General features: G+C 36.4%; 77 protein-coding genes and 1 tRNA gene (2 of these 78 only partly in view). 11 read left to right on the forward strand and 67 right to left on the reverse strand.

The window, feature by feature from the left end; translation table 11 throughout:
- Positions 1–164, forward strand: the 3' portion of a protein-coding gene (locus CPHY_RS15230; RefSeq protein WP_041703719.1) for a hypothetical protein. 49 nt of this gene lie to the left of the window's left edge; the window shows 164 of its 213 coding nt (coding positions 50–213); the start codon falls outside the window, past its left edge; it ends in the stop codon at positions 162–164.
- A 35-nt stretch (positions 165–199) separates the two neighbouring features.
- On the opposite strand, the gene CPHY_RS20950 is transcribed toward CPHY_RS15230, so the two are convergent.
- The 36 genes from CPHY_RS20950 to CPHY_RS15400 all read right to left on the reverse strand — a co-directional run bounded on the left by CPHY_RS20950 (position 200) and on the right by CPHY_RS15400 (position 24,355).
- Positions 200–877: a C40 family peptidase gene (locus CPHY_RS20950; protein WP_012200952.1), complete on the reverse strand. Its 678-nt coding sequence runs from the start codon at positions 875–877 to the stop codon at positions 200–202.
- 2 nt (positions 878–879) lie between these two features.
- The gene (locus tag CPHY_RS15240; protein WP_012200953.1) at positions 880–1,293 is read right to left on the reverse strand and encodes a phage holin family protein; all 414 of its coding nucleotides are present in this window, start codon (positions 1,291–1,293) and stop codon (positions 880–882) included.
- A gap of 55 nt (positions 1,294–1,348) precedes the next feature.
- Complete coding sequence (locus CPHY_RS21815; RefSeq protein ID WP_157668734.1) at positions 1,349–1,507, reverse strand: hypothetical protein; 159 nt, start codon at positions 1,505–1,507, stop codon at positions 1,349–1,351.
- Positions 1,508–1,521: 14 nt separating this feature from the next.
- Complete coding sequence (locus CPHY_RS15245; protein ID WP_012200954.1) at positions 1,522–1,857, reverse strand: hypothetical protein; 336 nt, start codon at positions 1,855–1,857, stop codon at positions 1,522–1,524.
- Complete coding sequence (locus tag CPHY_RS15250) at positions 1,857–2,849, reverse strand: WD40/YVTN/BNR-like repeat-containing protein (protein WP_012200955.1); 993 nt, start codon at positions 2,847–2,849, stop codon at positions 1,857–1,859. Before CPHY_RS15250 ends, CPHY_RS15245 begins: the two co-directional genes overlap by 1 nt.
- An 11-nt stretch (positions 2,850–2,860) precedes the next feature.
- Positions 2,861–3,265 carry a phage upper tail fiber protein gene (locus CPHY_RS21525; protein WP_012200956.1) on the reverse strand — a complete coding sequence of 135 codons (405 nt, stop codon included), beginning with the start codon at positions 3,263–3,265 and terminating at the stop codon, positions 2,861–2,863.
- Complete coding sequence (locus tag CPHY_RS15260; RefSeq protein ID WP_012200957.1) at positions 3,265–3,807, reverse strand: YmfQ family protein; 543 nt, start codon at positions 3,805–3,807, stop codon at positions 3,265–3,267. The genes CPHY_RS21525 and CPHY_RS15260 overlap by 1 nt, the downstream gene beginning before the upstream one ends.
- Positions 3,797–4,876, reverse strand: coding sequence for a baseplate J/gp47 family protein (locus CPHY_RS15265; protein ID WP_012200958.1), 1,080 nt, complete (start codon positions 4,874–4,876; stop codon positions 3,797–3,799). The genes CPHY_RS15260 and CPHY_RS15265 overlap by 11 nt, the downstream gene beginning before the upstream one ends.
- 2 nt (positions 4,877–4,878) lie before the next feature.
- Entirely contained in the window at positions 4,879–5,271 is a 393-nt protein-coding gene (locus tag CPHY_RS15270; RefSeq protein ID WP_012200959.1) for a DUF2634 domain-containing protein, read from the reverse strand.
- Positions 5,271–5,594 carry a DUF2577 domain-containing protein gene (locus CPHY_RS15275; protein ID WP_012200960.1) on the reverse strand — a complete coding sequence of 108 codons (324 nt, stop codon included), beginning with the start codon at positions 5,592–5,594 and terminating at the stop codon, positions 5,271–5,273. The genes CPHY_RS15270 and CPHY_RS15275 overlap by 1 nt, the downstream gene beginning before the upstream one ends.
- The gene (locus CPHY_RS15280) at positions 5,578–6,534 is read right to left on the reverse strand and encodes an XkdQ/YqbQ family protein (RefSeq protein WP_012200961.1); all 957 of its coding nucleotides are present in this window, start codon (positions 6,532–6,534) and stop codon (positions 5,578–5,580) included. The genes CPHY_RS15275 and CPHY_RS15280 overlap by 17 nt, the downstream gene beginning before the upstream one ends.
- Complete coding sequence (locus tag CPHY_RS15285) at positions 6,452–7,390, reverse strand: LysM peptidoglycan-binding domain-containing protein (RefSeq protein ID WP_012200962.1); 939 nt, start codon at positions 7,388–7,390, stop codon at positions 6,452–6,454. Before CPHY_RS15285 ends, CPHY_RS15280 begins: the two co-directional genes overlap by 83 nt.
- A 9-nt stretch (positions 7,391–7,399) precedes the next feature.
- Positions 7,400–9,538, reverse strand: coding sequence for a hypothetical protein (locus tag CPHY_RS15290; RefSeq protein WP_012200963.1), 2,139 nt, complete (start codon positions 9,536–9,538; stop codon positions 7,400–7,402).
- A 188-nt stretch (positions 9,539–9,726) separates the two neighbouring features.
- The gene (locus tag CPHY_RS15295; protein WP_012200964.1) at positions 9,727–10,158 is read right to left on the reverse strand and encodes a phage tail assembly chaperone; all 432 of its coding nucleotides are present in this window, start codon (positions 10,156–10,158) and stop codon (positions 9,727–9,729) included.
- 70 nt (positions 10,159–10,228) lie between these two features.
- Entirely contained in the window at positions 10,229–10,702 is a 474-nt protein-coding gene (locus CPHY_RS15300; protein WP_012200965.1) for a phage tail tube protein, read from the reverse strand.
- 18 nt (positions 10,703–10,720) lie between these two features.
- The gene (locus CPHY_RS15305) at positions 10,721–12,028 is read right to left on the reverse strand and encodes a phage tail sheath family protein (protein WP_012200966.1); all 1,308 of its coding nucleotides are present in this window, start codon (positions 12,026–12,028) and stop codon (positions 10,721–10,723) included.
- Between the two features lie 2 nt (positions 12,029–12,030).
- Positions 12,031–12,210, reverse strand: coding sequence for a hypothetical protein (locus tag CPHY_RS15310; protein ID WP_012200967.1), 180 nt, complete (start codon positions 12,208–12,210; stop codon positions 12,031–12,033).
- Between the two features lie 6 nt (positions 12,211–12,216).
- Positions 12,217–12,642 (reverse strand): phage tail terminator family protein, encoded by a 426-nt coding sequence (locus CPHY_RS15315; protein ID WP_012200968.1) that lies wholly within the window; start codon positions 12,640–12,642, stop codon positions 12,217–12,219.
- The gene (locus CPHY_RS15320; protein WP_012200969.1) at positions 12,639–13,097 is read right to left on the reverse strand and encodes an HK97 gp10 family phage protein; all 459 of its coding nucleotides are present in this window, start codon (positions 13,095–13,097) and stop codon (positions 12,639–12,641) included. The genes CPHY_RS15315 and CPHY_RS15320 overlap by 4 nt, the downstream gene beginning before the upstream one ends.
- Positions 13,097–13,471 (reverse strand): hypothetical protein, encoded by a 375-nt coding sequence (locus tag CPHY_RS15325; RefSeq protein WP_012200970.1) that lies wholly within the window; start codon positions 13,469–13,471, stop codon positions 13,097–13,099. The genes CPHY_RS15320 and CPHY_RS15325 overlap by 1 nt, the downstream gene beginning before the upstream one ends.
- The gene (locus CPHY_RS15330; protein WP_330370828.1) at positions 13,468–13,779 is read right to left on the reverse strand and encodes a head-tail connector protein; all 312 of its coding nucleotides are present in this window, start codon (positions 13,777–13,779) and stop codon (positions 13,468–13,470) included. Before CPHY_RS15330 ends, CPHY_RS15325 begins: the two co-directional genes overlap by 4 nt.
- A gap of 47 nt (positions 13,780–13,826) precedes the next feature.
- Positions 13,827–14,834 carry a hypothetical protein gene (locus tag CPHY_RS15335; protein ID WP_012200972.1) on the reverse strand — a complete coding sequence of 336 codons (1,008 nt, stop codon included), beginning with the start codon at positions 14,832–14,834 and terminating at the stop codon, positions 13,827–13,829.
- A 19-nt stretch (positions 14,835–14,853) separates the two neighbouring features.
- The gene (locus tag CPHY_RS15340) at positions 14,854–15,456 is read right to left on the reverse strand and encodes a phage scaffolding protein (protein ID WP_012200973.1); all 603 of its coding nucleotides are present in this window, start codon (positions 15,454–15,456) and stop codon (positions 14,854–14,856) included.
- Positions 15,457–15,613: 157 nt separating this feature from the next.
- Complete coding sequence (locus CPHY_RS15345; RefSeq protein ID WP_012200974.1) at positions 15,614–15,874, reverse strand: DUF6275 family protein; 261 nt, start codon at positions 15,872–15,874, stop codon at positions 15,614–15,616.
- Between the two features lie 179 nt (positions 15,875–16,053).
- Positions 16,054–16,407 carry a hypothetical protein gene (locus tag CPHY_RS15350; RefSeq protein WP_049762400.1) on the reverse strand — a complete coding sequence of 118 codons (354 nt, stop codon included), beginning with the start codon at positions 16,405–16,407 and terminating at the stop codon, positions 16,054–16,056.
- 53 nt (positions 16,408–16,460) lie between these two features.
- On the reverse strand, positions 16,461–16,688 hold the full coding sequence (locus CPHY_RS15355; RefSeq protein ID WP_012200976.1) for a hypothetical protein: 228 nt from the start codon (positions 16,686–16,688) through the stop codon (positions 16,461–16,463).
- A gap of 5 nt (positions 16,689–16,693) precedes the next feature.
- The gene (locus CPHY_RS22195; protein ID WP_012200977.1) at positions 16,694–18,250 is read right to left on the reverse strand and encodes a polymorphic toxin type 50 domain-containing protein; all 1,557 of its coding nucleotides are present in this window, start codon (positions 18,248–18,250) and stop codon (positions 16,694–16,696) included.
- Positions 18,237–19,625, reverse strand: a complete 1,389-nt coding sequence (locus CPHY_RS15365) for a phage portal protein (protein ID WP_012200978.1) — start codon at positions 19,623–19,625, stop codon at positions 18,237–18,239. Before CPHY_RS15365 ends, CPHY_RS22195 begins: the two co-directional genes overlap by 14 nt.
- A gap of 5 nt (positions 19,626–19,630) precedes the next feature.
- Positions 19,631–19,864, reverse strand: coding sequence for a hypothetical protein (locus CPHY_RS15370; protein WP_041703720.1), 234 nt, complete (start codon positions 19,862–19,864; stop codon positions 19,631–19,633).
- 11 nt (positions 19,865–19,875) lie between these two features.
- Entirely contained in the window at positions 19,876–21,291 is a 1,416-nt protein-coding gene (terL, locus tag CPHY_RS15375) for a phage terminase large subunit (protein ID WP_012200979.1), read from the reverse strand.
- Positions 21,281–21,853 carry a helix-turn-helix domain-containing protein gene (locus CPHY_RS15380; RefSeq protein ID WP_012200980.1) on the reverse strand — a complete coding sequence of 191 codons (573 nt, stop codon included), beginning with the start codon at positions 21,851–21,853 and terminating at the stop codon, positions 21,281–21,283. Before CPHY_RS15380 ends, terL begins: the two co-directional genes overlap by 11 nt.
- Before the next feature lie 340 nt (positions 21,854–22,193).
- Complete coding sequence (locus tag CPHY_RS15385) at positions 22,194–22,520, reverse strand: hypothetical protein (RefSeq protein WP_012200981.1); 327 nt, start codon at positions 22,518–22,520, stop codon at positions 22,194–22,196.
- Between the two features lie 25 nt (positions 22,521–22,545).
- Positions 22,546–22,836, reverse strand: a complete 291-nt coding sequence (locus CPHY_RS21820; RefSeq protein WP_157668735.1) for a hypothetical protein — start codon at positions 22,834–22,836, stop codon at positions 22,546–22,548.
- A gap of 292 nt (positions 22,837–23,128) precedes the next feature.
- Positions 23,129–23,302, reverse strand: coding sequence for a hypothetical protein (locus CPHY_RS21825; protein WP_157668736.1), 174 nt, complete (start codon positions 23,300–23,302; stop codon positions 23,129–23,131).
- Positions 23,303–23,445: 143 nt separating this feature from the next.
- A tRNA-Val gene (locus tag CPHY_RS15395) sits at positions 23,446–23,525 on the reverse strand.
- A gap of 332 nt (positions 23,526–23,857) precedes the next feature.
- On the reverse strand, positions 23,858–24,355 hold the full coding sequence (locus CPHY_RS15400; RefSeq protein ID WP_012200983.1) for a hypothetical protein: 498 nt from the start codon (positions 24,353–24,355) through the stop codon (positions 23,858–23,860).
- Between the two features lie 231 nt (positions 24,356–24,586).
- On the opposite strand from CPHY_RS15400, the gene CPHY_RS15405 reads away from it, so the two are divergent.
- Positions 24,587–25,039, forward strand: coding sequence for a hypothetical protein (locus CPHY_RS15405; RefSeq protein ID WP_012200984.1), 453 nt, complete (start codon positions 24,587–24,589; stop codon positions 25,037–25,039).
- Positions 25,040–25,601: 562 nt separating this feature from the next.
- Here CPHY_RS15405 and CPHY_RS21360 read toward each other — a convergent pair.
- The gene (locus CPHY_RS21360; RefSeq protein WP_157668737.1) at positions 25,602–25,775 is read right to left on the reverse strand and encodes a Lar family restriction alleviation protein; all 174 of its coding nucleotides are present in this window, start codon (positions 25,773–25,775) and stop codon (positions 25,602–25,604) included.
- Between the two features lie 45 nt (positions 25,776–25,820).
- Positions 25,821–25,997: a hypothetical protein gene (locus CPHY_RS21830; protein WP_157668738.1), complete on the reverse strand. Its 177-nt coding sequence runs from the start codon at positions 25,995–25,997 to the stop codon at positions 25,821–25,823.
- A gap of 80 nt (positions 25,998–26,077) precedes the next feature.
- Between CPHY_RS21830 and CPHY_RS20955 the strand changes: the two genes are divergently transcribed.
- Positions 26,078–26,923, forward strand: coding sequence for a DUF4393 domain-containing protein (locus CPHY_RS20955; RefSeq protein ID WP_012200985.1), 846 nt, complete (start codon positions 26,078–26,080; stop codon positions 26,921–26,923).
- Positions 26,924–26,984: 61 nt separating this feature from the next.
- On the opposite strand, the gene CPHY_RS15415 is transcribed toward CPHY_RS20955, so the two are convergent.
- From CPHY_RS15415 to CPHY_RS15500, 21 genes are all read right to left on the reverse strand, one after another.
- Complete coding sequence (locus tag CPHY_RS15415; RefSeq protein ID WP_012200986.1) at positions 26,985–27,197, reverse strand: hypothetical protein; 213 nt, start codon at positions 27,195–27,197, stop codon at positions 26,985–26,987.
- 24 nt (positions 27,198–27,221) lie between these two features.
- Complete coding sequence (locus CPHY_RS15420; RefSeq protein WP_012200987.1) at positions 27,222–27,611, reverse strand: CdaR family transcriptional regulator; 390 nt, start codon at positions 27,609–27,611, stop codon at positions 27,222–27,224.
- 3 nt (positions 27,612–27,614) lie between these two features.
- Complete coding sequence (locus CPHY_RS21835; protein ID WP_157668739.1) at positions 27,615–27,770, reverse strand: hypothetical protein; 156 nt, start codon at positions 27,768–27,770, stop codon at positions 27,615–27,617.
- 25 nt (positions 27,771–27,795) lie between these two features.
- Entirely contained in the window at positions 27,796–28,536 is a 741-nt protein-coding gene (locus CPHY_RS15425; protein ID WP_012200988.1) for a hypothetical protein, read from the reverse strand.
- A 2-nt stretch (positions 28,537–28,538) separates the two neighbouring features.
- Complete coding sequence (locus CPHY_RS15430; RefSeq protein WP_012200989.1) at positions 28,539–28,919, reverse strand: hypothetical protein; 381 nt, start codon at positions 28,917–28,919, stop codon at positions 28,539–28,541.
- Positions 28,898–29,107, reverse strand: a complete 210-nt coding sequence (locus CPHY_RS15435; RefSeq protein ID WP_041703722.1) for a hypothetical protein — start codon at positions 29,105–29,107, stop codon at positions 28,898–28,900. Before CPHY_RS15435 ends, CPHY_RS15430 begins: the two co-directional genes overlap by 22 nt.
- Positions 29,107–30,372 (reverse strand): hypothetical protein, encoded by a 1,266-nt coding sequence (locus tag CPHY_RS15440; RefSeq protein ID WP_012200990.1) that lies wholly within the window; start codon positions 30,370–30,372, stop codon positions 29,107–29,109. Before CPHY_RS15440 ends, CPHY_RS15435 begins: the two co-directional genes overlap by 1 nt.
- On the reverse strand, positions 30,353–30,631 hold the full coding sequence (locus tag CPHY_RS15445) for a hypothetical protein (protein ID WP_012200991.1): 279 nt from the start codon (positions 30,629–30,631) through the stop codon (positions 30,353–30,355). The genes CPHY_RS15440 and CPHY_RS15445 overlap by 20 nt, the downstream gene beginning before the upstream one ends.
- 319 nt (positions 30,632–30,950) lie before the next feature.
- Complete coding sequence (locus CPHY_RS15450; protein ID WP_012200992.1) at positions 30,951–32,825, reverse strand: DUF927 domain-containing protein; 1,875 nt, start codon at positions 32,823–32,825, stop codon at positions 30,951–30,953.
- Positions 32,822–33,322 carry a CHC2 zinc finger domain-containing protein gene (locus tag CPHY_RS15455; protein WP_012200993.1) on the reverse strand — a complete coding sequence of 167 codons (501 nt, stop codon included), beginning with the start codon at positions 33,320–33,322 and terminating at the stop codon, positions 32,822–32,824. The genes CPHY_RS15450 and CPHY_RS15455 overlap by 4 nt, the downstream gene beginning before the upstream one ends.
- Entirely contained in the window at positions 33,312–33,812 is a 501-nt protein-coding gene (locus CPHY_RS15460; RefSeq protein WP_012200994.1) for an ERCC4 domain-containing protein, read from the reverse strand. The genes CPHY_RS15455 and CPHY_RS15460 overlap by 11 nt, the downstream gene beginning before the upstream one ends.
- Before the next feature lie 19 nt (positions 33,813–33,831).
- Positions 33,832–34,257, reverse strand: coding sequence for a single-stranded DNA-binding protein (locus CPHY_RS15465; RefSeq protein WP_012200995.1), 426 nt, complete (start codon positions 34,255–34,257; stop codon positions 33,832–33,834).
- Entirely contained in the window at positions 34,257–34,973 is a 717-nt protein-coding gene (locus CPHY_RS15470) for an ERF family protein (RefSeq protein WP_012200996.1), read from the reverse strand. Before CPHY_RS15470 ends, CPHY_RS15465 begins: the two co-directional genes overlap by 1 nt.
- A gap of 12 nt (positions 34,974–34,985) precedes the next feature.
- Positions 34,986–36,095, reverse strand: a complete 1,110-nt coding sequence (locus CPHY_RS15475; protein ID WP_012200997.1) for a DUF1351 domain-containing protein — start codon at positions 36,093–36,095, stop codon at positions 34,986–34,988.
- Positions 36,096–36,097: 2 nt separating this feature from the next.
- Positions 36,098–36,736, reverse strand: a complete 639-nt coding sequence (locus CPHY_RS15480; RefSeq protein ID WP_012200998.1) for a hypothetical protein — start codon at positions 36,734–36,736, stop codon at positions 36,098–36,100.
- Positions 36,729–37,334, reverse strand: coding sequence for an HD domain-containing protein (locus CPHY_RS15485; protein ID WP_012200999.1), 606 nt, complete (start codon positions 37,332–37,334; stop codon positions 36,729–36,731). The genes CPHY_RS15480 and CPHY_RS15485 overlap by 8 nt, the downstream gene beginning before the upstream one ends.
- Positions 37,324–37,485 carry a hypothetical protein gene (locus CPHY_RS21840; RefSeq protein ID WP_157668740.1) on the reverse strand — a complete coding sequence of 54 codons (162 nt, stop codon included), beginning with the start codon at positions 37,483–37,485 and terminating at the stop codon, positions 37,324–37,326. Before CPHY_RS21840 ends, CPHY_RS15485 begins: the two co-directional genes overlap by 11 nt.
- The gene (locus CPHY_RS15490; RefSeq protein WP_012201000.1) at positions 37,475–37,738 is read right to left on the reverse strand and encodes an AbrB/MazE/SpoVT family DNA-binding domain-containing protein; all 264 of its coding nucleotides are present in this window, start codon (positions 37,736–37,738) and stop codon (positions 37,475–37,477) included. Before CPHY_RS15490 ends, CPHY_RS21840 begins: the two co-directional genes overlap by 11 nt.
- Positions 37,739–38,342: 604 nt before the next feature.
- Positions 38,343–38,534 (reverse strand): hypothetical protein, encoded by a 192-nt coding sequence (locus tag CPHY_RS15495; RefSeq protein ID WP_041703723.1) that lies wholly within the window; start codon positions 38,532–38,534, stop codon positions 38,343–38,345.
- Between the two features lie 39 nt (positions 38,535–38,573).
- Positions 38,574–38,726 carry a hypothetical protein gene (locus tag CPHY_RS21845; protein WP_157668741.1) on the reverse strand — a complete coding sequence of 51 codons (153 nt, stop codon included), beginning with the start codon at positions 38,724–38,726 and terminating at the stop codon, positions 38,574–38,576.
- Positions 38,727–38,853: 127 nt separating this feature from the next.
- The gene (locus CPHY_RS15500) at positions 38,854–39,072 is read right to left on the reverse strand and encodes a DNA-binding protein (protein ID WP_012201001.1); all 219 of its coding nucleotides are present in this window, start codon (positions 39,070–39,072) and stop codon (positions 38,854–38,856) included.
- Positions 39,073–39,259: 187 nt separating this feature from the next.
- On the opposite strand from CPHY_RS15500, the gene CPHY_RS15505 reads away from it, so the two are divergent.
- From CPHY_RS15505 to CPHY_RS22200, 5 genes are all read left to right on the forward strand, one after another.
- Entirely contained in the window at positions 39,260–39,589 is a 330-nt protein-coding gene (locus tag CPHY_RS15505) for a helix-turn-helix domain-containing protein (RefSeq protein WP_012201002.1), read from the forward strand.
- Positions 39,586–40,275 (forward strand): ImmA/IrrE family metallo-endopeptidase, encoded by a 690-nt coding sequence (locus tag CPHY_RS15510; RefSeq protein ID WP_157668742.1) that lies wholly within the window; start codon positions 39,586–39,588, stop codon positions 40,273–40,275. The genes CPHY_RS15505 and CPHY_RS15510 overlap by 4 nt, the downstream gene beginning before the upstream one ends.
- Before the next feature lie 86 nt (positions 40,276–40,361).
- Positions 40,362–41,039 carry a hypothetical protein gene (locus CPHY_RS15515; protein ID WP_012201004.1) on the forward strand — a complete coding sequence of 226 codons (678 nt, stop codon included), beginning with the start codon at positions 40,362–40,364 and terminating at the stop codon, positions 41,037–41,039.
- 179 nt (positions 41,040–41,218) lie between these two features.
- Positions 41,219–42,553: a recombinase family protein gene (locus CPHY_RS15520; RefSeq protein WP_012201005.1), complete on the forward strand. Its 1,335-nt coding sequence runs from the start codon at positions 41,219–41,221 to the stop codon at positions 42,551–42,553.
- Between the two features lie 85 nt (positions 42,554–42,638).
- Positions 42,639–44,387, forward strand: a complete 1,749-nt coding sequence (locus tag CPHY_RS22200; protein WP_242657955.1) for a cation-translocating P-type ATPase — start codon at positions 42,639–42,641, stop codon at positions 44,385–44,387.
- Positions 44,388–44,663: 276 nt separating this feature from the next.
- Here the strand turns inward: CPHY_RS22200 and CPHY_RS15530 are convergent, their stop codons facing one another.
- Positions 44,664–45,104 (reverse strand): acyl-CoA thioesterase, encoded by a 441-nt coding sequence (locus CPHY_RS15530; RefSeq protein ID WP_012201007.1) that lies wholly within the window; start codon positions 45,102–45,104, stop codon positions 44,664–44,666.
- A 44-nt stretch (positions 45,105–45,148) separates the two neighbouring features.
- Entirely contained in the window at positions 45,149–45,664 is a 516-nt protein-coding gene (locus tag CPHY_RS15535; protein ID WP_157668822.1) for a TIGR01440 family protein, read from the reverse strand.
- Between the two features lie 115 nt (positions 45,665–45,779).
- Here CPHY_RS15535 and CPHY_RS21850 point away from each other — a divergent pair, with 115 nt between their 5' ends.
- Both CPHY_RS21850 and CPHY_RS15540 read left to right on the forward strand, forming a co-directional pair.
- The gene (locus tag CPHY_RS21850) at positions 45,780–45,938 is read left to right on the forward strand and encodes a hypothetical protein (protein WP_157668743.1); all 159 of its coding nucleotides are present in this window, start codon (positions 45,780–45,782) and stop codon (positions 45,936–45,938) included.
- Positions 45,910–46,113 (forward strand): hypothetical protein, encoded by a 204-nt coding sequence (locus CPHY_RS15540; protein ID WP_041703726.1) that lies wholly within the window; start codon positions 45,910–45,912, stop codon positions 46,111–46,113. Before CPHY_RS21850 ends, CPHY_RS15540 begins: the two co-directional genes overlap by 29 nt.
- Before the next feature lie 129 nt (positions 46,114–46,242).
- Here the strand turns inward: CPHY_RS15540 and eno are convergent, their stop codons facing one another.
- The 5 genes from eno to CPHY_RS15565 form a co-directional block, all read right to left on the reverse strand.
- Positions 46,243–47,556 carry a phosphopyruvate hydratase gene (gene eno, locus CPHY_RS15545; protein WP_012201009.1) on the reverse strand — a complete coding sequence of 438 codons (1,314 nt, stop codon included), beginning with the start codon at positions 47,554–47,556 and terminating at the stop codon, positions 46,243–46,245.
- Between the two features lie 433 nt (positions 47,557–47,989).
- Entirely contained in the window at positions 47,990–49,456 is a 1,467-nt protein-coding gene (locus CPHY_RS15550; protein WP_012201010.1) for a cell wall hydrolase, read from the reverse strand.
- 194 nt (positions 49,457–49,650) lie between these two features.
- Positions 49,651–50,550 carry a GNAT family N-acetyltransferase gene (locus tag CPHY_RS15555; protein WP_012201011.1) on the reverse strand — a complete coding sequence of 300 codons (900 nt, stop codon included), beginning with the start codon at positions 50,548–50,550 and terminating at the stop codon, positions 49,651–49,653.
- Positions 50,551–50,592: 42 nt separating this feature from the next.
- Positions 50,593–51,510, reverse strand: coding sequence for a DUF2156 domain-containing protein (locus CPHY_RS15560; RefSeq protein WP_081428560.1), 918 nt, complete (start codon positions 51,508–51,510; stop codon positions 50,593–50,595).
- 279 nt (positions 51,511–51,789) lie between these two features.
- Positions 51,790–52,422: a CBS domain-containing protein gene (locus CPHY_RS15565; RefSeq protein ID WP_012201013.1), complete on the reverse strand. Its 633-nt coding sequence runs from the start codon at positions 52,420–52,422 to the stop codon at positions 51,790–51,792.
- Between the two features lie 168 nt (positions 52,423–52,590).
- Between CPHY_RS15565 and argH the strand changes: the two genes are divergently transcribed.
- The gene (argH, locus tag CPHY_RS15570; RefSeq protein ID WP_012201014.1) at positions 52,591–53,979 is read left to right on the forward strand and encodes an argininosuccinate lyase; all 1,389 of its coding nucleotides are present in this window, start codon (positions 52,591–52,593) and stop codon (positions 53,977–53,979) included.
- Between the two features lie 398 nt (positions 53,980–54,377).
- On the opposite strand, the gene CPHY_RS15575 is transcribed toward argH, so the two are convergent.
- A protein-coding gene (locus CPHY_RS15575) for a putative ABC transporter permease subunit (RefSeq protein WP_012201015.1) crosses the window boundary here: on the reverse strand, positions 54,378–54,906 show its end. The gene runs 1,058 nt beyond the window's last position; 529 of the gene's 1,587 nt are visible here — the last part of the coding sequence; the start codon falls outside the window, past its right edge; it ends in the stop codon at positions 54,378–54,380.

A 54,906-nucleotide genomic window follows, 5' to 3' on the forward strand; every position in this document is an offset into this window, starting at 1 on the left:
GCACAACTGGAAAAGCAAAACGAAAGATAAAGAAAGCTCTTATACCTGGATACGGTAAGAAGGGTATGGGATGGTTAAAGAATCCAAAGAAAGCAGCATATAATAAAGTTTATAATAAAACAAGTGTTAGTCTGTCTTCTATATTAAAAAACTTGTTCAAATAAAATAAGGCCCCTCAGCATAACCGAGGGGCTATTTTTTATATTCCGAGCAAACCTAGTATTTCATGTGCTCTTTTATCTGTTGCAGGTCCATAGATACCGTCTGGTGTAACTCCGATTAGTTGCTGCAGCTTCTTAACATCATCCCCACGCATGTATGGAGTGGTAAGCTTAAGCTGACGTTTTTCTTGCTCTGTATAAGTAATCCATGGGAGCTTACCATGCTTACACCACTTGCCTTGATAGCTTAATTTTGTAACGCCAACCTTATTAAGACTAGGTGCACACTCGATACACTCACCATTTCCAAGGTAAAGACCAACGTGTCCATCAAACCAGATCAATTCCATTGGCTTAATATTAGACATATCCGTACTTACATCTTCGCATAAATTAATAAGACCGTTCGCATTAGTATCTGGGACAGTATTAGAGTTGTAAACACCTTGCTTTCCATTAAACAAACCCCATAAAATCGCTTTAATTAGGTTGGAACAGTCGAAGGCATAGTAACCTTTGCCTACTAACTTTTTAAGCTCATTAATACGTGATGGTGTGTACCATGAAGGTAGTTGCTTAGCTTTCTGGTCGATAAATGCATCTGTAACTAGCTGTCCTGTTCCGCCGAGCGCATAACAGGTCTTGTGGTTATTTACGATGTCTAATACTTTCGCTTGCAGTTCCTGATCAGTCATAAGTTTTTTATATTCAGCCATTACTATTCATCCTCCTTCTTATCATGGTTTCCTACTTGAATTAATGCATCTTTTAATTTTTCTGGTACCGGCAAACCGATAACCGAAATATTTTCTAATATACTTACACCTTCATTATAGATATAGAAAGAAATAACAGCAAGTCTTATGGCGCTTCCGGTCTTAATTACATAAATATCTAATATATTGCTAATACCAACTAAACAGAAAATAATAACTTTCTTGAATATTCCCCTAAATCCTACCTTGCTTGATAGCTTTTTCTCAATAATCGCTACCATTACCCCGGTAAGATAATCCACGACAACAAACCAAATGAGTGCTGTCATAAAACCGTCTACACCACCAAGAAACCATCCTAAAAACGCTCCAAGCAAAGATATAATATATTGTAAGCCTGTAATAAACTTCTCCATTCTTCCTCTTTCCGCATACAAAAAAGAGCGCCTAAGCGCTCTATGTATGCAATGATTATTCTAATCCTACTTGATCCATCTTATCTACTAACTCCTGGTACTGCTCTGCTGTAATTCTGTTGTTCATTACATAGAGGTCCATAAGAGAAAGCATTTGTTCTCTTGTTTTCTTCTGATTTGTGATTACTATCATACAGTTATTAAATGTATTCATAGTCTTTCTCCATTCTATGCTAGACCAAGTTCGAGTAATGATAAACGTTCATCTATCTCCAACTCGGATTCTGCCTTGTTCAATAGCATTGCATCAAAACGTTTATTAATCTCACTAATATCTTCTGGTGCGTTCGCCCAATTTGGATTTAAAACAAATTCTCCATCGATATAGAAATACTTATTGGGTATTACATCGATTGGAACATCGTCAACATCGGTTACAGTAAACCAATTATCGATGTAATATATATTACCAACTTTCCATTTTTCTTCACCTTCGAAAGTTCCAAATGTAATTTCTGTACTTATAGCTATAATTAGTTTCCTTGAATCTAATAATAATTTCACTATTCTCCCTCCAATACTGCGCATATGGGTGATTGGTTGCTATTTGCCGGTAAGTTTGTATAGTTTAAATCAGCTCCTGTCGTGGTATAAATACAATTTGAAACTGTGCTATTGTTACCAACTTGATACATCCTACCTGATTCATCATCAACGATATAATCATCAATTCTATGATTTATTCCGTCTGCATAAAGATCTAAATTCCAAGTAATTGCATCTGATGACCTCCAAATAGTGCCAACTCCATTCATTGCCACAAACCTGCCTTGTAGAATATTGAGATACCAAGGAGTACTGATACCCTTTGTAGTTAGCATGGTCCATGTTGTTCCATCTTGTGATCTGTGTATACAATTACCTGTTGAATTTTTACACGCATAATAATATCCGTTAAAAAAGCATATATCAGTAAAATAATTGTCAGAATAGGTACTTGTTACTTTTACATAATTTATTCCATCAGTAGACTTGAATATTGTTTCATCACTTGTTCCCAAGGCAAAAAATACACCATTAATACACCTTAATTTATTTACTATTGTTAGTACGCCAGTTTGTACTAACGAACTCTTTGTAAAGTTTATTCCATCGTAGGAATACAGGACTCCTTGGTTTTCATCAAACAGTACAAGTATATTTCCATTTGTAGCCATTGTCTTATTATTGCTCTTTTGCCCATTACTAGTATTTGCATACACCTGCGTCCAAGTTACACAGTCTTTAGATGAATAGATAGAATAAGAGTTATCATAAATGTAAAACTTACCTTTGAAAAAAGTTCCACCAAATGCCCTTAGATAACTGGTTGGTACAAAATTGGAAACAGTAAAATTTATTCCGTCTTCACTATAAGCAATTTGGGCATATCCATAACCTACTAATACTTTTTTTCCGTTACTCCAAAATTTTATTGCACCTTTATATCCATTTTTTAGCTTTGTTGTACCAATAAACCCTTTTGGTAATTTTGTTAATTGCTTAAATCCTGCCATACAATCCCTCCTTATGTTGTAAAGTAAATCGTATTGGCATCCTTAGTAGATAAAGCATCGTAGGCGGCTTGAGTAAGTACTAGAAAGTGCAAATCATCTACAGTATGTGCGTTACCACCATTAGCAGGTAGTTTTTCAGGAAGCCCTGTAATCATTTTTGCATCATGTGTCTCTGGGTGTGCATAAACTGTATCGGTGAACTTTGCATTTGATGGAACGTCTGATTTTACTGTGTGATTATTAACAGTATCAGCATTTCCACCATTAGCCGGCAAACTTTCTGGTAAGTCTGTGATATCACTGGCCTTATGCTTATGTTCTTCTATTTTATCCATGTTGTCATTGAAGTCTTTTATATTATAAAAGTCCGTTGGTTCCGGCTTTTTGAGATTTAGCTTTTCTGTATATTTTGCCATTATAGATTTTCCTCCTCTCTAATCTGACCATATGTGTAAGCAGACAATTGATTGTGTGTGAAACCGCCCACCATATTATGAGTGTTATATAATAAGGAAATTGATAAGATTAAATTGCAAGGAGTAATCCTGTCCAGGAGTTCTGCAACAGCGCTGAAGTTTTTCTTTGCCGACTGTGCAATCCTTACATTTAAAATATATTTAGCTTTATCCATGACAATTGAATATCCATCTTTACCGCATAAGTCTGCAAGCCGTTCCTCCAAGCTTCGATACGTGTAAGGCAATTGCTCGTTCACTCTGGCCAGAATCCTAAAATTACGTTCCTGAAGTGTGTCTGTATCCAACGGTTTGATAGCAAGCATCGTTTCCCATCGAGAGCAACCGTAATTATCCAAGTAGCCAATAAATTGATTGTTTAATGCAAGGCCAAGCGAAACTGAAAGATTATCTATTTCTGGATTTTCTACAGTTGTTATTGCCTTAAACTCACGCACTTCTTGGAGCACTCCTGGTACATAGCTGATAAGATTAGCTGCCATTTAAAGACCCCCTAACCGGTATTGCGTTTTTATCAAGCTCAATGTTAACAGCACTACCATTCAACATCGTACCAGTGACATCAACTATTCCTGGAATGCCTAGTAGGGCAACATCGATACGGCTAATTCTCACTACCAATCCGGAGCTGCCCTCATCCTGCCAGCTCTTGGCTAAGTCTTTGAAATAGCCATCGATTGCCGAAGCAATATAGCTTTTTACGTCCTCATAGGTATATCCGCTTTGGTAAGTAATTGTGGTTGTAATATTAATAACTGTTTCGTCCGCACCGGTGACATGAACAAAATGCCATAGAGGAGCTAGTCCTAAACCATCACCGCCATTTGTAATCGGATCTATGGTAGACTGAACACTATCTACTAAAGTTGCGCTAGGCTTTGCATGATCGGAGTTAAGTATCACTAGCTTAACATTTCCTCCGCTTTCTTCTCCTGAAACATTAGTTGCACGATATATTTTTACAGCCCCTACACCATCAAGACTCAATACCTTTGCTTTATAATCCGCACGATTACCACCAAATGCCTGAGCATCTAAGCTGTCAAAGTATCGTTTTCTGAATACTTCTGTATCTTCTTCCTCTTCGCCAGGAATGAGTATTTCGGTGATACTTGCACTTGTCAACCCATCGATGTATTCCACTGGTAACAATACCCCTGTTGAGCTGTTAGGCGAACTTCCAGGAGTCTCACAGGTGAGCTTGAATGCTCCTGCAGATATCTTCTCTGTTGCCCTATAACTAAATTTATCCAGAGTAAATCTAGCGCCGATTGGTATATCAATATTAATTACGCCTTTGACAACTGCATAAGTTGCTTCTTTTGGTGTCAGACCTCTCTCTGCAGCTCTGCGAATAAGGAAGTCTCTCGAAGCAGTATCAGCGAAGGATTCATTCATAATTCCTTCGAGCTCTACATACATCTGCGCTAACTCTGCACATACCGGAGCAACTGCAGTATAAATCATACTACCTTCTCGTTTATCAATTCCGGGTGGAATTCTGGCAAGGGCTCGATTTAAAATTACTTCATATGTCATATCCTCATACATTATTAGATATTCACCTCCTTCTCCTGTTCAATATCACCATAAGCGGTATGAACCGTGAACTTGACCGTCACACTTCCTTTGTTAGATGCAAAACTAAATTCATCCACACCAAGAATACGGTCATCTTGCAGCAATGCTTCTTCAATGCGACCTATTAATGTAGGGTATACATACGCAGGGTCTTTTCCGAAAAGGTCTTCTAGCTCAACGCCGTAATCCCAGCTATAGATAAGATGTTCATAGCGCTCCACACTCAAAGCCATATAAACGGATTGCTTAATCGCCTCCAGTCCATCCACAGTGCCTATAACTTTATTTCTAGATAGTGCAAATGTTTTACTTGGCATTTCTGTGATTTCAAGAGTGGTTATATCAAAATCAATTTGTGGTACCATTAGTTATCCACCACCTTATCTAACAAAAGGTACTGTTGTCCACCTTTTTGCTGTAAGAGTACCACCTTATCATCAATTTGGAGAGCATTTTTAAATGTATAGGTAGTTTCGGCGCCCATGAACTCGACTGTCATCTTATGGTCTGTCAAGTGTTCTGGTACAACTAAAAATCCGCTTGTAAGCACTATTTTTTGGTTGATAGATACTGTAAGCGGATTAATAGATGTGACTTTTCCATATAGGAATTGCGTAGGCTTGGTAGCCTCTACAGCGTCACATGCTGCCTTTTTAATTAACTGCACTAAATTAGCTATTGATAACACCTCCTGTTAACTTCAAGTCCATAAAATGAGCGTCTGCTTCATAAGTATGCTTTGCACTCTCGACAAACATAGGATGAAACTTCTTTTCACCATTAGTATCAAGCATCGGTATAATAATGCTAAACCCTGCTCTTACTCTACTGTCACCAAGACAATTCTTTATCTGTAAAGTGCGTTTCGGCGTATTATGCATACTTAGGAGCTTTTCAACTTTATCCTTAGCTATATTTTGGTTTTGAATCTGCTCGCTGTACTGTAGTACACCCCACTTTTCAATCGTACTACTGTCATAAACCTTGTATACTTCACGGGTTCCCGCTTTATTATTTTCGTATACAAGTTTGATGCTGTTATAAGTGCTCTCATCAATACTTCTCGTAAAGACATAATCCTCTGCAGAAGATTCATCGATTAATATATTTAGAATCAAATCACTAGCTTTTCTTAAACATAGCTTTCCATAATCATCATACATAACATAAAGATCTTTTGTTATTTCTACTGTATGTGCAATTGAGTTGTTAAGCATATCAAATAGTTCTGTATCTACTTCTGCTAATTTAAGCTTAATTCCAGTATCATCAACTGTACCAATCTTTAGCTTAAAATCTGTTGCTATACGCTTTAATAGGTCCCCAGTACTCCAAGCAGTATAAACATAAGTATCTTTGTTTTTTAGGTACCGAAGCTGATCAAATGCAATTATCTCTAGCAAATCGTCTTTTGTTTCCCTGATTGTAAAGATATACCCATAAAATACACCGAGTTCATCGTCAACCAAAGCGATTTGACACCCTTCTTCTATCTTCATTGATTCATCCTTAATGACTGACAGCTTAATTGATCCAGGCGTCGATTTACGTTCCGTGGTCCATACTAGCCCACCACTCACTACGGGGAAATACAGTTTGTTTTTTATTATTAAGCTGACCTGGTACATTTAAGCCTCCTAACCAATCTTTTCTGAGATCATAACTGCCTTGTCCTTCGTTACCAGATAATTTTGCCTGAAGTATACCAGTATTACTAAGTGGGGCGGAAGTTGTTGCTTTTTTCATAGTATCACTCTTTCCACCCAATGCAGTAGTAGTGATAGACGACGTACTCGAACTACCTGTTTTCTGAGATGTGGATGTGCTTTTTTGCGTTGTTGCCGGAACATCCTGAATCTTTAAAACCTGTCCAACAAAGATAATATTAGGGTTTTTGATATTGTTTAATTTTGCTAGGTTCCAACACTTTGAACCGTCTCCTAGTAACTTCTTAGCAATGGCCCAAAGAGTATCACCATTCGCAACGGTATAAGTTTTTGGGATTGTCTTGGAAGAGGATCTAGTTTTCTTCTCAACTACACCATCCTTTACATTTTCAAGTATGACGTATTTAACTCCATAATCGATGTATTGCTTGAGTTTGACATCAACAACTAAATCGAACCCGTTTTTAGAATCTTCCGTTATGGAGTAGTCTTCGAGGGTAACATCCATCTCTTGCTTGAACCACTCTCTGCCCTTGATTTCTCTTGATACTAACAGTGTAGTATAAAATTTATTAACTTTCAGTTCCTGTAATCTGTTAAGATACCAGTTTGGCGATTTGTAACTACCAATGACAAAAGGATATTTATTTCCTGGTAGTATCATTTGAAAATTAATATCAGTAAGACCAGGAGATTTTACTAAATTGATCTCCTGGCCATTAAGTAACGTTAACGTTTTATTCTGATTGTTTATTTTTGTGACAATTTTTGAAGGCGTAATTGGCAGAAGCATATCCCATAAATAAACTTTATACATCTATACCTCCTAACCTTTGTTATAGGCTTGGGCTGTATTATTAAGCTCCTCGCCAATCTTTTCAGATAGATAGTCTATCATTCCGTCAAGGTCTTGATTGTTTGTTACGGTATTGTTTACGCCGCCCATCTCAACCTTTATTGATGCTGTGGTAAATCTATTGATAGAATCTCGTTCTGCAGCGTCTCGAAGATATTTCAATTCTTCATTTGTTGCAGTTACAGAATTCTTTATATCACCTGTGTTATCAGCAATTTTACTTACGTTTCCAGGAACATATGAAAAATCACCATACTGATCTGTCATTCCACCAAACATTCCACTTATTTTATCATCAATACCTTCACCGAATTTATATCCTGCGTCCCAAGCGTCACCATATGCAATTCTTGCATCGATAGTTGGTGCATTTCTGTCAAGAGTTATTGCTTTATCATTTTTACCCCAAGCAAGAACACTGTCCTGTAATGAATTAAGTCCTCCTGTCCAGTTTGTACCGAAGATTGCATCTATTATTTTAGTGACCACTTTTCCAAGTGAAAGGAACCATGAAATAATCTGTCCAATCAGGTTAGCAACTGAATCACCGAAGCTATTGAAACCGCCATCGAAGACATTCAGAACCCACTCGATTATTCCAATCCAAGGCTCAACAAAAAGCGTCCATAATAATTGAATAATCCCATTGAGTACGCCTATAACAGTGTTCCATATGAATGCACCCAGCCAGGCAATCGAACCTGCAATAATACCCGTTGCAGAAACAGTAGAACCTGTGACCTTATTAATAGCAGCCACAACCGCATACAGAACAGCAATGATTGCAATAATTGCAATGATTATCCATGTAATAGGCGAAGCAAGAAGTGCAGCATTAAAACCATATTGTGCGGCTGTAGCACTTGCTTTTGCCTTAGCCTCTGCCATCTCTGCCGCTGTAAGTGCTGTATTTGCTGCGGCCGCTGCATATGCTCTTACAGCTGCAATACCCTTAGATATGTTACTTATTACTTCAAGTGCATTTGTAATTGCCATTGCAATTGAATATGCTGTTAATGCAGCAACAATACCATAAATTATTGGTGAAATTATAGGCCAGTTATCAGCTATAAAGCTATACATTGTGCTTGCAACTTCGATTACTCTATTGATTACAAATATAATCTTTTCAATCCCTGACGCAAATCCATGAAGTACTTGTTCTATTTGTGGCATATTTGAACGAATCGTGTCAAACAATGAAAGCACAGCCGGGTATAATTCCGCTCCAATTTCCCTACGAATTCCAACAAAATCATTCTTCATCTGTATAATCACTCCTTGTGGAGTATTTGCCATCTGCACAGCCAGATCTGCCCATGACTGATTGATTACATCTTCAATTACTAAGGCTTTTTGCATGTCAGTGCCTTTTTCGATTATTTTTTGCTGTGCTTCCGACAATTCAAATCCTTTTTTCTTTAATCCATCATATGTCCCATCTAGGGCCTTACCAAGTTGTGTTGCATACTCAACCATCTGCTGGTAGCCAACCTCACCACCACCTGACATACCTGCAGCATAATTTGCCAGTGTACCCATCATGGATTGAATAGCTTTTGTATCCTTAATATAAGTTGATAATTCTGCGGCGCCACCAATCATTGTTTCATCGCCATAAAGCGAATATCCTTGAACGGTGGAAGCTGTATTTTTCAATTTATCAAATGCATCATCCGCAGCACCTATATTACTAAGTACAGTTTGTAATTGCCTTTCTGCATTTGTTGAAACATTAGTTAAATCTAATGACTCATGAACCCAATTAATCGAGCTCTTAGCAGCTGCTATTCCCAAAAAGGCACCAACAGCATTTTTTATTGTGGAACCTAGGTTGCCTGCATAATTAGTTCCGTTCTGGACTTCTCGATTAAATCCTTGCTGTGCTTCTTCATTCCTCTTAATGCTGCCATGAATTTCTTCCATTTGTTTGTTTGCTAAATCAACGGACCTTCTTGCATTATCAATTGCGCTAGTATCAAAACCTCGATTTATTGCACCATCAACATCTTGTAATGAGCCAATAACATTATCAACAGCACTTATGATATTGTTCAATGGGCTTGACATTCTATCAACTATGTTTATTTGGGTCGAAATGCCTGCCATTCACATTCACCCCCAATTCTATTTCTTTTTTATTTTTGCTCTTTCCTTTTTCTCATTCTCAACCCTGATTTTAATAGATGCGATAATGAAGGCTTTTTCATTTTCATCCATAGCCGCATATGTTGAAGGCAATATTTTAAGTTTGTGAAGACAGTAATACGCATAAGTGGCATCAGAGTCTTCGTTTATTAGTTTTTTGCTTCTTCCACCTTGTCATCCATAGTGGTTGTGAATCCATTGAACTGCTGAACGAAATTAGCAAAGTCTCCGTATTCGCCAGGATCATCTACCATTTCTTTTAAAAGTTCTTCAGGAGTCATGACGCCGTAAGAATCTTGAAGCTCCTTGTCATTTAGATTTGGTTCAATAACAGCTGCACAAATCATTTTTGCAATGTACTTAGAGGTGTTTACCTTTGGTCTAAACATGTTAGGCTTACCAGTTACAGGCACATCCATTGTGCAGTCCTCTCTAATTGCATCATTTTCTCTTGTCGTCAATGGCTTAATCGACCAAAGCAAAGGATTTCCTTTTTCATCTGTTAACGACTTGGTCGCAGGGTAAGTAGTATTTTCCTTCTGTACCTTGTTCTGTTTCATAAATCTATTAAAATTTGACATAATATTTTCACCTATCCTTTTATTTTTTTAAAAGAAAAGACCCCTGTTAATTAAATCAGGGGTCAAAGTATTAAAGCATACCACTAAGAATTTTGAAAGCTTCAGGCATATTGAAGTCTTCAAAAGTGAAATCCATATCTTCATCAAGATATTCACCATCGGCATCAAACTTTGCCAATATACCGCCATCGATATTACAGTCAATGAAAACCATTGTCTGCCTTCCGGCTGCACTTGTTTTGTCCTCGTTGGTTACTTGAATTTCAAAATAAACATCTTCGCCTGTGTTCTTGAAGTCAATCATCATCTGTCTGAAAATACTTGTATTGTAATGGAAGGTTGCTGAACCAGTTCCTTTCCATCCAGTAGACTTGTTTCCCGCACCAGTCTTACCAAGAATAGGTATTTCTGTTTTAGTCTTCTCAAACTTTGCTTCGAAATTGATCGCTTGCATAAAATTGTATCTATTTCTTCCGATTGTAACGAAACATTGTGCTAACTTAGCAGAAACGGCATCCTTACCAATCATAGTTACATTATCCATTCAGATATTCCTCCTTTCCTATTGAACCGTAACTGTCATATAGAGCTGGCCCATTGCATTAACAACAGTTACAACATCACTGACAACAACTGATTTTTTGGTTGCCCCCTGTGTTATAACAACATCAGAATCCTGGAAATTCTCAATTGCTCTAATGTTTTGAAGTGCTTTGTGGTGCTTCACAACATCTGACCAAAGACTAATTCTTCCTGATGCATCGTTTGGAATTGCTCCCAAATACTTTGTATTAAACAGAACTGCAATATCGTTTGCAATCTGATCAATTACCCTGATGGTCTGGTTTTCTTTGAAGATATCACTCTTTGTATCTGATATAGTGACCATGGAATTAATATCAGCAAGAACACGAACATTAGGACCTACCTTGTGTAGTGTGAATTCACCTGCTTTGATCGCTGCTTCAAGCTGTGACTGTGTGTAGTTTGTATCAATGGTGAATTCGCCATTGTAGCTCTTGTTTAGGTTAGATTTATTGACTTCGCATCCGGCAATAATACCAGTCACCCAATAAACAAGTGATGCTTCTGACCATCCAGCATTTATTACTTTGTTTTTAACGTTTACAACACCTTCATAATCATAAGCTTTATGGTAGGTTACCGCTTGGAACTTTACACCAAGCTCATCACGCATTCTTTTTGCATATGCTGCATATAAGCCATTCACTTCGTCATCAGTTGAAATAACGCCGATTGCATTGAATGAGTAGGATTCTGCTTTTGCAAGAAATGCTGTATGTGAAGCACCGTCAATCACTCCATTGGACCCATTTGAAAGCGCAGTACCTGCAGTAACAGTAAGTACTGCGTCTGATTTGAATTTCACAAAATCATTTGCAACCAGTTTATCCGCTGTCGCAACCGTCTGCGCATCAACAATCAAGGTTCCAAGATAAGTTTTTACATCGAAGTTATCCGGTTCATCAGCGTTTAGTGATATTACTATCTTTAAATCATTACCACGGGTACCTGAATGCTTTGCAGTTGCATATTCATTAGTTGCCTTCTCTCCATTACTAGTCAACTTGTATGCATAGAGCATCTTTGCATTTAAGAATAAATCTCTTAAACCCTTCATCTTTGCATCTGTGTACTCATACCCAAATATCCTCAAAGATTCTTCTTTAAAATCAGCGTTGGTTACTTCAAATATTTCACCATCGATGCCCCAGTTAAGATCAAGGCCAATTGCAGCAATGCCCCTATCAGTCAAGCTTTCACTTGCCGATATTGCAGAAATAAAATTGATGTAAGCGCCAGGAAGGACTTTGTTTTGCGTAACAAACGTTCCGCCACCTAATGACATACCTATTTCACCTTACCTTTCATAAACTTTTCAATCAGTGCATCCACTTCTTCACGTGAGTATAATCTTTCATCATGAAGAATCGCACTGATAATATCTTTTTTGTCATTGTATCTTTTTGAAGATAACAATTGTTCCTTTGTAAACATTGGAACGTTTTCTTCTATTTTTTTAATTGCCATCTGTCATCATCCTTTCGCATCAGATTTGACTGTTACTGTATCCATTTCGTCTGCTCTATCAGCATCTTTGTAAACAAATAGATTAAAATTAACCATAAAGTTTAAAACTCCATCCACTATTTCACCGTTCATTCTTGTTCCCATGATCAAGTCTTCATTGATAGTGATTGTTTCCAAGCAATCAAATAATCTATCAAGGACATCAGCGCACTCGATTCTAGTTTTATCTGTTGAAGGAAAGTATTGAATGCAAAACTGATTTGTTCTGAAATATTTTTTCCCAAGGAATAGTTCATTGGTAGGGTTCAAGCACAAAATAAAAAAACAAGGCTCTTCTAAACCTTGTTCAATAGATTCTGTGTGTATGCCGTAGCCGTCACCAAACTCTTGGTCGATTGCTTTGCTGATTCCATAAATAATTTCATTTATCACTTGAAACATCCCCCCAGCAACTTACTTATTTTCTTTTCAAGGATTGCAGGTGCGGCAGTTTTAATTTCTTGTTCAGATATTGTCAACATAAACTTACCTTCCACCCAGCCTTTGTGATTGCTTGTTCTATGCCCAAACTCTACATAAGAAGCGTATTCCGTAGGATTTACAATTTCAATTACATAAGTGTCGCCCAAATGATTAACCTTTAAAGACTGTGCATATTCAGTTGCGTTCTTTCCTGCAGTCCAACCTCTTCTTAATGTGCCGCCATTCTTTCCAGTACTTGAGGGATACTGACCGACTGGTGTTCTTTTAATTACCTTCGCAAGAAGTCTTGCAGCCAATTCCTTTGCACACGATTCAATAAATAAGCTCAATTGTTCATCTGTTGCTTCAAGATTTGCTTTCAGCTTTTCCCATTCACTAAAATTACAACCACCATTTCTACCCATTATGCCCACCCCTTAAATAGCTCTAAAATAATCTCTTGATGCGTATCATACACGGCTGGAACACCGCTGTTTTTATATTCTACCATTCTTCCTTTGCTGCTAATGACCAACTTAGATCCAGCCTTTATGTCAAGTTCCGGAGCAATGAAAACCTTTATAACCTGTTCAACAGCATTAGCAGTATCCGTCTGGTTTGCCTTATTCTTACTCGAATATGATAGCCGACACGACTTATCCAAGTGTATAATAACCTCTTGGTTGGATGTTACCTTTGTAACAGGGTCCTTTTCCTTTCGGTATTCAATAACAGTACAGGTGGAATCATAAAGGATTTCTATAGCCTTCCTGGCTTGCTTAACAGCTATCCTATTCATCGGAATCCCACCTTTCTAAATCTTCTTAGCTGAGCTTTATAATCCTTTAACAGGTGGTCCTTGAATTCAGTCGTAGGGCTTTTAAAACTGGTTGATGCATCTCCTTCGCTTATGGAGGACACTGTCCCCAGGGGCGTACTTTCTTCCCCTGGAGATTCATTCCTGTATAGATCCATAGCCATCCGATAAGCTGTAGTTTCAAGTGCCACCGGTAGCTCTTTTAGATTGCAGTAATTTAAAATCGTGTCCTGAGTATCGTCCAGAGCAAATTGAAGAGGAATGTCTTTCGTTTTATCGCAAGACTTCACCCCCAACAACTTTTTAAGTTTTGACAACTCCAACATATTGTCACATCCTATCCGATTTTATGCTTAAAGGCTACGATACGAATCTGCTTAGGCTCATACACTGGCTTCCAGTTTTCAGCATCTCTTAATTCTTCCCTGGAAGGCCCTTCAGTAAGCTCAACATTTGTATTCGTGAACTTAACTCCACGTGGATGAAGGATATTGGTCTTTCTGTTGATTAAATAATCTACACCAGAACCTTTTCGTTTTGCTCTGTCAGTTTCAGTTGGTACAAAGCCCACTGGTGAGCCGTTACCAAGTGCAATTGCGCCGGCACCAAACAGATAAGATGTAAATACCATATTAGCTCCAGAACCTTCATAAGGGCAGCCATCATCGATGATAACTCTCTTACCCTGATATATATTAATTGGGCCGCCAGTTGATGGCTGAATAGTTTCAAGTAGGTTTTGCTTTCTTAAAAAGGCTTCAGTAGCGCTATGGACTGCTACAGCTGTTAACTGCTCTTTTGCATCTCCTAAACATTGTTGTGCGTCAATGAACGCTGGTCCAGACCACTTTGCCTTATCTCCAGTTAAAGCGGAAATATCTGAAATGTTGCTAGCCATTCTTGTAATAGGATCAGCACCTTCTTTATAAGAACCAAATACACCTTTGAGCAATGCAATCAGTTCTTTTTGCATATCTCTCGCCCAAAATCCTGCAACTAAATCCCCTATAGCTTTCATTGGATCACTGCCGGCCAATGCTGCAGATAAATCTGTTGCTCCCCACATCTTTGCACGTCTAATAATAACTGCCACGTCCTTGTTGGATGTAATTTTGTTTTCATCCAAATCTTTATCTTCAATGACTTGCTCAGATTCTCCGTTTAAATCTTCAAAGAATGGCATATTAACCGTAGGAGCTGCTTGAGATGCTAAGGCATCAAATTCACTATTATTTACTACAATTCCACTCTGTAACAGTGCGGATAATTCCATAGTTCGATTAACTACATATGGATTAAATAATTCTGGTACAATTACGTCACTTAATCTTGTTATTGCTGGCATTATATCACCTTTACCTTTCTTAAATTGTTATTCCGGCAGCACTTGCTAACTCCTTAGCTTGTGCCGGGTTTTCTTTTAATAGTTTCCCTTGCTCCGTCAAGTTGAAAGAATCTTTTGCAAATGGATTTTTTCCGGTATAACTTCCTCCACCTGCAGGATTGTAATCAGTTCCTGATTTGGCATTCTTAAAAATATGTGGAAGAGATTCTTTGTATGGCTTTATGGAATCTTCAAGGCCTATCAGATTACCGTCCTTATCATAGTTAAACTTATCAATTCCACCATGCTTGTAAATCAGATAGTCAGCATCAGTAACCCCTAAATCCTTCAGCTTATCCTTTAAGGCATACTCCTTCTTAACCTTTTCAGATTCAGCCTTAAGTGTTGCTATAGTAGTTTCGTGAGTCTTAATGGTTGTCTGCAATGTCTCGTTGTCACCATTGCTCTTCTTTAAATCAGTAATTGTATTATTTGCAGTCTTAAGTTGTTCATTGACAGTATTAAACTCTGTCTTTGGTACTGCATGCTTTGGGAACTCTGTATTGAGTTCTTTTGTAAGAGCTTCTGTATCTAGTACTCCCTCTTTTGTGTGTTTTGCTATTAAGTCTAATAACCATTGCATAGATCATTCCTCCATAGATTTTTATTCCCGCTCTCCGGGTGTTGGGATTCAGCCGTTTATTCTCCGGCAGAGTGACGATAGTTTTGCGTCATTCCGGACATAAAAATAAGACGTATACGCTACGTCTCAATGCGAGATAAGAAGGATCACATCCTTTCTACTTCACAACAAAATTCTCCCATTTCTTATATGCATCAACATATGTTTCCTGCTTATCTCCATTATGGGTGATTTCGTAGTACATTCCATCAGAAACAGTGGTACTTGCAAGTGCTTTGTTATTCTGCAACGTCTTACATGACCAGACGATGAACACGTCACTTTCTATAATCCGTGCATGGTCGGTCCTGTCTGCATTCTTGTTGAAATACTCAACCACAATCTGTTTTACTAGCTTCAAAAAATCATCATTTCCCATATAGTCACCTTAACCTTTCTTTAACAGACATCTACTGTCTGGAGCCTTCTCGCTCTGCACTGCATGCCCTTTATGCACTGTCTCAACTCGACCACACTCATAATCCTTGCGTCGTTCAGCGCATATCGGGCATCCGGCGCAGGTCTTTGGTCTTTTATCTACTGTTGCTGATAGTATTTTCATATCGCTTTAGCCTCCTTAAATGCCTTTATCATCTTAGGAAACTGAATTGCTATCCAATCAACCATTTCTTCGTTTGTCGCCCATCCCGTAGTAGTACACGAGTTGTCCCACAGTCCGCTTTCAGCCAGAAACGCATGCACGATTTCGTGTCTTAGCGTTTGCTTTTCGATCTCTGCGTGGTATTCTCGCGATTCTTCTTCATAACCGGGATATGTAGCAATGTTACAAACAACAATTTCTTTCATGACTACATCACAGTAACCAACTATATCTCTTTTTTTGAAATCCTTATCTTCGTTGTAACTGCGTCGTTTTATTTCATATTCAGTCCCTAATACATTTACCTTCATAATCCTCCTCCCAGGCATAAAAATACCACCTACCGTTTACGATAGATGGTACGTTAATTGGATATAACTTCTATAGTTTCTATTTCTGATTCTAAAATTTCAACCAGTCCTTTGTTTGAAGCATCTCTAATAGTTATTTCTGCTTCTTCTGGCTCATTATCCAGTGCAGAAGTGTAACTGTCATAAGTGCCCTCAACCACTATGCCTCCAACACATAGAATCTTTAATTTTGTATTCTGATTTAATTCGTTTATGTTTTTTAATGCGCTTAACAGATCCATTTGTATCATTCCTTTCCATGCGGAACTACGTGAACACCTTTTTTACTGTAGTGTATCTTCGCCTTAGTTGTGACGTATTCAATGCCAGTCAGATTATCAATACTGATACCTATTTCCTTCTTAAAGTCTACAACCTCTTTATTGTTCCAGTTCCCTCTGTTATCTCTCTTGATTTCTCCTGTACCAGCATACTTGTTGACTAAATCTTGGGTTTCCTTCTCAGTTATAGTTAAGTAACTACGACCTTCTATATAATTATTATGTCCTTTAATATGCTTGCCCTGTTTACCAGTTTCAATTATTTTTACGGTATCATCAGAACGGATATTATTACGTACTTTCTGGTCCTTATATGCCAGTTGCAACATATTCCATTTCTCATCATTAGTATACTTCAAATTTTGGAAATCATCAAGGTTTTTAGGAGTGTCTTTTCCAAGGATACTTTTATACTTGTCATACTGTTTCTGATCAGCAAGCGTATTATTTGACTTTTTCTCTGCAAGGTCTGCTTGAGGATTGCCCTTAACGTACTTCTCATGCCATTCCTTATATGTCATATCCGCAGGCACATTATGTGTCTTTCCGGTAACCGGATCTCTTGCTGCTCTTTCCTCTCCTTCGGTGAATTCGTCGTTAAAGTAAGGGCATGTGCAAGTGCGGCAATTACAATGGAAAGGTGGCGCAGTAACGTTGACTTTGTACTCACTTATAGGAAAATGGGTGCCATCCATCCCTATGCAAATATCGCTTGTTCTAAGGTCAAGTGTTGCTACATTTTGAAACTCTTCAATTTCAAGATTTTTATAACATTCCTTCTGAGCCATTGAATGTATAGCTGCTGTTTCAGTCATTACCAAGTTACCGGCTTTGCTCTTGCTGACATCCATCTTCTTGGCAAGTGCTGCAATAGTCTTACCAGGATCACTTCCACGTATCAGCTGTTGCGTAAGCTCCGTATGTAGCTCACGTATAAGCTTTTCTTTGTCTTGCCATATACGACTACTAAAATCCTTGCCATCAGCAGCCCAAGGCTTACGAAGGAAACTACTTACCAAATTATCGTCTAGTGCATGAAGATCCTTACCTACTCCAGTGCCTTTCGCAATCTCAAAAGCAGATTTATAGTAGGATGATTTAAAAGCTTTATTCAACAAATCCGAGACACCGCCCTCGTACTCAACAAACAGCTTTTCCACCGACTGCTGTAATTGGAGTTTAACTGTTTCTAGCCTGGTAATGTGTACTCTAGCCGAAGCGTTTTCAAGTTCCTTCATCCATTTCTGATCAAGAGCATTTTCCTTACCGTACTTAATATATTCATCTACGGTCCAACGGAACTCTTTGACTTCTTTCCGATTCAGATACCGCTTAGCTTGAGCATAGCTAATTTCGTTATTCTCTGCAACTCGATAATACCATGTAGAAACATCTTTTTCTAATTCACTTGTAGCTCGTCTAAACTGCTCTTGTAGATCATCGTAATATGCCTTACTCTTTCGATACGTATCGTCCTCTAACTTTTCAAATCGCTTTTTCCAGTACTCTCTACTTTTCGCCATCGTCTACGTCACCACCTTGTTGCAGGGCGTAATCATAACCGTTTTCCATGGATAGCTCCTTTTGTATCTGCTTCGCTTCTTGGTCAGCATCTTCTACCCACGGGTGGTTTTTATGAATAGTCTTATCAGATACAATCCCTTGGCTTTGTGAAGCAATTGTGGCAAGCTCTAAATCGTTTGTAATAGCAGTACGTGTCCATGTTTGAATGATTGTCTTACACTCTGTATTAAGATACTTACATATTGCCCGTACAAACTCTCCAAATGCAAGTTTAAACTCTGTTTCCATTAGACCCGCTTTTAATTCCAATAAAGAATATAAATATTTAAGAGCTACCCCCGAAGCATTACCAAACGCCTCCGGTTGTGGGTCAACTCCCTGTCCCTGTTCGAATATAGCTTTTCTTGTGATATCCAGTAATTTCTCTCTGGCTTCTATAGGTATGTCTATGGTCAAAGTCTGTATACCTGCATGAACATTTTCACCATCATCATCCAGCTTTACAGTTTTATACTTCTTCAAGTCCTGTAAGAACGGCGCCAGATCAGTTCCACCATACCCGGTCAATACAAAGATAATCTCCTGGATATCTTCCAAGTCATTAACAAATCCTGAAAATACTTTGTCATATACATCAATCAACGCTTTAATATTTTCAAGGTCACTTGAATCAACATTATTGTTGAAGAAAGGTATAAAAGGCACCCTGCCATAATCATGAATAAATGTATCTTGCTGTGAGGATTCACCGTCTACAAAAGAACAAAACATTGTATAAGACTGTAGCCCATCATCCAAAGTATCGGAAGTCTTTTTACGGAAGGACTGACACTCAGTATCATTCCAGTATTGATATATGGTATATAGTTCTCCATCATTATCATCCAGCTGTTCGTATACTCTTAAGACTCCACTAAGTTGCTTGTTTAAATCAGCTGTCCATATCGGTATGATCTGCTTTGAATCGACCACACCATATTCGAATTTTTTTTCTGAGTTTATCCAATAATGAAGCCATGCTACACTACAGTTAGATGCATTAATACATAGGTCCTTTGTAGTCTTGGCGTATCTATCTCCCAGAACTTCTGTAACCCGTTTGTTGGAATCGTCATCGCCGATATCGAAAAGAGGCGGTGCAGTGAACATGTACGCTGCCTTTTGATTAACTAATAACCCGTGGAAGTTCCTCGGTATCCGATTGTCTGCATTACGGAGAGGGTTTTCAGTCTCATCCGATTCTGTCCTGGGCTTATTCTTTAGGACATCATTCTTGTTCCGGTAATATCTTTCAGCTGTAGCAGCATTAGTAATAAAATTTGTGTGCCCTGTTGTATACCTCTTAATCACCTTTTTCATTGTTTCTAAATCCATGTTTCTCACCTGCCTTTATCACCTGCTTTATTCAGTTTTTGCCTAATATTTTCAATCAGTGCATCAATGATACAGCCTCCAGCCAATAGGCAAAATATCATACATGCTATACACACGATTAAATCTACCCAATACTGATTTATAAGTATTTTAGGTAGATAGGAGAATATATCATTTAATAGATTTACCAACCTAGCTAAGACTGATATTTCAATTAAAATTGCAATGTTTTTACCCATATTACCTCCCTTTATTTTAAAACCGATACACCATTGCCTTTATCAATGCGCTCAGCAATTCCTGTTGTAGCGTCTGGCGCATCATCATGTTTGTTCTTGCCTTCACGCTGATATTTAGACATAGCACTATAATAATCGGGCCATCTATCACGCCAGTTTTTAGGGAAATAAATGTGGTCCATAACCCATGTACTGTTAGAAAGTATTCTAGCAATCTTATTCTTACTTTGATGGAACCACCGAATCTTGGTTTTATTACTCTTAAATGTTTCTCTTAGGATTCTTACTACCGAACGGGCAAATCCTCGACCACCATTATTACTTTCTATATCAGCTACGTTTACACCGTGTTCATGGATTCTTTTAGCGGTTTCTGTTTCAGTAACTTCCATCGGTGCATTGGTATAGTAAATATCTAGGACATAAGCCTCTTTATTATAAACACCATAAATAATATTACAGAGATAATCTGTTCCCTCGTCTGCCGTATCGCAATATGATTTAATAGCAGTGAATAGGAGATTGCCTTTATCATCCATAGGAAACTTTTCGTATGTTTTAAAGCTACTATATAATTTGCCTTTCAGATCAATAGGTTCCTGCTGATAGTTAGCGCTTGCGATATCCTCGCCCATAGCCTTTATCTTGCCAAGATAAGATTTATAGGAAAGCACTTCACTACAAAGCATTTGTTTCTTTTCTTTATCAACGAGAGCTTTCATGCTTACATGACGAATCTTTGCCCCTTGCTCCTTGTAATGCTCTAACGCTCTTCCAGCCAGATCATCAGAGGCCCATCTAGTCATAATAATGATTATCTTCCCGCCCTCTTCCAGACGGGACAGCATTGTATTGGTGAACCATTCCCAGTGTTTTTCTTTTACAGCCTCATTATTTGCTTCCTCCGCATTCTTGATAAGGTCATCGATTATCATAAGCGAACAACCGAACCCTGTTGCAGTACCAGTTGGAGAAGTAGCTAAGTAATTGTTATATCCACCCTCTAAACTCCAAAGATTCATAGCACCATCACCACGCTTTATAGACACCCCAGGAAACACGTCTGAGTACACAGGCTTATATTTATCTGCTTTCTGTTCCATAATGCTGTTACGGACGTTTTTAGAGAACATGGTGGACAGGGTTTCATTGTATGATCCAGTCATTATCTTTTGTGTTTGGTCCTTACCAAGCACCCACTCAACCAAATTACCAACTGTCCTAGACTTCCCGTGTCTTGGAGGCTCATTAACTATCATTACTTCATCGTCAGAATCTAAGAACTCTTGGAACTCATTGCATAACTCAACCAAGTACTTTCTATCAGACTTATAGAAGTCAGGAGCTTTTAACTGACAATAAAAAAAGAACTCACGTCTTGCAAGTTCTATCTTTGCACCTAGCTTTATTAACTCTTTATCCATCATTTATCAGCTTCTTTAAGTCATCGGTTGATATCCCCTCATAAGGATTGTTAATATTACCACTGACTTCTATGTCTTGCTTGTCACGCCACTCATTAGGCTTGCGGTTCTTTAACCAGAAGATTTGAGCAGTAGTATCTGGTGTAACATCCTTTGTCTTTCTTTCAACCAACACTGTTTTAGTCTGTGGAAATTGCTCTCTTACCAACATAAGATCTGAATCAGTAGCCTCCGGATGCTCATACTTATAATGATTCATGAAAGCCTCAAGTTTTTCATAATACTCTACCTGATCCATTTTAACACTTATATATTTATCCTCATTGTAGGAATAACCAAGAGCCCTTTTCAAAAGTGCATTCTCAACTAAAATGTCAACAACTTCCTTGCCCCTTTTTAGGGCCTCACATATCTCACCATACCTGTTTTTCCATTCATACAATGTCTTTGCCGTGATTCCTAAGTTATGAGCTATCTGTTCATCGGTTAAACCATCTCTAGCATATGCTTCAAGCCTAAGCAAGCCATCTGGTGTTAACCAATATTCATATTTGCCTTTTGCCATCAGGCTCACCTCCTTCATTCTAAAAAATAAAAAGACCATATAGCCTAAACTATATGATCTTAACTATTGGTGCAATTTTTTATGTTTTATATTGTTTGTATATCACCATAACCAGTATCATGTTGACTACTGGTGTTCAGTCTTATTTTAGTATATATAAAATAAAGAGAACAAGTATTAGTATGGTGACAACTTCACTCATTTCACTGCACCTCCGTATGAAATTAATCTTATATTAACATACAGGAATGCTAAATTATACAGGTATATTACTCCAAACTGCCTCTTGGCAATCAGTCGACACCTCCTATTCGTCGTTTTGGTAAAAGAAAAGAGCCTACTATTGGCTCTTAACAATTTGTTTCAACAATCCGTTTGAGATTTTCTTTGATATGAAAAGTTTAAAATCTTCTTCAATATTAATCACTTCTTTAGCATTAACTTTATTGGACTCATTTACTTTGGCGAGTATAAATGTATAGAATTCTGCTCTGTTAAAATCTACTGTTATATTGTATCTATCGTAATATTCCAATACATAATTAACATGATCATTTGAAATTATTCTAGCATCATATCCAAGTATATCGCAGATTCCTCGTTTTAGGAATTTTTCTATATCATTCTTAAGTTCGATATTTGCTTTAAAAATCTCACTGATATCCATATATCCTCCAACTATTTCTGCATGTTTAAAATATTTCTATATGTTCCATATCACTTAGCCTTACCGCAATTATAATATCTTCTCTATCACTATAATCCGGTTCGTTATTATAATTTTGATTTGTTAGTTTATCCATTTTACTATAAGCTGAAAGCGCAAACCAAGAATTATTTTCTTTTTCTTCGTGTAACTTATAGTGCCCGATTATATAATATGGTTTGTCCTTTAGATAAACTTTCAAATTCGAACCTTGATTGTAGTTAAATATATCTCTCCAAATATCATCATTCGGTGATTTATGAAGCACCTTTAACATAAAAGTATTAACTCTCTGACATAGGAACAGCATAGACAGGCAAATTGCCAATATTGTTGAAATAACTGTTGCTACACCTGAAACAAATAATGTTTTTGAAAACAATTCACTATTTATAAACGCAACATTCACTATATGAATTAACGCAACCAAAATATAGCTGACTACGCAAGCCATGATGGTTTTAATTTTGTTATTAATTTTTTTTGATGATAAATAAGAAAAAATAAATATCCCCCAGTATCCGGGGACAAAATATTGAAGTATGTCCGGTATGTAATCAATTATTAATTTAATCTCCTTTATTTTTAGTTCCCCCCTCATTCTTAGATAAGTTAGATGTCCCAGTCATCAAACTTTTATCAATGGGTTTTGTAACAGTTGTTCCTAATGCGAAATTTACTTTCGAATTTATTTCTACAGCTCTTTGTTCCTGAATTTTTCTGTTATTTTCTCTATCACTCATTGTATCTCTCCCTAATGGTATTCTACATTACATAATATACCAATTTACGTTTTTATGCAACATAAAAAGACACCCGCTATAAATCAACAGATGCCTTTCTTGGAATAAGATTTTAAGGAGATTCACCATGGCAAGCGAATCATTGGAATAGAATGGATTCGAACCATTACATGCTGTACTTGTTATGCGGCCGCCAGTGCTCTGCCAATTGAGCTACTATCCCATGTCTGCTGGTCTACTTCTCGTAATAGATTTTCAAACTACAGTTAAGTACTGTATTCCAGCAGAAGTTCTCTTAATGGCTTTGATACCAAGAAGAGAAACCTAGTATTGATAACGCACAAGTCTTTGCAGCGTAAACGCTATTCTTTTCGAGATTGAGAACCGGAACAAAGTATAATAGAAAATCGGTTCAATCAGCCACCGACCTTATTCAGGTCGATGACCGCTAAATGGAAGTTCTCAATGGGGCAATACCAAGATATAACTTTTCACAATACTAATTATAAATGACCTAAAAACCCATGTAAAGGACATCATTTGGACATGGTTTTATCAATCTAATGATAGTCCGTCTACACCGTATAAATATAGTGAAATCAACCCTTCCAGCTCTATGACCCATCTCATCGCCGTCTTTGAAGAACACGAGAATGCACTTGACAGATCATCATAGGTCTTTTCTTCCAGGTAGTGACTAATGAACACTTCGTACTTTTCCGGTGTCCCCTTGCGCTCCTCTTCTGCTTTAAGAAGCGCTAGACACTTGTCTATATGAGCCACCATAATCATGCTACGGATTCGACTCCTGCGGATACTCATTATGTATAAGTCGTCCTCATCGAGATCCTCTCTCACAAAGCCAATACTGGCATCTAAAACCTCTGATACTCCTTCATCAACATGTGACTTTATACTGTTGTAGCTACTCATTAACTTCCTAGTTCTCTTTTTGATTGCGTTTCTGTTCTTCTTCTTACTATCATTGATAAATTCTTTCACAGCTTTCTTCACTGCCTTATCTATTAACTCGTCTGTTGTAGTTTTTCCCAAAACAATACCTCCTAATATTCGTAAATTATATTTTTAATGTTTTTATTTTCACAATTCATGGACTTAATAGTTATATTTACTGAAATGTTTAGTAATATTTGTGTCTTTTGCTAATTTACATATATTGTCATTTACTGTAAACTTATAGTATATTAAGTATCTCTAATCCGGATATGAGTTGCTTAATATTCTGTAACTTATAGTTAAGCTTTTTATGAAAGGAGTCATACTATGAAAAATATTATCAAGAAAATTTTTATTATCGCTCTTGTAGCTACTATAACTGTTATGCCATCTACTACAGCTTTAGCAGCATCATATCCAACTGCAGTTGTTTACGAAGACACAGTAAAGTATTTTGATTTTAGACCAGACAATTACATATTAAAGCCCGGTGAATCATTGGGACTCGATGATATTTTTATGCCAAGCGGCTTTTGGCAGGTCCCTCCTTTTCAAAGATTGAATTTTAGTGTTGACATGCAATATAACGCTGATGTCAGAATAGTAGTTGTAAAAACTACAGGTAATACATATCAGGAAATCAAAAATGAAGTTATTTATGGTAGCATGGGCTTTAGTTTTACCCTTCCAATGTCAACGCAGAATGAAACATATAAAATTGTTATAGTTGGATTCCAACCTGTACCAATTTATGGTTACTGTGCAAGGCTTGTAAATTAATTATCTATTGGGCTGTCTATATGGCAGCCCTCGCTGTTTTTTATCCCTTCATTTCTTGTTACTAATTCAATGGAATGTAAAAACTTCTTTCAATTTATCTACTTAATTCTAGTTTCATCGTTTTAAAACAATGCTTGTATTACACGCATACCAAGCAGTAATCCTGCGCCTGTTATAAAGGCAAATACAAAAGTTTCTATTCCGTACTTTATTTTTTCTTTCATGATAACCTCCTAGTTATACAATCCCTTTATACTGGATATATCTGTTAATTTTCTCATTGATAAATATTCCCTGTTATGCTAATATCAATATGTTATCGTTTTAAGCCACAGGTTGCGCATGCACGAGCTGGAGAGCCGTATTGTATCGCTGTACAAAAACATTTATCACTACATCATTATTCCTTATTTTCACTACATTACTTTTGTTGTCACCACTCAAAGGAGGAATAACTATGGCATTATTTTTTTTCTAAATTCATTGAAGTTTTAGTATCTTTCATGATAAATGTCGTAACAGGACAGCGACCTGCGACTTAAAACGATAATTTCTCAGTAAACTACATTCTTTCATTCCATGAAGCTATAGCCGAGTCTTTATTTGCTTTCCTTCCACCTCTTGCTCCACAATCATCACACATGGCAGCATACCTAGAATCAGATCCCTTAGTTCCAACGACTTTTATTTCTATTTTTTCGCATCCACAAAACGGACAAGGCTTAAATTCAATCATGATAACCTCCATAGTTCTAGTCTAATGAATAATCTTCATTCCAGCTTAGATAATATCAAGTATTACTTTTTCTGCCTCTTCTGTGCTCACTCCATTTTCTTTTGATATTTTTTCTGATAAGGTTTTGCTGATTGCTATTAGCAATGATAATATATCAATAGTTCTTCCTGCGACTTTTACTTTTGCATTTTCTCTTTTAGATGACGCAAATATAATTCCCATGACTTTCCTCTCCTTTTTATATCTTTTTTCTTGTTTTTATAGTATAATTTTTCTAAATAATATTGAAAGGTCGTGATTTTATGCCAGAAGGGTTAAATCAACTTGCAAAAGGTATAGGGAAGGCAATTGAAACCGTTCCTGAAGTTTATGATGACGGTTTGAAGCCCGCCACGCAAGAAACTGGGAAAACTCTTGCCCTAATACCTCGTACTATAAATGCTGCTTTAGTTCCACTGCGCAAATGGATTGCAGTAAGAGAATACAATCTTGCGGAAACAGAAAAATTATTAGCCGAAAAACTAGCACATGTTAGTGCAGATAAGATAGTTACTCCCGAACCATATGTTGCCGTACCAGCAATTCAAGCAATCTCCTATTCTATGGACAGCATTGAACTACGTAATCTATATGCAAATCTACTAGCCAACGCTATGAATATTGATACTAAAGAAGGTGTTCACCCAGCCTATGTCGATATTATAAAACAACTATCTCCGTCTGATGCACTGTTTCTACAGCACTTGTGCAATAACGGTATGTGTATACCTACAATTAATTACTATTTGATTAAATATGAAAAAACTACTCATTTAGAATTTATTAAAGGTTCAACAAGAAAACCTATCTTACCTCGCTATGTTAGTTATGCTAACGAAATGCCTTATGATATATTACAAGTCTGTATAGGTAATCTAGAAAGGCTTGGTTTAATAGAAGTTGAAATGGGGAATCAATTAACAACTGAAAATGTATATGAATTACTAAATTCAGAAGCTTCTGAAATTTATAATGAGGCTGTTGACTATGCACAATCTTTAGATTCCAATTTAAATTCATTTGAACCATATCAAGAGCATGGGTACATAAATTTAACAGTATTTGGTCATTCATTCTGTGGTATTTGCATTGATAATAATCTTTCGTAATATTTTTTATTATTTATTTTCCCTCACTGTAATATTTGTTGCAGCGAGGGAATTTCTAGTTTTACTTACTAGTTAGCATACGTCTTAACCACATAACCCACAATCTTATGTTTGCTTTTATAATTGCTATTTTACGTTCTCTTTCTATATAACCAATCTGGTACATACCATTTTTAGTGATATAGTAAGAACCACCACCAGTAAAATTTAAAGAATGTATATAATTCTCTTCTTCGCTATACTGTTTTCCAACCACATCTTTCCATTCAGCCATTTTATTACCTCGCTAAATATTAATTTAGCTACTTACAATATTTTTCAGCTTAATTAAGTCAAAGAATTTATTTGGATCTAACTCCGTCTTAATTTTTATTTGTTCAATATGGTAAATAATTGTGTTAAGATTAAAAAACATTTTTCTAGCAACTTCGCATTTGTTCATGTTGCAATTACACAATTCATTGATTATCTTCTTCTGTATATCAGTTAGATTATTCTTAGTTTCATTTATTACCTCTACTTCACCGGCCGGTATAATACTAAACTTTCTTTTCAGCTTTAAACCTCTTCTTATGTATGCACCGACATATGATTCGCTTAATCCAAAATGCTTTTGTATTTCTTTACTTGTAACGCTATCGAGTATTCTTAAACTTCCTTCATTTACATGATATACTTTTACTTTCAAGAATCACTTGCCCTCGCTTTCCTTAGTCGTGCATACCTCGCCATTGATTATCCTTACAGGGATATTAACAAACTGCATTACTCCATTTTTGTAAGGCATCACTGGATTGCTGTTAATGCTTTCTGCATCATAAATTCTTGGTTTGCTCTCTTTTTTCACGTTCTACCTCCACCATTAATTTAACCTACCTGCCTTTGAACGGATCCTTCTTTACTGGCTTATCCAACCCATGTTTCTTTACGAAAGCGTACATTGTCTTGGCATCTACTCGAAATTCATCTGCCAGTTGGTGCATGTTAAACGGTCCATTCGTGTACACCGCCTTAATGGTTGAAATATCAGATTCATTCGGGTGTACCTCTTTAGGGCTCTGACCTACGGTGATGTTATTCTTTTCAATAAATTTTCTAACCATACCATCGCCTTTGTATCCATAGAACTTAGCTATAGCGCTCATGGTTTCACCGGCTTTCAACATATCTGTTATCTCATCAACCTTCATCTTACTTTCTTTTGTATTCTTTTTAGGTTCCTCAATTACATCCTGCTTTGCTACATACCTGGGCGGTTTATTAGCCTTTGAACTTTCAATCATTTCTTGAACTGCAGTTTCAAACTCTGGATTTATTATCGCCGGCTTACGTTTGATACCAAGGATCTCATCAAGCTTAGTAGCTCTATCGTTACGCACACCCTGCAGCTCATGCATTACTTTGGTAAACAGTTCAGCCATTATCGGTTCAGGTAGTAGATCTGAAACCTTTGTAGTACCTACTGGCTTACCATCAATCTCAGTGTAAAGACATACGACAGTACTCTCTCCAACCATCGAAAGTCTACCTTCCACATCCTCTAAATCTCTGACTAGTTTGTTAACTTCTCTAGTCTTGTTATCCCATAACTCTTGGTATTCTCTTAATTCCATGATTAACCCTCCTTATCCATTTTTAGAAATATACCGGCCTCTTCAGCCTTTTCACAATACTCTTTAATCAATGCTGGATTATCACAACACTTATTAACGTGTTCAGCAAATAACTCATTGAATTTTTCCATCTGGTAGTTACTAAAGAAGAAATCGTTCTGTAAAATTGTGAGAGATATTGCGATAGCTGTCATAGTCGAATGATACTTCATCTTCTCGGTAGCTGCCTGTACATCCTTGCGGGATATATTCAGGCTGCATCCGGAAACGTTACGAAAATCGATAGTCTTTCTTAACTCATCTACTCCGTCCTTTTCAACAATACGGAGCGCAAGGTCTAATCCCTGGTTAATTCCTTGGATTATATCATTCTGTTTTCCCATCCAAACCTTACCTCCTGTTTCATACATCTATTGTGAATAAAATTATCTTTACCACTTTTAGCTTTAACGTATATAAAGAGATTTTGTGATATATCTTCACTGGTAAATTCCTTATCACATATAAGACAAATCTTATTAGCTGCTTTTTTCTGCATGGCCGATAATGTGTTTTCGTTTTTCTTTGCCACTACTTCGCCCTGCCTTTCTGGAGCTCTTTCAAGTATTCAACAATCTCCGACAAACTAGTGGTATCATGTTCATATTTCTTATCATAAGTATTGTTCTTCTCATACTTAGGCTTTTCTTTTTGAAGTAAATGAAAATAATGTAAGTCTCTGTTTTCCTTTCCCCAGTAAGTTTCTCTGTCCAGGTACTCTTCAACTATAAGCCTGTCTCCGTTAAAAAAATCAAATTTGTAATAATGACAATCGATATTTTCATCATGATACCATTCACCCCAGGCTTTATAATTTTCAGCCCAATTTTTACGTTGATCATTGTTTTTTAGAATTGGTAATTCAGGCTGCACCGGCTCCGTGTATTCCGTCTGAATAATGTCAGATTCCGTATTGATTTTAGCTTTCCACTTATCACCATTTACACAGTAATCCAATTTAGAGGATCCATAATTGCAACATCCTTTAATATCCCAATCACATGTGTCACAAGGAAATGTAATTTCATCCTGTTCGGACACGGTTTCAGTCTCTTCAATAACGTTTTCAGCTATTTCAATCACGATTTCGGGCTCTTTTTGTATCATTTCAGCATTTTCATTTACAGACTCTAACCGGTTATCCATATCAGGTCGATGAGCAGAACTATTACATTCATATCCACATGCTCCATGACGATTACAATTCCAACAACAAGAGTTACTGCAGTTCTCGCCATTCAATGTTGTCAGCTTACTCGATTCCGATAAGGTACAAATAAATTCAGTCCTATGTATGCATTGTCCTGATGATCTGTTCTCTTCTACCTGTATCGAAATACCTGGTTTGCTTTCAGTCACATCCGACTTAGGTTGCGATGTAGCAACTTTTTCTTTCTTTGGTTTCATCTTACGTATTACCTTAACAGTTGTATTAGGTGTAACTTCCTTAAGTTGTTCATCTGTAAGATAAGTTAATTCTCTAAGTTTTGAAATACTAAATGGTTTCCATTCATCCTTCAAGCATGGAGATCCTTCCTTGCAAAATTTATCTGCAATTCTCATCAGCCAAGAACATCTATCTTTCTCAATTCCATAGGTTTGATAGGCATATTCTCCGATTCCGCTAAACCCATCTTCCTTGTACATACATTCATCATTTATACGCTTAAGGTAAAACCCGATAACAACTTGGTTATCAAAAAGGTTATTTATCTGCGCTTTAATGATATTCTTAATTGACTCATGAGAAGGTTTGTAATCCTTCCATGATTCTGATTTACTTACCATTTCGTCCATCAAATTCACCCCTATTCTTAATAAGGCTTTTATATGTTTCACTTCTGTCAATCAAGGTTCTTAACACTGCAGTAACTAAAAGTGCCGATATTTCACAATTTTCATAATTCTGACCGATTGTTTCACATGCCAGGTTAATTTCATTCTCATATTCAGAGCAATCAACATCCTTGTACTGCAGGAACAATTTATATGTGTCTGCCCAGATTCCCTTTACCTCCTGATCCGAAGGTGTATATGTTTTTAAAACACTATTCATTCTTTGTCTCCTTAGTTACACAGGTTACACATTTTTTATACTAATGCATCTTCGGTGTAACCTCTGAAAGTATTGAAAACACTGTGTTTTTTAGCATGGTTACACCAGTTACACCAAATTTTATGTTTTATCTATAAAGGGTTCAGTGTGTATGTATGTCACTATTCAAATATAGACACACACTAATACATATATAGGTCTTCCTATCAAGAGGTGTAACCAAGTAGAAAAATCGCTGTAACTATATTAAAATCGATGCTTTACGTGGTTACACTGGCTCTTTTTTAGGTGTAACTTTAGGTGTAACCGCTTCATGATTTTAATCAAAAGGTACATTTTCATTCTCATGAATTGACCTAAATTCGGTTACACTTTCTTCTTCGTCCTGAAGCTCACTATCCATTCTTAGGAATATGCAACGTATTGACTTGCCTTGGAACTTTTTGTTTTTGAAATTCTTTCCGCCTTTATCATCCTTAATAAGTAATCCGTTTCGATCCGCCCAGGTCAAGAAAGACTTTCCGGAGAAGTTTCCACGCTCACACATTGAGTTGAAGATATTGTTATGAATAATTGCATACCCTTTATCAATAGCTCCCCAGATTTCACCGGTAAATCTATCTGACTCGAAATTATTTCGATGCACTTGGATATCAGACATAATGAAATCATATGCCCTTTCTTCTTCTGAAATATCCCCTTTACTCTTCAACATCTCATAACACTTATCAAAGTCAAGATAATGACCATCTTCAAATATCTGCTCAGTTGCTATTTTGTCTGCAGTCAACAAAATGGACATTGGTATAATCTGCTTTTCTTCTTTCTCCTCACCCATTTCGAATTGCTTTGCATAAATTCGATCCAAGAACTCTCTCTGGATAGACTTAAGCTCCTCTAGTGACATGTGAGATATAATGTTAATGAACTCCTCACCGGCGAATCCATAATGCTCCTTGATAATGTCTACAACTTCGGCGCCACTTTCAAATATATTTCCTTCCTCTGACTCAACTTCAATAATTCTGTTGATAGCTCCACCATTCATAGTTTCACTAACTAAGGATCTCTCTGAATTGGTTAGAACAATATTCTTCCAATAACGCTGTCGCTGCAGTCCAATATTTGTATTGGAGCGTTCTTTACCGCCTCCGGAGCAAAGATTATAAACAAACTCACCAAAATCATCTTTGACCTTCTTTTGAATCTGCGATAGATCATCAATGGCGAGTGGAAGGTGATTTAAAAAATCTAGCCGGACCTCTAACGCGATTTCGTTTGCCTTGGCACGAATAAAATATTTTCCTTCTGTTGGATCCGCCCACACACTCGTAGCTACCATAAGTGCTACCGTCTTACCCTTACCTGTCTTGCCATATGTGGAGATAATAAATGGAAGTGCATTGAATTTATGTAGCAATGGACTAGCAAACGCCCCGGCTAAATACATATTAGGTTCAATTCTTCCGGAGCTTCGTATCTCCCTCATTAACTCTAGCCATTTTGTATAGGAGCCATTACTTGTAACACTTTTAAATGCACCGGAAAGAGCATCATCATTATCAAATACTACTGTAGAATCATAGGGAACGAATGATTTATCTAACCAACCAAGCTTTGAAGATGATTTCTGTTCAGGAATAACCTTTTCATTCATACTCTCCATATCTGCAAGATATTGGACTAATGCCCTGGCATTCTCTGAAGTGACACGAATACCATACTTTGAAAGGTTAACAATTCTGTTATTAGAGGAGATAACCTCCTTATCTATAATGACTTCTCGCCATCGGTTTCTCACCTTGAATGCTAATACCGTTTTTAAGTATCCGGTCTCCGCATTAATCAAAGACCGCACTGGTAAGATGGGATGGCTACAGGCAGTCTTTTCACCGAAGTTGGTAAGTATTGAAATGCCATCATCGTTCGCTATCCAACCGCCGCAATACATCTTAGGGTACTCGTCTCCAAAGTCGGTATAACTTCCTCCTGTCTGCTGATTAAAAGTTTGTTTTGCTTTCTTAAACGCTCTGAGCATCCGATCAAAGTTTTGCTTCACACCGCATTCTTTTGCTATGTCTGAAAGTGTGCAAATCATAGCAGCCTGCTGAATAGGATCCTGCTCATCATAAATCTCTATAAAAATGTCGTCTTCAAGGATCTTGACCTTATCCAGTGACTTGTAATCTATCATTTACTCACCTCATCAATCATCTGATCTAAAATATATTCTTCGTAAACTAATCTATTATGACTATTACACCATATTTCAGAATAAGGCTTCTCTGCCCTAATCAAATCTCTTAAAGCCATAACTTTTGTTCTTTGATCCTTAATCTTTTGATTTTTAAGATTAGCTAATCCTAATTTATTTTTGCGTATACTTTTTGCTCTTTTAGCTGTTGCATATGATTTCCATGAAGGTTTATCATTACCACCAAGTAAATCAAATGTGGTATTGAAATCACAACCAGTCAGCTGCATTACTACATCAAATACATTCCAGTTTTGACCACAAACAAAGCATTGAACACCGTCCTTAAAGACCTTCATTGACGGATTCTTCTCCTGGTGAAATATGCAGCAACACATTCTGCGCTTAACCTTTACTCCATGCTCTTCCAGAACGTGAAACATATTTTTAGACTGAATTATTTCTTCTTTTCGTTCTTTCTTTTCCTCAAGAGTCATTGCGTTCACCCAGGATTTCTAAAATCCTTTTACCGGTATCCTTCTTATCGCAGAATAAAAATTCACAACCATACTTGTCCTGAAGAGTATTCAATATTTTATATAGTACTTCACCCTTCATCGCTTTAACTTCAACATCAGTCCATTTGCCATCAATCTTGATACGTTTCTTAGCTCTAGGGTTCTCCCAAAATACTAAGTCTTGGAGGCTGTATATTCCATTACCATGCTCACATAAGATTACAAGTTTAATACCATGCTCTTGAGCCCTAATAAGTTCGTTTCGAAACCTAGTATGGTCTTGCGTAACGTTATTACATATCTCACTTATATTTTGTTTCCTGTCTACTATGAGCCGGGGATTATCTAAGCTCATATAGTCCCCGGTCCATAACTTTGAAATGTAATACTTGACTCCACTTGAATCAAATGTTTCCAATATCTTTTTAATAGCTCTCGCCTTTTCTCTTGAGTCGACTTGTATAGTCAAGTAATCACTCTCCTAACAACTAATTAAATGGTAGTTCTTCGTCAATGCCGTCCGGAATGTTCATAAACCCATCACCGCTAGCTTCACTTGGTGCAGGTCTTGATGATTGCTGATAGTCACTTCCGGAGCTCTTACTTTCTGCAAATTCCATCTCGTCTACAAGAATTTTTGTAGAGTAAACTTTTTGACCATCTTTATTGGTATAATTCTCATTCTGAATACTACCAACAATAGCAATCTTACTTCCCTTGGCAAGATACTTCTCAGCAAACTCGGCGTTCCGTCCAAAACATACACAGTTGAAAAAGTCTGCATCCGGTTCACCATCACGCTTAAATCGTCTGTTTACTGCAATTCCGTAGGAGGCAATCGCTGTTCCATTTGCTTGTCCATATCGAATCTCAGGATCTTTGGTCAATCGACAAATCATCATAACTTTATTCATTAGGCACCCACCTTCTTATCTCTCAATGGTTTTAATCTCTTAATTGCATCTTCTAAATTTTCCGGAGTAAGCTTTTCTACTGAATCAATCTTGTAGAACATTAACATGCTCTTAACGCTAGCACCGGTACGTGCTAGCTCTGCGTTGAGTTCAGCCATCTTGATAGCATCTAATTCAGTAGATGGCTCTTGTTCCTCTTGTTTCTTTTCTGTTATTGAATCTTTAGGCTTATTCTCTGGTTTTGGCTTGTTATTCTTTTGCTCCGGTTTTGCATTCGTTTTCCCTCTTGGGTTAACATCATGAAACTCTTCGTCTGGATCCTTCATTTCCTCTGTTGGAATACAGAAGACTTGGAAACAAGCGTATTTAAATGCAATAGACATCGCTTTATTAGTTGCCTTGTCACCACTATCCATGCCTTCACCAATCACAATAGCTTCAATGTTTGAACCATCCTCCGCATAGAAGGTATACTTCACCTTACAAATCGAGTAAATAAGGTTCCCTCCCTTGGTAGTTGTTCGTTCTTCTCTTGTCTGTTCCAAAATCTCCGGTACAACAAATAATTTATGCTTAATTAGTGCCGGATTAATTGCATTCATTACTGCATCAATTCCCCTGAACATAAATCCTTGTTGTTGGTTCCTGGAGTTCTTACTAATGGCTCCAATATCCTCCATGACACTACTAATTGCCTTATAAATCATTCCTTCCATTCTCAATACCTCCTATAACTTTGCAAACTGTACACCAAGCTCAGAAAGAATCTTCTCAACTTGCTTATGTTGTTCTTCAGTTCCTTTAACCATATATCTAACAGTAGTCACTTGACTAACTGGCGTGTGTTTCACTTCAAAAACAGATTCTTCTTTTTTCACTTCTTCTGCAGGAAAAGGTGTCTCGTCAGCGATAACAGGGAAAGGTGAACCAGGAAAATCTACTTCCTCTACAATAGGAAATGGAGATACCTCTTTCTCAATAACTCTTTGAGATTCCTCACGCCTTCTAATCTCTTCCTGTTGCCTACAAACTTCCTCCTGTACCTTTGCTCTTTCCTCTGCGCGGATCCGATCTATCTCTGACTGGCGTTCACGTTCTGCAGCAAGCTCGCGCTCTCTTTGTTCCCTGGAAAGACGCTCTTGCTCCTCACGAGCCTTACGCTCTTCTTCTCGCTTTCTGCGTTCCTCTTCCGCTCGTATACGACGCTCTTCGGCTTCAAGAATAGCTTTTTTCTGTATGTCATAATCATTAATAATCTTCATAGCATCAGATAATTTCTTGGTCTGTTTATAAACTGCTATTGCTTTTTCTTCAACCTCTGATTTCCTTGCAGCTATCGCCTCTAAGTCAGCTAAACGATCAGATAAGGCTGTATCAATATCATTCTTGATAGATTTAAAAGATGTATTAACATTGAGCCAGGAATCCTTAAAAACTTCTTCAAACTCTAAGGTTTCAGATTGACCGCCCATCTTCTGCAGATAATAATCGAAAGCTTTTTGTCTTTTCTCAGCCTTCTGTTTTTCGTCAAATTCCTTAACTTGCTTATTGATTAACTCAATAGGCTCATTTATAATCTCTACAAGCTCCTTAGCCTTTTTCTCGAACTCCTCATACGGAATCATGTAGTTACTTTTTACTTCCTTGCGCTTATCATCGATTGCTTTAGCTATCTTGCGAAGAGTAGCAATATCTTTCTTACGCTCGGCAAGGACTTCTTCCGTTACTTCCATAGATTTATAGATTTCCATCTGTTCAGAAAGGCTCTGCTTGATTTCATCAAAGTTGAAGGAAATCTCTGCAGGCTTCTGTGTTACTATTACTTGAAGTTCATTCAATGTTAATCTACCCCCTCATATAAACTATTAGAAATGTCAATTTGCTCTTTACTAAGCTCACTTATTGCAGATGCGATTCTTAGTTTGGTTTCTTTGCATGGCATATAACCATACTTTATATACCGGATCATTCTTTCGAATGTACTCATTGGATATAAAATTTTGTCGTCAGTAACCAGTCTTTTAAGATGCAAGTGTTCAAAAAACTTATCATCGCAAGCTATCATATATTCGATATGGTTATCATCTGATTCTGCATCTTTTACTTGCTCTTTAAAATAAGCAAATTTAGTTATCGTGAAATCAAACTGGCTTATTATGTTTCTAGCACTTCCGAATACTTTGCAACATAGTTCCAATGTGATGCCTGTTTCAACGTGCTTATAAGCTTTAACGTTTTTATTCTCGTAATAAAAATGATATTTTCCGCCAGTGTTATTCTCGCCGCACATTTTATCAAAGTGTTCCACTGCTGAATCAAAGTCCACTTTGCTTTCAAAAAAGATATCTAAATCCTTCACTTTCTCATGATTGAAAATATTTTTGAAAGAACCACCTGCGATAAATCCTTTGTAACCTGTCATAAACTGGTCCAACCATGACAACATATAAAAGTTATCTCTTTCAAAACTATTAATCATTTGACTCACCATCTTCCTCAGTAACTCGACTCGCCCACATGTCAGCAAAATGGATAAGTATCTGAAGAGGTGTTTCATTGTCCTTAAGGCTACGTCCCAAACCAACATACATTCCATTATGATAAAGGATTGCGAATTGCTCCTCTTCAGTGAGTTGAATAAATCTACTCGCCTCAACTACGGACACAACTTCATGGTCAACCTTGAGCAAATCTGAGCTCTGTGCATAAGGCTTTGCAGTCGATCGTTTCCCACTCTGCAGAATATTCTCAACATACAATGGTTTTTCGAATTGACCAATCTTACCTAAATCATGAAGTAGCGCAGCAATGATTATGGAATCACCAAGTCTACACATTTCTTCAAATCCAAAAATCGTAACCGCTGTATCATTCGCGATATTGTACACATTTAAGCTATGTTCGGCTAATCCACCTTCTTTGGATAGATGATTACCTCCACTACATGGAGCTGTAAAAAAACCGTTCTTATCCATATGATTAAACAAGTTACTGATACCTTCTCTACCGGTACTCATAAGAAGATTGAATATCTTCTCCCTTACTTCTTCCTTGCTAAAATCATTCTTATATCCCATTCGAATATACCTCCTTATCATGTTTTCCGTAGTCGTTTGGAACAACTACAAAACCTAATCTACTTTCAGCACAATCGCACTTCTCACCGTGGTCCAAATTGGCTTGGCAGTGATGGCATGTCCAATAATCTTTCATAACTTTATATCTCATCGTTAAACCACTTAATGCATTCGGTACATAAGGTAATATCATTCAGAGTAACCATTCTCTTTTCTTTACCTAGTTTCTGGCCACATACTCTGCAGGTACACTCATCTTGATGCTTTTTAAGTACTATGCTGTCATAGTCCACATAAATTTCCAGTGGATCTCCTTCTTTGATGTCCTGTAATTTTCTCATTTCCATTGGAAGAACGATTCTTCCTAATCCATCGATATGTCTAACAATTCCTGTATTCTTCATTTACAGATCCTTCCCGGCATGTTATAATGCCTTTAGATTATTTTTGTTTGTGCGCTAAGCTTGGACGGCCATCCAGCTTGGCGTTTTTCATTTATTAACAGCTCCTGTGTTCATTTTTATTTTCTTCCTCATCCTAGAGTTACACCATGGACACGTGTAATTATCTTTTGTGTATCCTAAATGTGCTGAAACATTCCAGGGCACGCCACAATACCTACACCAAAAATATGTAGCCAAGTTATTACCTCCTTTTTTAACGGAACTCTAATTCCCATTTCACTTCCCAATAAAGCCTTTCAGATAACTTTCTAGCCAACCTACCATGCTGATTGTTGATTAGGAATCTTACAAGCTTACGTTTCACGTTCTCACCATCCTTTCTTATTGTAATAATTTGTCGTTTCTCCTATAATGTACTTACAGGCCCTGCCAAGCTGAGTACATAAGAAAGGAGAAATACTTATGAGTAAAACTGATAAAGAGCTGACTGCTGAAATTATAATTGCTTACATAAATGCTAATCCAACGCAAGCTTCGTATGTCGGCGGCAATTCGCACAGCAAAGTAGAAAAATTCGTAAATATTGATGGATTATGCAATGGTATTAAAGCCATCCATTCGACACTTGCTGATTTAGAGAAACCATCAGTTGAATGATTTCTGCTATCGTAACTATGTTTTTTCTTATCTGTTCAGCATCAACATTAATGTTTTCAAGATTCCATTCTGCTAGGGCATTGATTTGTTCTAGCAGAACATCTTTAAGTGTATTAATATCTATTCCACTATTATCCATCTCTTCCACCTCCTCTCAGCTTGTCCTACGCTTAACTGCCTAAGCAGTTTTATCATCTGTCGGCTTTTCATTACTAGCAAAAACCAATTCTGTTATCTCATATCCTTCTTGCTCGCAATATAATTCTATAAGAAGCCTCATTGCCTTCTTAGCATCAGGTTTTCCAACAAATGTGAAGGTTGGTTCTTTCAAATCCGCTTCCTCCTATTCTCTTTGTACAATGTATGTAGTACTGGTTGTACATGTTGCGAAAAATATTTGTACAAAGCTTTCCTTGACTAAAAGTATATTGACTGTTAAAATATCAGAACATTTGTTCTTATGAAACAAGTTTTTCACGGATAAACAAATAGTCATAATCATATTCCGGAAAAAATACTTTTTTAATTTTGTACGCTTCGTCAAAATAAAATCCGCAGTTTACAACTCCATTTAATTTATCACTCATCGTTGCTTGTCTACATTCAAGTAAATTCGCTAACTGCGTTGATGTAATACCTTTCGATTTCATAGCGTTTAATAAATTTGCATACAACATAACAGTGCTCCTTTCTATTTTTGTTTGCGGTAGTCCGTAAACTATATCTAAAATATACTCGGTTTACCGCACGTTGTCAATCCAAAATTCGCGTATGTCCGCATTATTACGGTTTTCCGTAAATTTAGTATTTACAAATCTTGTTATATCGTATATAATGTTGATATCTTAGATAAGAGGTGTCATTATGCGTAAAGCAAAAGTATTAGAAAAATTAATTAAAGAAAGCGGTTATACTGTAAGGGCATTCGCACAGAAATGCGGTATCCCAGAAAGCACTCTTTACACTATTTTAAAAAATGGCGTGGGAAGAGCTACAATGGATAACATTCTCACAATTTGTAGAAACCTTGGAATCAAGGTTGAAGATCTTGAGCGTATGGCTGAAGGCGAAGTAGAGGAATCGCAACCCTCTTATGATGAATTAATCACAGTTTACACACGAAGTAAGAAGAATCTGTCACAAGAAGAGAAAATGAGGTTGGCTAGAATAATACTAGAGGATGACGAAGATTGACAAATAACGAGATAATAGCAGGAACATTATTCGTGTTTAATCATTGTAGCATTAATAATTTTCCATTAGACTGTTGGAATATTGTTAATCAATACGGATTCAAAGTTAAGAAATACTCAGAGCTGAAGCCAAAGAAGCTAGAAGCTTGCTTGGAATTAAGTGAAGATGCAAACATCATAGGTGATACGGTATATTATAACGAGAATAAAAGTCATAATAGAGTTCGATTCTCATTAATGCATGAATTAGGTCATATAGTCTTAGAATCTAACGATGAATCAGAATGTGATAAGTTCTCCAGCAATACTATAGCTCCACGCATGGCTATACATTATTCCAAATGTAGGAATGCCAATGATGTTGCAAAGATTTTTATTTTGTCTGACCAAGCAGCTAACATAGCTTTTGATGATTATAGGCGCTGGAGACGAAATGTAACAATATATGGAATGTCAGACCTGGATAAACAGATGTATGAACATTTTTATAATGATGATGCTAAAAAGTTTGTATGGTCTTTTGAAAGATGTGACTTTTGTTTCACAGATTATGCTTACAATGAACAATCATTATGCGAGACTTGCAGGAGATTCGAGATTAGAAAACTGATAAAAGCACAAAGAATCGATGGTCAAGAACGTAATTTAGACCTATCCAGAAGTAATTGGCTATATGGTCAATTATAAAAACATACCATGCACTACCATGACCAAGAGTATGTCCTAATAAATTCAAAAATATATTTAATACTATACGAAGGGTGGTCATCTTTATGGAAAACTATGGAGTAGCAGCGCCAAGGAAGAAAAATAAAGGCTGTTTAATTGGAATAATAGTTATTATACTGTTCCTTGGAGGATTAGGATTTGGTTTTTATCGAATAGTTCAAAATCCTGAAGAATATGGGGCTAAAACGAAAAAATCTGAATTGGCAACATTGCTTGATGTTTCAGATGAACAGGAAGCTAATATTTTAAAGATATTTAAAGAGTGCGGTATCGATGATGTGAAGTCTGTAAAACCATTTAATGCAGGCGAAAAAATGTCATCTTATTCTCTTTCAAGTGCTGACACATCGAATATTGTTGTTTGGGTATCCAATGACAAGAAAGAAGTTCAAGAGATTTATTTTAACGATTATGACATATATAAAGATGGTAAATGCGTTTCAAAAATAACAGACTATATATTAACCAAGGATGAGAAGACAACATACCAAACAGCATCACAATTACTGATAAAAGACACGCTGACAGTTCCTTCATCTGCAAAATTTCCATCTATATATGATTGGAAGTTTGGAAAAATCGACGGTGTTATAATAGTACAATCATATGTGAATAGTAAAAATGCGTTCGGAGTGGAGATAAAGAACGAATTTCAAATTAAATTTGATGAAAATGGCAATCCAATATCAATCATAATCAACGGTAAAGAACTACTACAATAATAAAAAACAGCCCCAGTGCTACCAACACCGGGACTGCTCATAAGATATTATACTAGGTGAACTAAATATAATACCTGTTCCAACAAACATATTATATCAGCTCACCCGGTAAAAAACAACACTACCGGGCATTTTTATGCCCATTTACAGCATAGAATTCAATAGAAAGGGTTGATATAATGATTAGAGTAGCTTTATACATTCGTGTAAGTACAGAAGAGCAGGCACTTCATGGTTTCTCTCTGGAAGCTCAAAGAGAAGCTCTGACTAAATATGCCAAAGAACACGACATGGAAATCACCGGAGTATATATCGATGAAGGTATTACAGCAAGAAAAAAGTACAATCGACGTAAAGAGTTTATGCGTCTAATTGAAGGAGTGAAAGAAAAGAGCTTTGATCTTATCTTATTCACCAAGCTAGACAGATGGTTTCGTAATATTTCAGACTATTATAAAATTCAAGAAACATTAGAAACCTATGAAGTAAATTGGAAAACTATATTTGAGAGTTACGATACAAGCACAGCTTCTGGAAGGCTTCACATAAACATTATGCTTTCCGTAGCGCAGGATGAAGCAGATAGAACTAGTGAACGTATCCGATCAGTCTTCGAAAATAAGATTAAAAACAAAGAGATTGTTACGGGTAAGCAGCCGTATGCATACGTTATAAATAATAAAACTATCGAAGTTGACGAAGATAAAGCTGAATTGATCCGTGACATTTTCAAATATTACAATGATGTACGTTCCGTAAATGCTACTATGAAGCATATGAATCAAAAATACAATCTTCATAAAAGTTATGATTTTTATCGCGAAACTTTACGTACACGTAAATATACAGGTGATTTTAGAGGTGTTCCTGATTATTATCCTCAAATCATCTCTACAGATCTGTTTGATAGTGTTCAGGATTCCAAGTCAAGTTATATCCGCGAAAACCAAACAATGCGCCTTTATATCTTCAGTGGGCTTATTCAATGTAAAGAATGTGGACTAAAAATGAATGGAATGCAGACTGTCACTTCCGCAAATAAGTTCATGACCTACAGATGCCGAAACGCTGCTACTTACCACAGGTGTTCAAATAGATTATCCATACGTGAAGATAAGATTGAACTTTACCTGCTCAATAACATCCAATTACTTTATGATACTCATGTAGAGAAATTAAGAATACAGAAAAAGAATAAAAAGAAGAAACACATTGATAAATCAAAAATAAAATTGAAATTAAAAAAATTGAAAGAACTATACGTAAATGATTTGATTGATATAGATGATTATAAAAAAGATTATAATGAATATATGAAAATACTATCTGAAGCAGATCTCGAAGATACCGCGGTAACTATCCAAGAAGATACCGAAAAGATAGGAATAATGATTGCTGACAACCAACTCGACACATATAACAAATTAGATCGAAAGAATCAACGTAGATTTTGGAGAGGTATTATTAAAGAGATAATTATTGATAATGAACACAACATTGATGTCGTGTTTTAAGTTTACCCAATGCTATACTACCTAAGCTATACGTGAAGGTCTGCCAGCCATAGTAACAATTATGCTTTCTCTTGGTGTGCAGAGGATGGCTAAGAAGAATGCAATTATCAGAAAATTACCTGCTGTAGAAACACTTGGTAGCGCAACCTTTATCTGCTCTGATAAAACTGGAACTCTGACTCAAAATGTTATGACAGTAACTGATATAGCTTCGATAAAAGGTATGGAACCAGAAAATAAAGAGTTTGGGAACCAGCTACTAGAATATGCTGCTTTATGTAACGATTGCTATCCTTCCAGTAATTCCTCCGAAATCATTGGGGAACCTACGGAAAAGGCGTTATTAGTTGCAGCAGTAAGAAATGGATATGATAAGAAAACTCTTGACAAAAAGCTTCCAAGAATCAGAGAAATTCCTTTTGATTCTGCAAGAAAATTAATGACAACAGTACACCAAGTTGCAGATGGGCGTTTTCTCATTATTACAAAAGGTGCATATGATGTCTTACTCCTACATTGTAACAAGGTATATAATAATGGTGAAATAGAAAATTTTTCTCAGTCACATAAAGCAAAATTTGATCGAAGCAATCTCTTAATGGCAGAAAAAGCTCTTCGTGTTATCGCTGTCGCTTATAAGTATGTTGACCGTAATCCAAACCAGATGACGGATTCTTCCCTAGAACAAGATCTAACATTACTTGGGCTACTTGGTATGATTGATCCTCCAAGAGAAGAAGTAAAAGGTGCCGTTTCCATGTGTAAATCCGCTGGAATCACCCCTGTAATGATTACGGGAGATCATATCCTAACAGCTTGTGCAATTGCAAAAGCACTTGGTATAATTACGGAAGCAGAAGCCGAAAGTGTAAAGCCCCAACAAAGTAAGCTCTATGGAAATAAAAATCGTGGTGAAAATTTCAAGGCTTGTGCTATCACTGGGGAACAATTAAGTCATATGTCTGATAAAGAATTAGAAGAAAATATCTATCAATATAAAGTATTTGCACGTGTTTCCCCCGCTCACAAAGTACGTATTGTAAAGGCATTGCAAAAGCGTGGTGAAGTTGTAGCAATGACGGGTGATGGTGTAAATGACGCACCTGCATTAAAGGCTGCTGATATCGGATGTGCTATGGGTAAAGGTGGGACAGATGTTGCCAAAAATGCTGCTGATATGATTTTAGCAGATGATAACTTTGCAACCATAGTTGCCGCGGTAAAAGAGGGACGAGGAATTTATGATAACATTCGTAAATCCATACACTTCTTACTTTCCAGCAATATAGGAGAAATAATCACCATATTTATTGCAATTTTATTTGGCCTTCCAGCACCACTACTGGCGGTTCAGTTACTTTGGGTAAACCTTGTTACTGACTCGCTACCTGCGATCGCACTTGGTGTTGAACCAGCGCCGGATGACATCATGAAAAAACCTCCGATTTCTCCAAAGAAAGGAATGTTTTGCGATGGTCTTGTCTTTAAGATAATATTTGAAGGTGCAATGATTGGTTCACTTGCTCTTGTTGCTTATACTTTAGGTGGAAGAACGATGGCATTTACCGTATTAAGCCTTTCACAGCTCTTTCATGCTTTTAACATGCGAAGTGAGCACTCAATCTTTAAAATTGGAGTCTTTCGCAATAAGCAGATGGTGCTATCCTTCCTTGTATGTTCCTTTTTGCAAATCGCAGTTGTTTCCTACGAACCTCTTACGAAAATTTTTAGAGTTACACCAATGTTGCCATTCCAATGGGTTATTGTTTCCATTCTTTCCGTCATACCAATTATTATTGTAGAATTACAAAAAGCTGTATCAAGTAGAGCATGATTTTATCTTGAGGGTGAAGCCCCCCATGGTCCCTCGTAGCGTTTTTAAATAAGCTATCGTTTATCATCTCCAATAAGAAAAAGCAAACTTATCAAACTTTTCCTTGTCATAATTTAAAAATAGCGTGAACCAAGCAATTTTCTAAGTAAAGTGTTCCTATCCTCTTACTTAAAACTTGCTGGTTCACGCATTATAAATATATTTTAGCTTTTTTTATAAATTTCTATCTTTATCAATATATTTAAGTCTTCTTGTCACTTAATTCCAGCTTTATATTTAAGCTTTCTTTTCACCTAATTCTAGCAAACCCTTAAATATCTGATAAACTTCAGGCTTTTCTTTTGCTAAACGAAACATTTTATACTCCGAATTTAAGAAACAATGTTTTGTTTCTCCTACGGTACATAATCGACCTGTTGCTACATCGGTTATTTGGTAAGTTACTGTTAGCTTAACACCATTAAACTCTGTAACTCTTGGAAGAATCGTAACAATATCATTAAATCTTACCATTGATTTATATTCACAATTTACACCAATTACCGGTATTATCACTCCACACTCTTCCATCATTTGATAAGTAAAACCGACTTGTTCTAGCATATCGGTTCTTGCTTCCTCAAACCAACGAATATAATTTGAGTGATGAACAATTCCCATCTGATCTGTTTCATAGTACTGTACTTTATGTTGATAAGCTTTTATATCTTCTTTCAATCTTTTACCTCCTGACCTTATGGTACCTTCTTTGGTAATTTCTTTTATCGCTGTTCACCTCGGTAGATTGCTCGCTCTCCACCGATAAATTTTGGTCTAGTTCTGGCACACACTAGGTTTGCCTCACCTATCTTAGTAACACTAAGTCGAACCGGTACTGCAACCCGCTTTAAATGCATTCCAATTAAAGTATCTCCTATATCTAATCCAGCGTTCGCCTTTATCTCTTCCACTGCTACAGGTGAGTTCATATGCTCATAAACAGTCGTAGCAAAAGAGCCCCCAGCATGTGGTTGTGGTACAACACTCACAACTTCATATCCATAATAAGTTGCTACTTCCTCTTCAAGAATTAAGGCTCGATTTAGGTGCTCGCAACACTGTGCTGCCAGATAGATTCCATGCTTTGAAAGAATAGGAGCTATTGCACTGTATACAGCTTCTGCTGTAGCCATCGCACCACTTGTCCCTATCTTCTTTCCTACTATCTCACTCGAGGAACATCCAACAACCAACAAGTCTTTTTCCTTTAAGCCTGCAATTTCAATCAATTCTATCATTGCTTGTTCGGCATTTTTCTTTATTTCTTCTATCACTAAAATCCACCTTTCTACGTTATTTTTAATTATTATAACCCAATAGTCCACTAATGAAAAGGAAAAAGAGTAGTATATAGTGGTACCATTTACACAGGAGAATAAACTTGACAATGGAAATCGTATGGATTACGATTATCTTAGAAAAATTATCAGATACTTTGCTGTAACTGCAGCAATCACATTTCACAAATCGATACGAGGTCTTTATGGAGAAATCAAAATTAACCACCTATGAACCATTGCTACCATATGACATTACCTATGGTGAAAATCGTAATTTATACGATAACATGACTTATGTCTGTGATCCGGTCTTATGCAACAAAACTATGGTACAAATGGTCAGTGGAAACATCATTAAATTTTATGAATACTTACCAGTGCAACCATTAAAAATAGGAGGAGTTTAACTCCTCCTTTTTTATGAAACTTCTTTCTAAAAAAGATGTGACATAACATGATAATTCAAAACAAGAAAAAGCACGCTATACGAACTTTTCCTTGTTTTGAATATCACTAAGATTCTCTATTTAACTTAGTTATTTTAAAACTTTGAATGCTTTTTTACCAGGATAAATAGCTGCCTGACCCAATTCTTGTTCAATTCTAAGCAATTGATTATATTTAGCAACACGATCACTTCTAGATGGTGCACCGGTCTTAATCTGACCAGCATTTGTAGCTACCGCAATATCTGCAATTGTAGTATCTTCCGTCTCACCGGAACGATGAGAAACGATCGCTGTCCATCCTTGATTCTTTGTCATCTCAATCGCATTTAAGGTTTCAGTCAGAGAACCAATCTGATTGAACTTAATTAGTACAGAATTAGATATATCTTCTTTAATTCCCTTTGAAATACGGTTTGTGTTAGTAACAAATAAATCATCTCCAACAAGCTGTATACGTGATCCAAGACGCTCGGTTAACTTCTTCCAACCTTCCCAATCTTCTTCTGCTAAACCATCTTCTAAGGAAAGAATAGGATATTTATTACATAGATTCTCCCAATAATCAATCATCTCATCTACAGTCTTTAACTCTCCAGACTTCCAGAACAGATAGTTTCCTTCTTTTCCAATCTTCTTTGCTTCATCATACATTTCGGTAGCCGCAGCATCCATCGCAATATAGAAATCAGAACCTGGCTCAAACCCTGCTTTTTTGATTGCTTCTACGATATATTCAAGAGCTTGCTCATCCGAATTAAACTTCGGTGCAAATCCACCCTCATCACCTACAGCAGTTACATATCCATCTGCTTTTAATAATTTCTTTAAAGTATGAAATACGGTTGTACTGTGCTCTAACGCTTCTGAAAAGCTCTTAGCACCCACTGGCATAATCATAAATTCCTGGATGTTTAAACTAGAATCTGCATGCTTTCCACCATTAATGATATTCATCATAGGTACCGGAAGAGTTCTTGCATTTGTACCGCCAAGATATTGATATAATGGAAGGGAAACAGCAGTTGCTGCCGCTTTTGCTGTTGCAAGAGAAACTGCTAAGATTGCATTAGCACCAAGCTTTCCCTTATTCTCTGTACCATCTGCATCAATCATTGCGGCATCAATCTCAACTTGGTTTAATGGGTTTCTTCCACATACCGCTTCTGAGAGTTCTTTCTTTACGTGTTCAACTGCATTTAATACGCCATTACCAAGATAACGCCCTTTATCTCCATCTCTTAATTCTACTGCCTCAAATGCGCCTGTAGAGGCACCAGATGGTGCAGCAGCCATACCCACACTACCATCACTTAAAATAACTTCTGCCTCCACTGTTGGATTTCCTCTGGAGTCTAAGATTTCTCTACCTTTTACTTTTTCAATACTTAATAATTTTTTCATACTAATCACCATACCTTTCTATATCCTGCAAACTTTGGGATGCAGGGCACTATTATAACTTCATTTTGGCGCTTAGCGCCTTTTTATTGAATTGGAATAACACAAACTCTCTATCACATTTATAACCATAACTATGCGTCTCTATACTAGTATTATTATAAATAGTATATCATTTACATTTGAAACATCAATACCTATTACCAAATGAGTCAAAATATTCCTATCATTTCTATAGGAATACTAAGTATACGTATAGAAAATTTACCTTATCACAAACAAAAAGGGGTGTTGCAAAAATCATACAAGGTAATGAGTTTTGCAACACCCCTTAGGGTATCATTCGTATAAATACGACTGTATCATTCGTATAAAAACGACAGTATCATTCATATATTAAAACGACTGTATCATTCGTTTATTAAACGACTAACATTTATCTTTGATAAAAGCAGTGACTGCCTAAAATGTAATATTTTTTATAGCTTGAAGTTTTTGCTCTATTTTTCATCATGAAATATTTATAATCACCAATATTGTTATTACCAGCAAGTGCTTCTATCGCAGCTTTTTTACAACTTTCCGTAACTTGCGATTTATACTTTTCTACACGACCGGAATTTGCTCCGGAAAATTGACCTGGTGCATATATAACATCATGAATTGTTTTTCCCCAATAGCCGTCTATCATTCGGTTAACTACAACATTCGCTACCGCCAACTGACCTTCATAAGATTCTCCATTTGCTTCCATCGCTACTACAGTAGCAAGAAGCAGAATCTCTTCGTCGGATACTTTTATTGCGGAACGATTAGTTTTAGAAGGTTTATGCTTTTTTGCTTCTTCTAGTTCTTTTGCTATCTGTGCTGTTTTTTTCGCTTCTTCAATCTCTTCCTTTGTAGTCGCTGTTTTTAAATTAAACACAGACTTGGATAAATCTTTACTAACATAACTTACTTGGCTATCTTTATATTGGATCGCATACCATCCGTCAGTGTCTTCATCAGAGACATGAACAAAACTATCCTCATTCTTTGCTTCCGTTAATACCTCGCCTGTTAAATCAGGAGATTTTCTAATATTAACTGAACCAGCTGTAATAACTATTTGGTCAGCCTTTAGTTCCGATACAAGATTTTTTGCTTCTTCATCAAAATATAAGTATTGATTACTTGCATATCCGGTAACCTTGCCTGAGGTTATCTTCGTCCATTCTTCTCCGCGCTCTACGATGGTTGCGTAAGAATTCTTATTTAATTGACCAACAATTGTTGCATCTGAGTCAGCTTCACTACGTATGTTTAAAAACTCACTTACTTTCGGTAGTACTTTCTCATACTCCGGTAAAGCTTTTATCATACTGAAAGTATCAATTTCTTCAGAGTTACTATTTGAATCTGCAACGTTTTCTTCCATGCTAAATGCAATTGCTCTCGCTTTTACATTCTCTTGTACTGCCTTTTGCTCTAAATCTTCTTGCTTCTTTTTTTCTTCTAAATTCTCTTTAATAACTTTTTGTTCTAAATTCTCTTTCATTGCTTGTTTTTCCAAATCCTCTTCCAATGAAACATTGGAATCCAATGCAGTATTGGAATTAACATTTGATTTATTTGTTTCTTTTGTATCATTTGTATGATTGGAAGTTATTAAGTTATCTGAACTGTTATCCTCTATTGCTAAGGAGAACAATTCAATTTTATCCATTTTCGCAAATTCATCCTCTTTTGATTTCGCAAAATCTAATTGATTTGCTTCATCATCCGAAGTATTTGTTTCAGCAATCTGTGAATCATCTTCATAAGTACCACTTATGCTATAGCAGGTAGTGTCTGTTATCACTATCATAGCAAAGAAACATACTATCATGACAAGGATTACTGAAACTCTTGTTTTTGCTTTCATATTCGTCTAATTCCTTTCGATGTTTTCTATTATGGACGAATTGTTACATTTGTAACACCATAATGAATGAACTATCTCATAATTATTACAAAAATATTACAATGGAATTATACCAACGAAATGAAGTTTTGTCAACCTTTGGTACAGGCTTCAGTTTTTTGAAGCTTTCTCTTAATCTTACAACCATAAAAATCTTAGTCTAAAGCCAAGTTAAAATAGCCATTTGCATACGCTTCTGTATTTAAACGAACCATTGCATATGGCTGAAGTTCACCTTCAAATGCATAATAAGATGGAACTGTTACAATCGCCTCCAGACATTCTTCCTCTTTCATCAGATAAGCAATTGCATCTGCAATCAAATCTTCTGGTAACGTTGTTTCTTTTATAACTAATTGATTATTTTTTTTATAATACATAACGGCATAGGAGTGATTATCAACCGATAGTTTAAGTACCTTTCCTCCCGCAAACCTAGCTTCATTCACAGCATAGGTGATTGCTTCAAGGTTCCATTTAACATATCCTGGTCGATCAAAGTGAAAATCACGAAGTTGTTTGTATTCTTCTGGAAGAATATCCTTTTTCTCATAGTTATTTTCATAAGCAAGAGATACCCCGTGAACTCTGACGTTCTCTGCTTTGATAGATGCTACAGAAAGCATTTGTTCCGCTGCAGCTTTAAAATATAATTGTTTTTTAAAGTAAATGGTTTGATAACCACGTCTTTCGTAATAAGAGAATAGTTCTTTATTTGCTGGTACTAGAATCGTTCCTGCACTATAATTTTCTTCGCTTGTCCGACTCGCTTCTTCCAATAGTTCTGAAGCTATACCTTGCTCTCTGGCTTTTGGCAAGGTAGCTACAGCATAAACATAGTGAATAGGCAAGGTTTCATCATCGGTATATCGATACGATGCTGGAAGTAGGGTAAGCATTCCTAAGATTTCTTCCCCTTTCTTGTACACATAAGTATTCTCTTCTTTAAATCGATTATCATAATAGAAATCCACATAGGATATTTCATCTTGAAAGCAAATCTGCCACATCTTTTTTAATTGCGGCACCATTTCCTTCGTTGCTAATGTAATCAAGTTACCTCTCCTTCACTTTCCTTCATCCTCAAACTTATATCATTAGTTTGTCTTTAAAACTGCTTTGTACTTTTCAAAAAGTATGTCTGGATAATAGGATAATTTTGCTTTTCTTAGCCCTTCATCCCCCATGTCATCTTCACGGTTAACGTACTCAAAATCTTGACATTCGTGCAATACAAATTGCTGATTTATCATAGGATATGCACCTTGGATATGAGAATATGCTTTTTCTATATGAACAATAAAAGTATTGCTGTTCAAAGCTTCACCCATAGTAAATGCAACTACTTCTCCATCTAAACGAAGCAATCCTCCAACAAGCTTAAGCTCATTAAAATGATGAAAAGCTGTCTTTACTGCACAGGATTCATGTACCAGATTAATATCCTCTCTGCAATGGTAAAGTTCGCACCACTTCTTACTCATATTTTTACAATCTTCAATATTCTCCATTGTCATAGGTTCATAAACCCAGCTTGGATTATCTTTAAAACGAGCTATATGATTTCGCTTACCATGTAACTTCTTACCTGCTAGTGTTGACAATCTCTCTGTCAAATAAACATAGTCTGCATCATCACGTACTGAGATATAATCAAATTCTTCTGGAAACAACTCCTTTAGTTCCGGTAATTTACCTTCTGGAATACCTCTCATCTCAAATTTAAGACCACGTTCTTTCGCGTCGTCCATTAAAAGTTCTACAACTTCTTTTAAATTTCCTTCACCTGTAGGGTATCCATAGGAACGCATTATTCCAAATCCCCCTAAGGTACAATAAAAGCCATTCACATTGGCACATAATAAATTATACTGCTTTTCCCATAGGATATTATTAGAGAAGGAATATTCGGCTCCCATTAAGTCTGATTTTTTAAGACACTCCTCTATCCATTCCCTATCGGTTAATTCTATTGCTCTAAATGGTATCATATCTAATCCTTTCTTTCGTTTCATTTTACTTTTTATCTGTACGTCTTGTATAAAATTCTAAAATAAAAAATTTTTAAAGCAGCAATAAATTGATTTTACTACTTAAACTTATGCAAAACGTTTACCTTTTGTAATCTAGATATTATTCTCGTTGATTTGTTTTTATACTTATTATTATTGTATTCAAATTATAAAAAAAATGTCGTAACATCTTCTAACAAATTCATGAAGAAAGCCGCATTTTTCTTCCAAAAACATGATAGTTGCTATCTGGAAGAAAAAGCGGCAAATCGGAAAAAAGTTTTACTTGCTTTGTTTGTTCACACGAACGTCAAAGCCTCTCTTCGTTAAAGCTCTAATAATATTATCAAAATCATCACATTCTACTCTTACAAACAATTCCTGTAAACCTAATGTTTCAGTATTAATTACTACAATGTTCTTAATATTACCATCATGTTTTGCTATAGTCTCTGCAATTTTTGCCAGGGTTCCTTTATAATCATAGGTGTAAATTGTAAATGTATCAAAATTTTCGCCAAAAAGTTTCTGATATTCTTTAAATATTGCTTGTTGTGTTATAATTCCTAATAATTCCTCTTGTTTACCTACTACAGGAATAAAACGGAATTTGCTTGCGATGAAAATGGCTGCCGCTTCTTCTATTGAGGTATGTTCTGAGACTGTTATCATTTTGGTTCTCATCATCTCACGAACCTTACGCTCTAAGAATTCTTCTTTTGTTCCATTGAACTCACGGAAATAGTTTTCATAAACATGTTGTTTCGATAAAGCCCCAATGAATTTATTGTGGTCCACAACAGGCATAGATAATAGCTGATGTGCTTCAATTGTTTCTAAGGCCTCTCCAATGGTATTGTCTACACTGATGCACTTTAACTCTTTAAGTGGTATCATAATTGCTTTTACTTTCATATCGATTCCTCCCTTGATATGTTATGGGACCCAAAGAAGCAACATATGTTTGCTTTCCTTGTCTTGAATTATAATGATTTTATACCAAAATTGCAAGATGAACTTGCATTTAGCTTAAAAACGAGCTACTATAAAACACAAAAAAGATTAAGAAGTGAGGGAACCAAAATGAAATTATGGGGCGGTAGATTCACAAAAGAAACTAACCAACTTGTGCATAATTTTAATGCTTCGATCTCCTTTGATCAGAAGTTTTATGTACAGGATATCCGTGGAAGTATTGCACATGTAACCATGCTTGCAAAACAGGGAATCTTAAATGACGAAGAAAAAAATAAAATTATTGATGGTCTTAATGGAATTCGTGATGACATCGAATCTGGTAGCCTTGTAATTGATAGTACTTATGAAGATATTCATAGTTTTGTGGAAGCCCATTTAATCTCCCGTATCGAAGAAATAGGGAAAAAGCTTCATACTGGTAGAAGTCGTAATGATCAAGTTGCTCTTGATATGAAATTATATACAAGAGATGAAATTACAGTTCTAGACGAATTATTAAGAGATCTTCTTTTCGAATTATATTCTTTAATGAAAGAACATACTGAGACATATATGCCTGGTTTTACCCATTTGCAGAAGGCACAACCTATTACACTCTCTCATCATATGAGCGCTTATTTTGAGATGTTTCGAAGAGACCGTGATCGCTTAAGTGATATATTTAAGCGAATGAATACTTGCCCATTAGGTGCAGGAGCACTTGCAGGAACTACTTATCCATTAGATCGTGCTTACACTGCTTCCTTACTTTCCTTTACGGAGCCAACTAGAAATAGCATGGATTCTGTATCCGATCGTGATTATCTCATCGAACTACTCAGTGCTCTTTCTACCATAATGATGCATCTAAGTCGTTTCAGTGAGGAAATCATCATCTGGAATACGAATGAATATCGTTTTGTAGAGATTGATGATGCGTACTCCACAGGGAGTAGTATAATGCCTCAAAAAAAGAACCCAGACATTGCTGAATTAGTTCGTGGAAAAACAGGACGAGTTTATGGCGCCTTGATGTCTTTATTAACTACAATGAAAGGCTTGCCTCTTGCTTATAACAAAGATATGCAAGAAGACAAAGAATTAACCTTTGATGCGATTGACACTGTTAAGGGTTGTCTCTCCTTATTTACAGGAATGATTCGTACAATGAAATTTAACCGTGATACGATGAAAGCAAGTGCTGTACTTGGTTTTACCAACGCTACCGACGCTGCAGATTATCTTGTAAATCATGGCGTAGCATTTCGTGACGCTCATGGAATCATCGGTCACTTAGTACTAACCTGTATCGAGAAAAATTGTTCAATTGAAGACCTTAGCCTTACTGAGTTACAAGCTATCTCTCCAGTCTTTAAAGAAGATATTTATGATGCAATTTCATTAAAAACTTGTGTTGAAAAGAGAAATACCATCGGTGGACCTGGCGTTGATGCTATGAACGAAGTAATTAAGGAATGTGCTAAATATTTAGAAAATAATCCTTCTATCTCTTAGGTAAAGTCAATCTTTCTTTAACCTTAGTAGACGGGGAGAAATGAAAATCTTATTGTATTTTCATTGCTCCCCGCTTTGTAATATTTCTAATTGTGCTTCTTTTTCTATTTCTGTTCAGTTTATATTCCTACTTCTTTTTCTATTTCTGTTTCTATTTCTCTATTTCTATTCCTATTTCTATTTCTCTATTCCTATTTCTATTTCTCTATTTCTGTTTCTGTTTCTATTTCTATTTCTATTTCTACTTTATATCTATTTTATTTGTATATTCTTAAGTCTATATTCTATTAAAGGTTACCCATCGATTCTGACTCCAAAATATATCATAGGACTCATATACTGTATTTCTATGATACCAGAAAAAATATCTTCAAAAACCAAAACGAATAGTTTTTTAACTATAAGCGTGCAATGAGTTTTGCACCATTCTTATTAAGGTAAACTTGTAAGATTCCTGATATAAGTAATACAACTACCACAGTTCCATATCCTAACGCCATTACATTAATACCGTTTACCATAAATAATAACGCTATCGGTATTCCAACAGTAAGAAAACCGCCTAATGATCCCATCATAGAGGCTGCGCTTTGCTTTACAACAACAGTTTCATTTTTCCATTCTAGCATTGGTAACTTTAGATTAATCACAAGGCCGAGAACCGCTGTTAGATAACAATATGAAATTGGTAATGCAAGGGTCAAAAGAAAGTCTAGAACTCCCATCTTTAAGCCAATTCCAGCAAGTAATGAAGTTAAAATACTAGCTGGTATAGTCATCGATAAACTTAAACTAATCTTTGCTGCAAGAATTGTTTTTGCTGGTACTGGTGCTGACTTTAATATCCAGATATTCTTTCCTTCTAAAGAGATTGAGGAAGCAGTAATAGCCACCAAACTTACCATAAAACTCATCAAATAAGGTACC

This window comes from Lachnoclostridium phytofermentans ISDg, from assembly GCF_000018685.1.
Lineage (GTDB): Bacteria > Bacillota > Clostridia > Lachnospirales > Lachnospiraceae > Lachnoclostridium > Lachnoclostridium phytofermentans.

What these genes read in the sequence shown, in the direction of transcription:
- CPHY_RS20950 (WP_012200952.1), bottom strand. Translation starts at nt 877, where the DNA reads ATGGCTGAATATAAAAAACTTATGACTGATCAGGAACTGCAAGCGAAA.
- CPHY_RS15240 (WP_012200953.1), bottom strand. Translation starts at nt 1,293, where the DNA reads ATGGAGAAGTTTATTACAGGCTTACAATATATTATATCTTTGCTTGGA.
- CPHY_RS21815 (WP_157668734.1), bottom strand. Translation starts at nt 1,507, where the DNA reads ATGAATACATTTAATAACTGTATGATAGTAATCACAAATCAGAAGAAA.
- CPHY_RS15250 (WP_012200955.1), bottom strand. Translation starts at nt 2,849, where the DNA reads ATGGCAGGATTTAAGCAATTAACAAAATTACCAAAAGGGTTTATTGGT.
- CPHY_RS21525 (WP_012200956.1), bottom strand. Translation starts at nt 3,265, where the DNA reads ATGGCAAAATATACAGAAAAGCTAAATCTCAAAAAGCCGGAACCAACG.
- CPHY_RS15260 (WP_012200957.1), bottom strand. Translation starts at nt 3,807, where the DNA reads ATGGCAGCTAATCTTATCAGCTATGTACCAGGAGTGCTCCAAGAAGTG.
- CPHY_RS15265 (WP_012200958.1), bottom strand. Translation starts at nt 4,876, where the DNA reads ATGTATGAGGATATGACATATGAAGTAATTTTAAATCGAGCCCTTGCC.
- CPHY_RS15270 (WP_012200959.1), bottom strand. Translation starts at nt 5,271, where the DNA reads ATGGTACCACAAATTGATTTTGATATAACCACTCTTGAAATCACAGAA.
- CPHY_RS15280 (WP_012200961.1), bottom strand. Translation starts at nt 6,534, where the DNA reads ATGTACCAGGTCAGCTTAATAATAAAAAACAAACTGTATTTCCCCGTA.
- CPHY_RS15285 (WP_012200962.1), bottom strand. Translation starts at nt 7,390, where the DNA reads ATGTATAAAGTTTATTTATGGGATATGCTTCTGCCAATTACGCCTTCA.
- CPHY_RS15290 (WP_012200963.1), bottom strand. Translation starts at nt 9,538, where the DNA reads ATGGCAGGCATTTCGACCCAAATAAACATAGTTGATAGAATGTCAAGC.
- CPHY_RS15295 (WP_012200964.1), bottom strand. Translation starts at nt 10,158, where the DNA reads ATGTCAAATTTTAATAGATTTATGAAACAGAACAAGGTACAGAAGGAA.
- CPHY_RS15300 (WP_012200965.1), bottom strand. Translation starts at nt 10,702, where the DNA reads ATGGATAATGTAACTATGATTGGTAAGGATGCCGTTTCTGCTAAGTTA.
- CPHY_RS15305 (WP_012200966.1), bottom strand. Translation starts at nt 12,028, where the DNA reads ATGTCATTAGGTGGCGGAACGTTTGTTACGCAAAACAAAGTCCTTCCT.
- CPHY_RS15310 (WP_012200967.1), bottom strand. Translation starts at nt 12,210, where the DNA reads ATGGCAATTAAAAAAATAGAAGAAAACGTTCCAATGTTTACAAAGGAA.
- CPHY_RS15320 (WP_012200969.1), bottom strand. Translation starts at nt 13,097, where the DNA reads ATGGGTAGAAATGGTGGTTGTAATTTTAGTGAATGGGAAAAGCTGAAA.
- CPHY_RS15325 (WP_012200970.1), bottom strand. Translation starts at nt 13,471, where the DNA reads ATGAATAGGATAGCTGTTAAGCAAGCCAGGAAGGCTATAGAAATCCTT.
- CPHY_RS15335 (WP_012200972.1), bottom strand. Translation starts at nt 14,834, where the DNA reads ATGCCAGCAATAACAAGATTAAGTGACGTAATTGTACCAGAATTATTT.
- CPHY_RS15340 (WP_012200973.1), bottom strand. Translation starts at nt 15,456, where the DNA reads ATGCAATGGTTATTAGACTTAATAGCAAAACACACAAAAGAGGGAGTA.
- CPHY_RS15345 (WP_012200974.1), bottom strand. Translation starts at nt 15,874, where the DNA reads ATGGGAAATGATGATTTTTTGAAGCTAGTAAAACAGATTGTGGTTGAG.
- CPHY_RS15350 (WP_049762400.1), bottom strand. Translation starts at nt 16,407, where the DNA reads ATGAAGGTAAATGTATTAGGGACTGAATATGAAATAAAACGACGCAGT.
- CPHY_RS15355 (WP_012200976.1), bottom strand. Translation starts at nt 16,688, where the DNA reads ATGGATCTGTTAAGCGCATTAAAAAACATAAACGAATTAAATCAGAAT.
- CPHY_RS22195 (WP_012200977.1), bottom strand. Translation starts at nt 18,250, where the DNA reads ATGGCGAAAAGTAGAGAGTACTGGAAAAAGCGATTTGAAAAGTTAGAG.
- CPHY_RS15365 (WP_012200978.1), bottom strand. Translation starts at nt 19,625, where the DNA reads ATGGATTTAGAAACAATGAAAAAGGTGATTAAGAGGTATACAACAGGG.
- CPHY_RS15370 (WP_041703720.1), bottom strand. Translation starts at nt 19,864, where the DNA reads ATGGGTAAAAACATTGCAATTTTAATTGAAATATCAGTCTTAGCTAGG.
- terL (WP_012200979.1), bottom strand. Translation starts at nt 21,291, where the DNA reads ATGATGGATAAAGAGTTAATAAAGCTAGGTGCAAAGATAGAACTTGCA.
- CPHY_RS15380 (WP_012200980.1), bottom strand. Translation starts at nt 21,853, where the DNA reads ATGGCAAAAGGCAAATATGAATATTGGTTAACACCAGATGGCTTGCTT.
- CPHY_RS15385 (WP_012200981.1), bottom strand. Translation starts at nt 22,520, where the DNA reads ATGGATATCAGTGAGATTTTTAAAGCAAATATCGAACTTAAGAATGAT.
- CPHY_RS21820 (WP_157668735.1), bottom strand. Translation starts at nt 22,836, where the DNA reads ATGTTAAAGGTGCTTCATAAATCACCGAATGATGATATTTGGAGAGAT.
- CPHY_RS21825 (WP_157668736.1), bottom strand. Translation starts at nt 23,302, where the DNA reads ATGAGTGATAGAGAAAATAACAGAAAAATTCAGGAACAAAGAGCTGTA.
- CPHY_RS15405 (WP_012200984.1), top strand. Translation starts at nt 24,587, where the DNA reads ATGAAAAATATTATCAAGAAAATTTTTATTATCGCTCTTGTAGCTACT.
- CPHY_RS21360 (WP_157668737.1), bottom strand. Translation starts at nt 25,775, where the DNA reads ATGATTGAATTTAAGCCTTGTCCGTTTTGTGGATGCGAAAAAATAGAA.
- CPHY_RS21830 (WP_157668738.1), bottom strand. Translation starts at nt 25,997, where the DNA reads ATGGGAATTATATTTGCGTCATCTAAAAGAGAAAATGCAAAAGTAAAA.
- CPHY_RS20955 (WP_012200985.1), top strand. Translation starts at nt 26,078, where the DNA reads ATGCCAGAAGGGTTAAATCAACTTGCAAAAGGTATAGGGAAGGCAATT.
- CPHY_RS15415 (WP_012200986.1), bottom strand. Translation starts at nt 27,197, where the DNA reads ATGGCTGAATGGAAAGATGTGGTTGGAAAACAGTATAGCGAAGAAGAG.
- CPHY_RS15425 (WP_012200988.1), bottom strand. Translation starts at nt 28,536, where the DNA reads ATGGAATTAAGAGAATACCAAGAGTTATGGGATAACAAGACTAGAGAA.
- CPHY_RS15430 (WP_012200989.1), bottom strand. Translation starts at nt 28,919, where the DNA reads ATGGGAAAACAGAATGATATAATCCAAGGAATTAACCAGGGATTAGAC.
- CPHY_RS15440 (WP_012200990.1), bottom strand. Translation starts at nt 30,372, where the DNA reads ATGGACGAAATGGTAAGTAAATCAGAATCATGGAAGGATTACAAACCT.
- CPHY_RS15445 (WP_012200991.1), bottom strand. Translation starts at nt 30,631, where the DNA reads ATGAATAGTGTTTTAAAAACATATACACCTTCGGATCAGGAGGTAAAG.
- CPHY_RS15450 (WP_012200992.1), bottom strand. Translation starts at nt 32,825, where the DNA reads ATGATAGATTACAAGTCACTGGATAAGGTCAAGATCCTTGAAGACGAC.
- CPHY_RS15455 (WP_012200993.1), bottom strand. Translation starts at nt 33,322, where the DNA reads ATGACTCTTGAGGAAAAGAAAGAACGAAAAGAAGAAATAATTCAGTCT.
- CPHY_RS15465 (WP_012200995.1), bottom strand. Translation starts at nt 34,257, where the DNA reads ATGAATAAAGTTATGATGATTTGTCGATTGACCAAAGATCCTGAGATT.
- CPHY_RS15470 (WP_012200996.1), bottom strand. Translation starts at nt 34,973, where the DNA reads ATGGAAGGAATGATTTATAAGGCAATTAGTAGTGTCATGGAGGATATT.
- CPHY_RS15480 (WP_012200998.1), bottom strand. Translation starts at nt 36,736, where the DNA reads ATGATTAATAGTTTTGAAAGAGATAACTTTTATATGTTGTCATGGTTG.
- CPHY_RS15485 (WP_012200999.1), bottom strand. Translation starts at nt 37,334, where the DNA reads ATGGGATATAAGAATGATTTTAGCAAGGAAGAAGTAAGGGAGAAGATA.
- CPHY_RS21840 (WP_157668740.1), bottom strand. Translation starts at nt 37,485, where the DNA reads ATGAGATATAAAGTTATGAAAGATTATTGGACATGCCATCACTGCCAA.
- CPHY_RS15490 (WP_012201000.1), bottom strand. Translation starts at nt 37,738, where the DNA reads ATGAAGAATACAGGAATTGTTAGACATATCGATGGATTAGGAAGAATC.
- CPHY_RS15495 (WP_041703723.1), bottom strand. Translation starts at nt 38,534, where the DNA reads ATGGATAATAGTGGAATAGATATTAATACACTTAAAGATGTTCTGCTA.
- CPHY_RS15500 (WP_012201001.1), bottom strand. Translation starts at nt 39,072, where the DNA reads ATGTTGTATGCAAATTTATTAAACGCTATGAAATCGAAAGGTATTACA.
- CPHY_RS15505 (WP_012201002.1), top strand. Translation starts at nt 39,260, where the DNA reads ATGCGTAAAGCAAAAGTATTAGAAAAATTAATTAAAGAAAGCGGTTAT.
- CPHY_RS15515 (WP_012201004.1), top strand. Translation starts at nt 40,362, where the DNA reads ATGGAAAACTATGGAGTAGCAGCGCCAAGGAAGAAAAATAAAGGCTGT.
- CPHY_RS15520 (WP_012201005.1), top strand. Translation starts at nt 41,219, where the DNA reads ATGATTAGAGTAGCTTTATACATTCGTGTAAGTACAGAAGAGCAGGCA.
- CPHY_RS22200 (WP_242657955.1), top strand. Translation starts at nt 42,639, where the DNA reads ATGGCTAAGAAGAATGCAATTATCAGAAAATTACCTGCTGTAGAAACA.
- CPHY_RS15535 (WP_157668822.1), bottom strand. Translation starts at nt 45,664, where the DNA reads ATGATAGAATTGATTGAAATTGCAGGCTTAAAGGAAAAAGACTTGTTG.
- CPHY_RS15540 (WP_041703726.1), top strand. Translation starts at nt 45,910, where the DNA reads ATGGAGAAATCAAAATTAACCACCTATGAACCATTGCTACCATATGAC.
- eno (WP_012201009.1), bottom strand. Translation starts at nt 47,556, where the DNA reads ATGAAAAAATTATTAAGTATTGAAAAAGTAAAAGGTAGAGAAATCTTA.
- CPHY_RS15550 (WP_012201010.1), bottom strand. Translation starts at nt 49,456, where the DNA reads ATGAAAGCAAAAACAAGAGTTTCAGTAATCCTTGTCATGATAGTATGT.
- CPHY_RS15560 (WP_081428560.1), bottom strand. Translation starts at nt 51,510, where the DNA reads ATGAAACGAAAGAAAGGATTAGATATGATACCATTTAGAGCAATAGAA.
- CPHY_RS15565 (WP_012201013.1), bottom strand. Translation starts at nt 52,422, where the DNA reads ATGAAAGTAAAAGCAATTATGATACCACTTAAAGAGTTAAAGTGCATC.
- argH (WP_012201014.1), top strand. Translation starts at nt 52,591, where the DNA reads ATGAAATTATGGGGCGGTAGATTCACAAAAGAAACTAACCAACTTGTG.